We start from the raw sequence: 53,810 nt of genomic DNA, 5'->3' as shown, positions 1-53,810 counted from the left end.
GGGCAGTTTCGGCCTTGGCATGGGGGCGGCACTTGAGGACTATTCCGAAGGCGCGCGGCAGCAGGCAGGGGAGGCGTGGCTGTCAGCCTCCTCCTGGGCATTGGATGGCGACAGCGCCACGCAAGACGGCGCTGGCATTCGCGCCCGCGTGGCCGCCGCCGACAGTTTCGTGCATTTGCAGGACCTGCCGGAAACCGATCTTCTGCTGGCTTCGGACTATGCCGCGCATGAGGCGGGGTTCGCCGCAGCGCAAGCCATCACCGGCGGCAAATCCGCCTTATGGCACCTCGACAATACCGATCCGGCGGCGCCCCGTGCCCGCAGCTTGCCCGAAGAGATTGCCCGCGTCGTGCAGGCGCGCGCTGCCAACCCGGACTGGATCTCCGGTATGCGCGACCACGGCTTTCGCGGGGCGGCGGAGATTGCCGCCACACTCGACCATATGGCAAGCTTCGCGCATCTGGCCGGTGTGGTCGGCCCGCATCTTTTCGACCTTTACCACGAGGCCACGCTTGGCGATCCGGCAACGGCTGATTTTCTGCAACAGGCCAACCCGCAGGCATTCCAGGCGATGCGCGACCGCTTCAATGCGCTGCTTGAGGCGGGCCTTTGGGAGACGCGCCGCAACTCTGTCCGGGCCTCGCTGGAGGCGCTGGAATGAGTGTCCCGTCGGCCAATCCGCAGATCAAGGGCTGGTGCCCCGGCGCACATCGCCCGATGATGTCGGGCGACGGGCTGGTGGTGCGGGTGCGGCCGTTTCGGGCCGAGCTTGACCGTGACCAGACGCTTGGCCTGTGCGCTTTGGCGCAGCGGTTCGGCAATGGCACGCTGGATTTGACCTCCCGGGCCAATTTGCAGATCCGGGGCGTCGCAGGTGAAGATCACGCCGCGCTGCTGGCCGAACTGGACGGGTTGGGGTTGATCGATTCCGATCCGCGCGTCGAAGGCCATCGCAATATCCTGATCGACCCTGATTGGCGGCATGGCGACCTGACGGATCGCTTGTATGGGGCCGTTCTTGCGACCTTGCCCGATCTGCCGGACCTGCCGGAAAAGATGGGGATCGCTCTGGATGCCGGGCGCGGCGCGCATCTTCGGGCAGGCTCGGCCGATTTCCGGTTCGAGATTAGTGACGAGGGCGGGCTGATCCTGCGGGCCGATGGCGCGGCGCGGGGGCGACCCGTCTCAGAAGACACAGCCATGGATGCCCTGCGCGAAATGGCGGCGTGGTTCATTTCGACGGGCGGTCGGGACCATGGCCGCATGGCGCGACATCTGGCGCAGGTCGCGTTGCCCGGTGATTGGCAGGTTATCGCGCCGTGCAGTGCCGCAGCGGAGTTCACCATTGGTCCTGCAAACGGTGGCAGCATCCTTGGGGCCGCGTTTGGAAAGATCGACGCCGCGGCCCTGTCCGTACTGATGCAGGAGACCGGCGCGCCTGCCTTGCGGCTGATGCTTGGGCGCATGTTCTGGCTGCGTGGCGGAACGGCCCCCTGCCTGACCCAGGAATTTGTCCATTCACCCGACGACCCCATCCTGCGGGCGCATGCCTGCCCGGGCGCGCCTTACTGCCCGCAAGCGACGGTCGCGACCCGACAGATCGCGGGCCGGCTTGCCGCGCAGGTTTCCGGCAGCCTGCATGTGTCGGGTTGCGCCAAGGGCTGCGCGTTTCCCCGCGCCGCAGATGTCACGCTGGTCGGTCGGGAAGGTGCATTCGACCTTGTCCTGAACGGGGCACCGTGGGAAGAGCCCAGCCAAGGCGGGCTGACCCCCGCACAGATCACGAACCTCGAAGAGGTCATATAGATGCCTTACGACTACGAAAAAGACGGCGCCGCGATTTACCGCCAGAGCTTTGCCACCATCCGCGCCGAGGCCGATCTGGCCCGGTTTTCACCGGATGAAGAACAGATCGCCGTGCGGATGATCCATGCGGCCGGGATGGTTGGACTGGAAGAGCATATCCGTTTCACGGCGGGCTTTGCCGAAACTGCGCGGGCGGCGCTTGAAGGTGGCGCGCCGATCCTGTGTGACGCCTATATGGTTTCCGAAGGGGTGACGCGACCGCGACTGCCCGCAAAGAATGATGTGATCTGCACCCTGCGCGACCCGTCGGTGCCAGAGCTTGCGCGCGAGATGGACAACACCCGCTCTGCCGCCGCGCTGGAACTGTGGCGGCCACGGCTGAAAGGCGCGCTGGTGGCGATAGGCAATGCGCCGACGGCGCTGTTTCATCTGCTCAACATGCTGGAAGATCCGGACTGCCCGCGCCCTGCGGCCATCATCGGCTGCCCGGTGGGCTTTGTCGGCGCGATGGAAAGCAAAGAGGCGCTTTGGGCCGATCAGCCCGTGCCCTGTTGCATCGTGGCGGGGCGGCTTGGCGGCAGTGCCATCACCGTCGCCGCGATCAATGCCATCGCGAGCCGTAAGGAATGAGCGCGGGCACTGTCTATGGCCTTGGCCTTGGTCCGGGCGATCCGGACTTGATGACCGTGCGCGCCGACCGGCTGCTGCGCAAGGCAGAGCATGTGGCCTATTTCCGCAAGGCCGGCCGCAAGGGGCAGGCGCGCCAGATCGTCGACCGGATGATCCCCGAAGACGCCGTCGAATACCCGATGGAATATCCCGTCACGACAGAGATCCCCTTTACCGATCCGGCCTATAACCAGATGCTGGCCGCGTTTTACGAAGACTGCACCGCGCATCTGAGCGACCTCGCCAAAGGGGGCCGGGATGTTGTGGTGCTGTGCGAAGGCGATCCGTTTTTCTACGGCTCTTTCATGCATCTTTACACGCGCCTCAAGGACGATGTGCCGGTAGAGGTCGTACCCGCAATAACCGGCATGTCCGGCGCCTGGACGGCCACCGGGACGCCGATCACATGGGGCGATGACGTGTTGACCGTGCTGATGGGCACCTTGCCCGAGGCCGAGCTTGCAACCCGGATGGCGCAGACAGACGCGCTGGTGGTGATGAAGATCGGGCGCAATATCGACAAGGTGCGGCGGGCCCTTCGGCAGGCGGGCCGGTATAATCAGGCGTGGCTCGTCGAATATGCCTCCATGCCCGGGCAGACGGTGACGCGTCTGGCAGAGGCGTCCGACAAGGTCACGCCCTATTTCTCGATCATCGTGGTGCACGGGCAGGGGCGGCGTCCATGAGCGGCTGGGTGATCATCGCGGGGCTTGGCCCCGGCGCGGAAGACCTTGTCACGCCGGATGTCAGCGACGCGCTGGCGGAGGCCACGGATATCGTGGGCTACATTCCTTACGTCGCGCGGGTGCCGGAACGGCCGGGCCTGACGAAACATGCCAGCGACAACCGGGTCGAACTGGACCGCGCGGCCCATGCGCTTGCCATGGCAGCCGAAGGGCGGCGCGTTGTCGTGGTCTCTTCCGGGGATCCGGGGGTTTTCGCCATGGCCTCTGCCGTGTTCGAGGCGGTCGAGGCGGGCGCGCCCGAGTGGCGGGATCTGGATATTCGCGTGCTGCCGGGTATCACGGCGATGCTGGCGGCGGCGGCGAGGGCCGGCGCGCCGCTGGGCCATGATTTCTGCGCCATCAATCTTAGCGACAACCTCAAACCGTGGCAGGTTATCGAAAAGCGCCTTCGTCTTGCGGCAGAGGCGGATTTCGCCATGGCCTTTTATAATCCGCGGTCGAAATCCCGGCCCGAAGGGTTTGAGCGTACGCTGCAAGTGCTGAACGAGGCCTGCGGCGATGCCCGCCCGGTGATCTTCGCGCGGGCTGTTTCTACCCCGGATGAGTCGATCCGCGTAGTGCCCTTGCCTGACTGCACAGCCGATATGGCGGATATGCGCACTGTCGTTCTGGTCGGGTCGTCCCGCACCCGGATCATCCGCCGCGCGGGCGCGCCCATCATCTACACGCCGAGGTCGGCCTTGTGATGCGACAGCCAGTCCAGAACAGCATCGACGGTGAACACCTCGCGCCTGTCGGGCAAAGCGGGCCGGTCGATCATGATGACGGGCAGGCCCAGTTCCCGTGCGGCCGTGATCTTGGCCACAGCGCCCGAGCCGCCGGAATTCTTCGAGACGACAAGCTCTGCCCCATGCTCCTCCATCAGGGCGCGGTCGCCTGCTACCGTAAAAGGCCCGCGTTCCACGATGACCAGTGCATCGGGCAGCGGCAGGGGCACCTCTGGCGGATCGACCAGCCGAAGCAGGTAGCGATGCTGCGGGTTCGGCGCGAATTCGGCCAGATGCATCCGGCCCACAGCCAGCATCACCCGCGATGCCGGGCGGTCCAGCGCCGCAACCGCGCCAGCAATGTCCCGGACGTGGTGCCAGTCATCCCCCGGCTGCGCCGCCCACGGCGCGCGGCTGAGCGCGATCAGCGGAACATCGGCCTGCGCGCAGGCTGCGATGGCGTTGCGGCTCATCTGTGCGGCAAAGGGATGGGTGGCGTCCACAACATGGCTGATCCGGTTGTCTTTCAGATAAGCCCTAAGCCCCTCGACACCGCCAAACCCGCCGATCCGCAGCGGCAGGGGCTGCCGCTTGGGGCGCGTGACACGGCCGGCCAGCGACAGCGTGCCCGGTATGCCAGTCTGGGCCAGACGCAGCGCCAGGGCCGTGGCTTCGGTCGTGCCTCCAAGGATCAGGAGGTTTGCTGTCATGGCTGATCTTCCCTGGCTGACGATCATCGGTTTGGGCGAAGATGGGCCGGAAGGGCTGTCGCCTGCAAGCCTTGCCGCGTTGAAGGCGGCGGAAATCGTCATGGGGCCGCCGCGGCATCTGTCGCTTTTGCCGGAACTCTCGACGCAGAGGGTGGACTGGCCCGTGCCCTTTGCAGATGGCATTGACCGGTTGCTTTCCTTCCGGGGGCGGCGTGTTGCCGTGCTGGCCTCGGGTGATCCGTTCTGGTTTGGCGCAGGCGCGGTGATCGCGCGGCATCTGGCGCCGGAAGAATGGCGCGCGTTGCCGGGTGTGTCCTGCTTTGCGCTGGCTGCCAACCGTCTGGGCTGGCGGTTAGAGACGACATTTTGCACGGGCCTGCATGCCGCCCCCTTTGCGCGGCTGCGGCGGCATCTCGCGCCGCAGGCTCGTTTTATTGCAACGCTGCGCGACGGCGAAGGCCCGCACGGGCTGGCGCAATACCTTGCGGCCGAAGGGTTCGGGGACAGCATCCTGCATATGATGGAAGCCTTGGGCGGACCGCGCGAAAGGATCACCAGTGTCGCAGCCTCGCGACTGGGCAGGGACGCGCGCTTTGACCATCCGCTTTGCGTCGCCATCGAGGTGGCCGGGCAGGGCGCTTGCCTGCCCAGGTCCAGCGGCATTCCAGACGATTGGTTCGACCATGACGGGCAGATCACCAAACGCCCGGTGCGGGCGTTGACGCTGTCAGCCCTCGCGCCGCGCGCGGGCGAGCATCTGTGGGATATTGGCGGCGGGTCCGGGTCCATCGCGATTGAATGGCTTTTGTCCGACCCGTCCCTGCGCGCCACCTGCGTCGAGGCGCAGGCGGATCGCGCGGATCGCATCACCGGCAATGCAGCGCATCTGGGGATGGACCGCTTGCGGGTCATCACAGGCAGGGCGCCGGAGGCGCTGCAAGGTCTGGATCGTCCGGACGCGGTTTTCATCGGCGGCGGGCTGTCTTTGGATCTGCTGGAACAGCTCGAAACCTTGGCGAAAGGCGCACGGCTGGTCGCCAATGCGGTGACGCTGGACTCGGAAGCGATCCTGACGCAGGCGCAGCGCAGGCTGGGCGGTGATCTGATGCGGATCGATCTGGCGCAGGCGGCGCCCTTGGGCAAGCTGCGTGGGTGGAAAGCCGCATACCCGATTGTGCAGTGGAGCGTGACGCTATGATCGTGGCCGGGTTCGGGTTCCGCTCTGCCGCGGGCGTCGACAGCCTGCACGATGCGCTGCGCCGTGCGGGTGGGGCCGGGCAGGTGACGGCTCTGGCAACCGCCGCCGACAAGGCAGCCAGCCCCGCCTTCCAGACATTTGCCAAAGAGCTTGCCTTGCCGGTGCATGCCATCCCGCCGCTTGCGCTGAAGTCGCCGCAGACCGCCACGCAGGCGCCCGCCTCGATTGCCGCGCGGGGCACAGGCAGCGTCGCCGAGGCGGCAGCGCTTTGCGCCGCAGGGCCGGGCGCACGGCTTTTGCAAGGCCGGGTAATATCAAACGATCGCATGGCCACATGTGCCTTGGCCGCAGGAGAGACAACATGACCGTTCATTTCATTGGTGCCGGACCGGGGGCGCCCGACCTGCTGACATTGCGCGGGCGCGATATCATCGCGTCTTGCCCGGTCTGCCTTTATGCGGGCTCTCTGGTGCCAGAGGCCATTCTGGATCATTGTCCCAAAGGCGCGCGCATCGTGAACACGGCTCCGCTGGATCTGGATCAGATCGTCGCGGAAATCCAAGCGGCGCATGCGGCGGGGCAGGACGTGGCGCGGCTGCATTCCGGCGATCTGTCGGTCTGGTCGGCGATGGGCGAGCAGATGCGCCGCCTGCGGGCGCTTGGCATTCCGGTCTCTGTCACGCCTGGCGTGCCTGCCTTTGCCGCAGCCGCAGCCGCACTGGGGACAGAGCTGACATTGCCCGGCCTGGCGCAATCAGTCGTGCTGACGCGGACGCCGGGGCGGGCGTCTTCGATGCCAGAGGGTGAAACCCTGACGAATTTTGCCGCGACCGGCGCGACGCTGGCCATTCATCTGTCGGTGCAGAACCTGACGCGTGTGGTGGCCGACCTGACCCCGTCCTATGGCGCCGATTGCCCGGTTGCCGTGGTCTATCGCGCAAGCTGGCCGGATGAGCAGATCGTGCGCGGAACTTTGGCCGATATCGAGGACCGCCTTGGCGAGGACATCAAGCGCACCGCGCTGATCCTTGTTGGCCCGGCGCTGGCTGGCGAGGGGTTCGATGAAAGCTGCCTTTATGCGGTCGATTACGATCGCCGCTACCGACCGCAAAGCTCTGACAGCCCGTGGTCGGGTTGGACGCCAGAGGGGCAATGAGCATGCGCGGCCTTTTGATCTCTGCGCCCTCGTCGGGCACCGGCAAGACAACGGTGATGCTGGGCCTCTTGCGGGCATTGGCGGAGGACGGGCTCGCGGTGCAGCCGTTCAAATCCGGCCCCGACTATATCGACCCGGCCTTTCATCGCGCTGCCTCCGGTCGGGCGTCGTATAACATCGATACATGGGCGATGGATGACGGGCTGTTATCCGCGATCTCGGCCAAGGCTGCGGATGCGGATATCTGCATCGCCGAAGGCTCGATGGGTCTTTATGACGGGGTTGCCACGCGCGGCCAAAGCGGCTTTGGCACCAGCGCGGAAACCGCAAAGCGGATGAACTGGCCGGTCGTGCTGGTACTGGATGTGGGCGGGCAGGCGCAATCAGCGGCGGCCACCGCGCTGGGGTTTCGCAACTACATGCCCGATCTGCCCTTCGCCGGGGTTATCCTGAACCGGGTCGCGTCGCCCCGGCATGAACGGTTGACCCGTCTGGGGATGAAACGCGCAGGCCTGCCGGTTCTGGGCGTGCTGCCCCGGCGAGGGGATCTGACCCTGCCGGAACGGCATCTGGGACTGATCCAGGCGGTCGAACATCCCGATCTTGAGGCAGCTATTGCGGGCTACGCGCAATTCCTGCGCGATCACGTGGATCTGGAGGCGATCAAAGCGGCTGCATCCGGCAAACCCATCGTGCCCGGCGGCCCCTTGCCGACCCCGCCCGCGCAGCGGATCGCGCTGGCACAGGATGCGGCGTTTTCCTTCACCTATCCGCATCTTCTGGAAGGCTGGCGGGCGGCTGGTGCCGAAATCCTGCCATTCTCGCCCCTCGCGGATCAGGCGCCCGATGCCTCTGCCGATCTGGTCTGGCTGCCCGGCGGTTATCCGGAACTGCACGCGGGCAAGCTGGCCGCGGCAGACAGATTTCGCAAGGGCCTGCGCAGCCATGCCGAAACGCGCCCCGTGCATGGGGAATGCGGCGGCTACATGGCGCTTGGCGAGACCCTGATCGACAAGGCCGGCACGGCGCACCGGATGGCCGGTCTGCTGGGTCTGGTGACCAGCTATGAAAAGCGCAAGTTCCACCTTGGCTACCGCCGCGCGGTGCTGAAGTCGCCCCTGCCGGGCCATGCGGCGGGCGCTGCCCTGCGCGGGCACGAGTTCCACTATTCCACCATTCTGGAACAGCCCGACGCCCCGCTGGCGGACGTGTTTGACGCCGATGGCAATCCGGTGCCCGAGACCGGCTCGTGGCGCGGCACTGTCAGCGGCACGTTCTTTCACCTTATCACCGGAGAGGGCGCATGACCGGTTTTGTCAGCTTCGTGGGCTCCGGCCCCGGCGATCCCGAATTGCTGACGCTGAAGGCCGTGGACCGTCTGCGCCGCGCCGATGCGGTGCTGTTTGACGACCTGTCTTCCGGCCCGATCCTTGAACATGCCGACCCCGACGCGGATCTGGTGGGCGTTGGCAAACGGGCGGGGCGTGCCTCGCCAAAGCAGGATCACGTCAGCCGGTTGCTGATCGACTATGCCCGGTCCGGACAGCGCGTCGTGCGGCTGAAATCCGGCGATAGCGGGTTGTTTGGCCGGTTGGAGGAAGAACTGGCCGCCCTGCGCGAGGCGGGCATCGAATATGAAATCATCCCCGGCGTGCCCTCTGCCGTGGCGGCCGCCGCCGCCTGCGGCATCCCGTTGACACGGCGGTTGACAGCCCGGCGGGTGCAGTTTGTCACCGGCCATGGCGCGGCAGGCACATTGCCCGAGGATATCGACCTGAACGCGCTGGCAGACCCGAGTGCCTCGACCGTGGTATTCATGGGCAAGCGCACCTTCCCGGAACTTGCCGCACTTCTGACTGCACGCGGATTGCCGCCCGAGACGCCCGCGTTGTTGGCCGAAGCAGTCTCCACCCCCGAGCAGCGCCTGCATCGCTCGACCATTGCGGGGCTGGTTGAGAAACTGTCCGGAGAGATTGGCACCACCCCGGCGCTGATCCTTTATGGGCCGCTGGCCGAAATGGGGGTGGGCATTGACTGAGCTTTGGTTGATCGGCATCGGAACCGGGCATCCCGGTCATGTGACGCTGGAAGGGCGCGATGCCCTGCGCGACGCCACCACCGTTCTGATCCCGCGCAAGGGTGCGGGCAAAGAGGATCTGGCCCATCTGCGCCACGCCATCCTGAACGGGGCAGGCGCAACCGCCAGGGTGATCGAATTTGACATGCCGGTGCGCGATGACAGCCTACCGTATCAGGACCGTGTCGCCCGTTGGCATGACGAGATTGCAGCGCGCTGGCAATTTGCGCTGGAAGATGCCCCCGACGGCCCGGTTGCGTTGCTTGTCTGGGGGGATCCCGGGCTTTACGATTCGACCTTGCGGATCGCCGCGCGACTGTCGCCCGCGCCGCGGCTGCGGGTCATCCCGGGCATCACGGCCCTTCAGGCGCTGACCGCAGCGCATGCCATTCCGTTCAACACGGTGAACGGCGCCGTGGTGGTGACGACGGGGCGCAAGCTGCGCGATCACGGCTGGCCCGCAGGGGCAGAGACGGTGGTCGTGATGCTGGACGGCGAATGCAGTTTCCGCACGCTCGACCCCGAAGGGGTGGAGATCTGGTGGGGGGCTTTTCTGGGCATGCCAGAGCAGATTTTGCATAGCGGCCCCCTGCGCGCGGCCGAGCCCGAGATCATCGCGCTGCGGGCCGAGGCGCGGGCGCGTCACGGCTGGATCATGGATACCTATCTGCTGCGGAAGCAGTAATCCGGGCGGGTTTGACCGGGAATGGCTTGATGCAGGCAGGCGTCAGGCCCCGTGCAGACGACCGTCTTCCAGACGTATTTCTTCCGGGGCGATGCGCGCGCGAAAGTCGGGATTGTGGCTGACCAGCAGGATGGCCTGAGGCAGGCTGTTCAGAATTTCCAGCAAGCGCGCCTCGTTGCGGGAATCCAGTGCGTTGGTGGGTTCGTCAAGCAGCAGCACTTCAGGCTCCATCGCGAGGACGGTTGCGAGCGTCACAAGGCGCTTCTCGCCGCCTGAAAGCTTGTGGGTGATCCGATCGCGCAAGTGGGTCAGGTCAAGATCGATCAGCACCGTGTCGACGATGGCCAGCGCCTCCTCCCGCGATTTGCCAAGGTTCAGCGGCCCGAAGGCGATATCCTCGGCCACGGTGGGGCAGAAAAGCTGATCGTCCGCGTCCTGAAACACCAGGCCCACGCGGCGTCGGACCTCGTGAAAATCGGCCTCCTGCCGACGCTCTTTGCCAAACGCGGTCACGCGGCCCGCATCTGGGCGTTGAAGCCCCAGCATGATGCGGAACAGCGTGGACTTGCCAGCGCCATTCGGACCGGTCAGCGACAGCCGTTGCCCCTGCCGAAGCGTCAGGGACACGCCGTCCAGCACGGCCTCGTGCCCGGGATAGGCAAAGCGGATATCGTCCAGCTGGATCAGCGCCATGCGAGGTCCAATGCGAGCAGGCCAATGCACAGAACGCAGATTGCACCCGCAAAGATATGATCCCGACGTGTCAGGGCGAATTCCTGCATCAGCAGGATACGCCCCGAGAAACCCCGGCATTTCATCGCGTCGAGGATTCGTTCAGACCGTTCCATGGCACGTACAAGCATCATGCCCACCAGATAGCCGAAGCTGCGATAGGTGTGCCAGTTCGTTCCCGGACGAAACCCCCGGACCTTCATCGCGGCGCGCAGGCGCAGATATTCCTCGCGCAGCACCTCGATATAGCGGATCGTGAACATCAGCAGATGGACCAGCATTTCCGGGCACCGCATCTTGTGCAGAGCGTGGCCCATCATGACAGGCTCCATGCTGCCGACCAGCACCATCAGGGCGAGGATGGCGGCATTGGCTGTCAGCCCGATCTCGATCGCGCGCCAGAGCCCTTGCCAGCTTGCCGGAAACCCCCAGAGCGTGAAAATCGCGTCGCCGGGGACAGAGAAGGGCAGCAGGACCAGCATGACAAGGATGAACCCGTCCATCAGTGCCATGCGCTTCAGCGTCCGTCCCGGCGGCAGGCGCGACACGGACAGAAGACCCAAGGCAACCGCAAGGGCAGCGACTAGTGCCGGGATGGTCGTAAGAGCGACCGTTACGATGCCAAAGAGGCAGGCCAGCGCGATGCGGATCCGCGGGTCAAGCGCGCCGATCAGGGCTTGACCGCCCACCGCGCCGACCTTTGCCAGCGTCTTTTCATCATGTCCCAGAGCGTGGGCCATCAGGCGGCCAGCTTGCGGCGGGCCGCGATGTAAAAGCCCAGCCCGAACAGGCCGACGATATAGCCGATGCCGCCCAGAATGGTCTGAAGGTCGTTCTTTTCGCGGTAGGCGGCGATCTCCCGGCGAAGGGGACGGATCTCATTGCGGACTGCCTCGGCGATTGCCTGGCGCTGGTCCGGGGTGAAGGCGGGTGCGGCAACCTGGGTGGCGGACGGCCCGGTCGCGCCAGCACCTGCGGATTGGGAAGGCTGGGGCGCGTCCCCGAGGATTTGTGCCACCTCCGCTGCGGACAGCGTGACGTTGGCCACGTGGCCTGCGCCAAGATCCGCATGGAATGTGTGCGCGGTGTTGATCGCCGGTACAAAGATGAAAAAGCCGTCGGCATCGGTGGTGGTCCGGCCCAGCTCTTCACCCTGCGGGCCGGTGACGATGATTTCCGCCTCGGCGGCCATGGTCCCGTTGGAAAAGCCGACTTCGCCCTCGATGGCCTTGCCGGCTGGGAACACCCCGGCGATCACCTTATGGGCAAGCGCAGGCAGGGGCGCGGAGCAAAGTGCCAGCAACAGCAGCAGGCGGGTCATGCCGGGACCCCTCTGGCGGTTGCGAAAAGCTCTGGCTTTACCTTGCGGGCCAGTAGCACGGCAAACCCGGTCAGCAATGCTTCGATCACGATCACGGGGAGATGTGCGAAGAAAACGAATTTCGCGGCGGTCAGGAATTCGTCGCCCGACAGCGCAAGCGACAGCGCGACAAGTGCGGTGGTTCCTGCCGTGGCAAGCGCCCCGCCAATCGCGGCCCAGACAGCGCCCGATACCGGGCTGCCGCCTCCGATAAGCCGACCAAGCAGCATCCAGGCCAGCACGGCGGGCAACGCGATGTTGAGCGTATTGATGCCCAGAACCGTCAGACCGCCGAACCCAAAGAAAACAGCCTGCAGCAGCAACCCCACGAACAGGGCAGGGAAAGCGGCCCATCCCAGCAAGAGCCCGGCCAGCCCGTTCAGGATAAGGTGGACAGAGGACGGCCCCAGCGGCACATGGATCAGCGACGCCACGAAGAAAGAGGCCGACAGCACCCCTGCGGTCGGGATGCGTTCCAGATCCAGCGATCTCAGCCCCATGGCGATGCCGCCTGCCGCGGCGACGGCGCCTGCGATCACGACCGGGTTGGACAATGCGCCGTCGACGATGTGCATGGATGGTTACTCCATATCCCAGGCGCGGATCCAGATCACGGCATCCTGACTAAGTTCCTTGCCATCATGCGTAGTCACTGGCCCCGCGCCAAGCGCGGCAAAGCCCCAGTAACCGGCTTTCGGCACACCGAACGAAAAATAGCCGTTCGCGTCGGAAATGGCGACGACAGCACCACCCGGCATGGGCGAGACGACAGGATCCGATGCGGCAGAGCTTTGCATGTCGGGCTCTGCCGCCATGTATTCAATCTCGATCTCGGCCCCCGGTACGGGCGCGCCATTGGCGACGACCTGACCGGTGAAGGTGGAGCCGGTAATGATGTTGTAGGGCTTGTTGAGCGGCAGGATCTCGACCGGCAGACCCACCGGTTCGGCCCAGTCGGTGGGCAGTTGATTGCGGTTCAGAAATGCCTTCGTGATCTGCTGGATGTAGATGTCTTCGGCTTCTTCGTAATAGGGCGCGGGAACGGTCACGATCACATAATCCCCCGACCGCTTGACCGGGACAGAGCCCTTGAATGCCGCGGCTTCGTTCTGGCTGCCCATGAAACGGATGGGTTCCAGCGTATCGCGCAGATCCGTCCGCTTGCCGTTATGGACCATGAAGAACTCTTCGGGCATTTCCAGATCCATGACATGGCCATTTTCGAACGGGTGCCAGAAGACCAGTTTGACCGGCACGTCACCGGGGCGGTCGATCATGGTGTCTGTCGTATATTCCAGAAGGAAATGCGCGTGTGCTGACGCAGGTGCTGCAAGCGCTGCCATCGTTGCGAGAAGAAGATGTTTCAACTCATGTCGTCCTTGTCCCATCATGCCACACCCGGCACGCAGTTTTTCTGGACGAAGGGGAGGCGGAAAACCATTTTTCCAAGCGGAACAATGGATCAGGCGCACTCCCCGACGCCGGGTTCAGGCGCCCTTTCCGAGGGCACAAATCCGGCAGGTCTCCTGACTCGCGGTTCGTCGCATCGGGCTGGCCTTCCCGGATTTCTCCAGTGGCGCGATCAGCCTTGCTCGCCGCTTACAGTTGCGGGGGCAGTTGCAGAGTTGGCGCGTCACGCACCGCACTGCATTCCCTCTTGCCTCCGGGGCGGACCCCGGAACCGGACATGCCAAGGTCCATGCCAGAAATGCGCCCAACTCGTCAACCGCCGTTGCACGTGGTGGGGGACATTGCCGGTGTGTCTGCATGGTGGGACGGGCGGTGTTCAGATGACTTCGACGCGCAGGCTGTCCAGCCCTTCGACGGACAGCTCCATCACGTCGCCCCGGAGGACGGGGCCCACGCCAGCGGGTGTTCCGGACAGGATCACATCGCCGGGGGCAAGTTCGAAATAGTCGGAGAGATAGCTGATCATCTCGGGCACTTTCCAGATCATCTGGTTCAGGTCACCCTCTTGCCTGATCTCGCCATTGACAGTCAGCGCAAGCCGACCCGAGGCGGGGTGCCCCACCTCCGCCACGGGACGCACAGGGCCAATCGGTGCGGACCGCTCAAACGCCTTGCCAACTTCCCACGGGCGGCCCTTCTTCTTGGCCTCGCCCTGAAGATCGCGGCGCGTCATATCCAGCGACAGCGCATAGCCAAAGACGTGATCCAGCGCCTTTTGCACGGGAATGTTGGTGCCACCTTCCTTCAGCAGCACGGCCATCTCTGCCTCGTAATGCACATCGTCGGACTTTGCCGGGTAGGGAAAGCTGCCCGACGGGTCGAGGTTGTTGGCGTTTTTCTGAAAGAAGAAAGGCGGATCACGGTCCGGGTCATCGCCCATCTCGATCGCGTGGGCGGCGTAGTTGCGCCCGATGCAATAGACCCTGCGCACGGGAAACAGCGCGTCACTCCCCGATACAGGCAGGCCGACAACGGGGGGCGGGGCGATGACGTATTCGGGCATTGGGTCCTCCGGACATCCTGATTCGCGTTTGCCCCTCTTGGCTATTGCAAAATCCCGATCAATATCAGTGGGCCATTTCACTTTCCTCTTCAGCATGGGTCGCGCGGTTGGAACAGCGCCGCCGCGATGCGCGCTGGCCCTGAAGGCGCGCAACTCTGGTATTCGCCCCGTTCGAAATGCTCAAACACCCTGTGAATTGCGGTTTGCTGGCAATTCGGGCCGGCGCGGATGCCGGGGTTTCATCACCGCGCGCGGGACGGGATGCGCCTGTGACACTTTCATCTCCGCCAATGTCGTATTAGGTGAAGAGAAACTCAGGCGGAGGCTACCCATGTCCTTTTTCGGCAAGCTGAAGAACCGGTTGTTCAAGTCCTCGTCGAAGATTGACGAGGGGCTGGAGGCGATTGTCAGCGACGGTGGCGAGGAAGAGACCCTCGCCGCGCAGACTTTGCCAGAGGAGCCAGCGCCGGACCTGCCGGAAGAAACGCCCCAAGCGCCGGAGGCGCCAACCGAAATTCCGCAGGCGCCCGAACCCGATGTGCCAGCAGAACCGCAGCCCGTCCCGGAGCCGGACCTGCCACAGCAAACGCCCCCAGAGCCGGAAATCCCGGTGACGCCCACGCCAGCCCCGACACCGGAGCCGGAGGTTCCGGGCAACAGCCCCGTTGAGGTTCCGCAAGAGGCCCCGCAGGAAATACCTGCGGGTGTTGGTGATCCCCGGCCGGCCGCCACGCCGCAGGAAATCCCGCTGGAGACACCGCAGGAGGTTCCAACCCAGGGCACCGGTTTCTTTGGCCGGTTGCTTGGCCGCCGCGAAGACCGGACAGTGGTGCGGCGCGCGCTGGACGACGATATGCTGGAAAGCCTTGAGGAGCTGCTGATCGCGTCGGATATGGGCGTCGATACTTCGCTGCGCGTCACGGCCAACATGGCAGAAGGGCGCATGGGGCGGAAATTGTCTGTGCCCGAGATCAAGCAGCTTCTGGCGGACGAGATCACCCGGATCATGGAACCGGTCGCGCGCCCCATGCCGATCTATCCCACAAAGCCGCAGGTCGTGCTGGTCGTGGGCGTGAACGGTTCGGGCAAGACGACAACCATCGGCAAACTTGCCAGCCAGTTCCGTGCCGCCGGAAAATCCGTGGTGATCGCGGCCGGTGACACGTTCCGGGCGGCTGCCGTGGAACAGCTTCAGGTCTGGGGGGATCGCGCTGGGGTGCCGGTGCTGACGGCGCCCGAAGGGTCTGACCCTGCGAGCCTTGCCTTTGACGCGATGACCAAGGCGCAACATGACGGCGCGGATCTGTTGATGATCGACACGGCGGGGCGGTTGCAGAACCGCGCCGACCTGATGGAAGAGCTGGCCAAGATCGTGCGCGTGATCCGCAAGAAGGACCCGGATGCGCCGCATAACACCCTGTTGGTGCTGGATGCGACGACGGGGCAGAATGCGCTGAGCCAGGTCGAGACGTTCAGGAAGCTGGCCGATGTGTCGGGGCTGGTCATGACCAAGCTTGACGGCACGGCGAAGGGCGGGGTTCTGGTGGCACTTGCCGACAAGTTCGGCCTGCCGATCCATGCCATCGGCGTGGGCGAACAGATCGACGACCTTGCCCCGTTCGACCCCGAGGAATTCGCGGCGGCTCTTACCGGTTCCAACCGGTCGTGAAGCACAGTGGGGCCAGCTTTTGCCCGGATTGTCGCACAAGGGGATCTTGTGCGTTCCGGGGGCGGCCCTACCGCGTGCCCATCCATCGTTCGACCTGCCGCAGGACCAGCAGCACGGCCAGCACGATTCCGGTGGCAAGCGCTGCCAGCGGCAGTTGGCCGGACCCGCAGGCAAGGCCGATCGCGCCTGCAAGCCACATCGACGCGCCCGTTGTCGTGTTGCGCACCTTGCCGCCCGAGGTAAAGATGATCCCCGCCGCAAGGAAGGCGACACCGGCCGTCACAGCCTCAATCAATCGCAGGGGATCGACGCGGATATCGCTGTCGGGAAACATCTCGGCCAGTTGCAGGCTGAGAAGGATGAACAGACAGGCCGCCATCGACACCAGCATATGCGTGCGCAACCCTGCCGGTTTCTCGCGCCGCTCTCTTTCGAACCCGACGATGCCTGCGAAGAACAGCGCGGCTGACAGGCGGATCGCCGCGATCACCGGGGGCACGGCGGCAAAGCTGCCCTGGAATTCGTTCACGATGGTCTGGTACATGCCGGTTGCCTCACTCCCATCCCTGAAAGCTCTGCCTTCTCAACCCCGAAATCTGTTGCAGGGTTCCATCAGCCGGGGCCGGGGATGAGCGCGTGGCTCATCTCTCTTGAAGGGACGCAAGCCGGGCATCAGCTGGCACTTGTGCTGGCGATCCTCGCGGCCATTCTGCATGCGGTGTTCGGGGCGCTTCAGAAGGGGCGGCATGACCCGTGGCTCAGCCGGGCGGCAATTGATGGCAGCTATGGGTTGATGGCGGCGCCTTTTGCGCTTTTCGTGGTGCCGTGGCCAGAGCCGCATATTTGGGTGATATTCCTTGGGGCCTTCGTGATCCACACGGCCTACAAGCTGTTGCAGGCGCAGGCCTATACCAAGGGCGCCTATACGGTCGTCTACCCCGTGGTGCGGGGCACGGGGCCGCTGTTTGCCGTCATCGGCGCCTACCTGATCTTCGGCGAGGTGTTCACGGCGGTGCAATGGATGGGGGTTGGCGTTCTTCTGGCCGGTATCTTCGGGCTTGCGGTCTATAACCTGATTTTCCTGACGCAAGAGCGCGACACGCTTTGGGTGGCGCTGATGCTGGCCGTCATAACAGGGCTGTTCGTCGCGCTCTACACGACCTATGACGCGTTCGGCATCCGGGCCACGTCGGACCCGTTCACCTTTCTGGCTTGGTTCTTCATGATCGACGGGCTTGCCTTTCCCTTACTGGGCGTGCTGCGCTGGCGCAACATGGCGCAGCGGCCCACGCTGCCGCCGCTTCTGATACGGGGCGTGGTGGGCGGCATCGTCGCCTTTTTCAGTTTCGGCTCCATCATGCTGGCGACCCGGCTGGACAAGGTGGGCGAAGCGGCTGTATTGCGCGAAACCTCCACCGTTTTTGCGGCGCTGATCGGATGGCTGGTGCTGAAAGAGACGGTCGGGCCGCGACGTATTGCGCTCATGGCCTTGATTGCGGCGGGCGCGGTCATAGTTGAAATTGGCGGTTGAGCCCGCATCACCCCGGATGGAGGCCTGAATTGGCAGAGCGCAAGATCAACCCGATACTGAAACTGGCACTGGAGCTTGGCCCCATTGTCCTGTTCTTCGTGGCCTATCTGCGCCTGAAGGACCGCAGTTTCCTGATCGGCGGGACAGAATATGACGGTTTCATACTGGCAACGGCGGGCTTCGTGCCGCTGATGATCCTTTCAACGCTGGCGTTGTGGAAGCTGACGGGAAGACTGTCGCGGATGCAGGTCGCGACGCTGGTTCTGGTGGTGGTGTTCGGCGGGCTGAGCGTCTGGTTCAACGATGACCAGTTCTTCAAGATGAAGCCGACGATGATCTACCTGCTGTTCGGCGGTGCGCTTGGTGTCGGATTGCTGCGCGGCGAGAGCTATTTGAAATACGTGATGGAAGAGGTCATGCCGCTGGAGCAGGAAGGCTGGATGATCCTGACGCGGCGCCTGACGGCGTTCTTCCTTGGGCTCGCCGTCCTGAACGAGGTGATCTGGCGGACGATGAGCACCGAAACCTGGGTCTATTTCAAGACCTTCGGGCTGAGTGCTGCGATCTTCGTCTTTTTCATGACGCAGAGCGGCGTGTTCAGCCGCTACGGGATTGACGAAGAGTCCTGAGCATTGCGCCGGGCAGTTCGCTCGGTAAGCGGCCTGTCTGAGTGCTGCCGCGCGTGCCGTTCAATTCGCACCGGGCGACGTGGATGGCCGGGTCAGGGCTGGACACTCCGCCGCCAGAGATTAGTCTCGCCCCCGAATGCAGAAGACATGCTGGGGAGTGCGCGACATGGACAAGTTTGGAAAAAGCCAGAGTGTCAGGCGGGTTGAGGATGTTCGGTTCCTCACCGGGCATGGGCGGTATGTCGATGATATCGTGCCGGAAGGGGCGCTGTTTGCCTTCGTGTTCCGCTCGCCCGTCGCACATGCCACGATCACCATGCTGGATGTCTCAGAGGCGCGGGCAGCCCCTGGGGTGTATGCCGTACTGACGGCGCAGGATCTGCTGGATGGTGGGATCGATATCAACATCCCCGGCACGACCCAGCCTAACCGCGATGGCACGGATGGTGCGGCGCCCGACCGTCCGGTGCTGGCGCGCGGCAAGCTGCGCCATGTCGGTGAAGCGGTCGCGATGGTTATTGCCGACACGATGGAGGCGGCCAAGGACGCGGCAGAGCTGATCGAGCTGGATTATGACGAGTTGCCCGCCCAGATGCACTGGGTTCCCGGAGAGGTGGCCATCCACGAAGAGGCACCGGACAACCGCGCGCTTGACTACGGGTTGGGCGACGAGGACGCCTGCAATGCGGCCTTTGAGGCAGCGGCCCATGTTGTCAGTCTGGAGGTCGAGGACAACCGCATCATGGTCTGTTCGATGGAGCCGCGCGGCTGTTTTGCCGAATGTGATGGTGACAAGCTGCACCTGTCGGTGAACGGGCAGGGGGTCTGGGGGCAGAAATCGCTGCTCGCCAGTGCGTTCGGCCTGCCGCCGGAAAAGGTCCGCGTGACCAATCCCGATGTGGGCGGCGGCTTTGGGATGAAAAGTTTCGCATATCCTGAATATCACGTCGCGGCCTTTGCGGCCAAGACGCTGGGGCGTCCCGTGCGCTGGATGTCCGACCGGACAGAGGCGATGCTGTCGGATAATGGCGGGCGCGATCTGGTCAGCCTTGGAGAGCTGGCCTTTGACGCGGATCACAAGATCACCGCATACAGGGTTCATACGAAATTCAATCTGGGCGCCTATAATTCGCAGTTTGCCCAAGCCATCCAGACCCTTTTGTTCAGCCGCGTGCTGATGGGCACTTATGACGTGCAGACCACATGGCTGCGGGCAGAGGGGTTCTTTACCAACACGGCGCCCGTCGATGCCTATCGCGGCGCGGGGCGACCGGAAGCGATCTACCTGTTGGAACGCCTGATGGATCGCGCCGCGCGGGAGCTGGGCGTCGATCCGGTAGAGCTGCGCAAGCGGAACTTCATCCCCGAGGCTGCGTTCCCTTACAAGACCGCCACCGGAGAGCTCTATGATGTGGGCGAATTCGCCAAGCTGCTGGACGCTGCCGCGGACCAGGCCGATCTTTCAGGGCTTGCCGCGCGCCGGGCGGCGAGCGAAGCAAAGGGACGTCTGCGCGGTCTGGGCATCTGTTACTATATCGAAAGTATTCTGGGTGATCCTTCCGAAGGTGCCCGAGTTGAGTTCGAGGAGGATGGCAGCGTGACCCTTTTTGTCGGAACACAGTCGAACGGGCAGGGCCACGAGACGGTGTATGCGCAGTTCCTGTCCGACCAAACGGGCATTCCGGCGGATCAGATCCGCATCGTGCAGGGCGACAGTGACCTGATCGCCAAGGGCGGCGGCACGGGCGGGTCACGTTCTGTCACCACGCAGACCAATGTCACGCTGAAGGCAGTTGCCAATATCGTCACCGCGTTTTCGGAATTCCTGGCAGGTGAGCTGGGTGTCGATCCGGCGCAGGTCAGCTTTGACGACGTGCAGTTCCGCGCCGAGGGGTCGAATGTGACGCCGACGATGCTCGAAGTCGCCCAGATGGCGCGCAAGGCAGGGCGCGAGGATCTTCTGCGGCATGAAACCCGCGACGAACTGCCGGGGCGGTCCTATCCCAACGGTGCCCATATCGCAGAGGTGGAGATTGACCCGGATACGGGCGTTGTCGTGGTGGACCGCTATACGGTCGTGGATGATTTCGGCAACCTGATCAACCCGATGCTGGCCGAAGGTCAGGTGCATGGCGGGGTGGCGCAAGGGCTTGGGCAGGCGATCACGGAACGGGTGGTCTATGACGAGGACGGGCAACTGCTCACGGCCTCGTTCATGGACTACGCGGTGCCGCGTGCCGATAATATGCCGATGATTTCTTTCTCCACACGTCCGGTGCCGTCGACGGCCAACCCGATGGGGATGAAAGGCTGTGGCGAGGCCGGGACCGTGGGGGCGCTGGCCGCCGTGGCCAATGCGGTGCAGGACGCCTTGTGGGACAAAGGCGTGCGGCAGGCGGATATGCCGTTCACGCCGCACAGAGTATGGGGAATGTTGCAGGATGCGGCCATCGCGGCTGAATGACAGGATTGCCGGCTGGTTACGCCGGACGTTTCGCGCCGATCATTCGGCGCTGAGCGCCCGGCGTGGTGCGCGCACCCATGTCGTCATCCTTGACGGGACGATGTCCTCGCTGAAACCGGGGGAAGAGACCAATGCCGGGCTGACCTACCGCCTTTTAGAGGAAATGAACGGGCAGCTGTCGCTGTATTACGAGGCGGGCATCCAATGGCGCGAATGGCGCAGCACCACGGATGTCCTGACCGGCCGGGGGATCAACCGCCAGATCCGGCGCGCCTATGGGTTTCTGGCATCGCGCTATCGCCCGGGCGACCGGATTTTCTTTTTCGGATATTCGCGGGGCGCCTATGCCGTCCGGTCACTGGCGGGGATCATCGACAGGGTGGGGCTGTTGCGCCCCGAGGAAGCGACAGTGCGCAATATCCGGACGATTTTTCGCCTGTATCAGTGTGATCCGGTCGGGCGTGCAACACGCGAATATGGGAAAAAGCACTGCCACCCGGAAGCGCCCATTGAAATGGTCGGTGTGTGGGACACGGTGAAGGCGCTGGGTTTGCGTTTTCCGGTACTGTGGCGGCTGACCGAAGACCGGCACGAGTTTCACAGCCACGAATTGGGGCCAACCATTCATCACGGCTATCACGCGCTGGCGCTGGACGAGACTCGCATGGCGTATCAGCCGGTGTTGTGGAACACGCCGAGCGACTGGTCCGGAGATGTGGAGCAGGTCTGGTTTCGCGGCACGCATGGTGATGTCGGCGGGCAGCTCGGCGGTCATGACGCGTCGCGGCCGTTATCGAACATCCCCTTGGTCTGGATGCTGGAGCGCGCCGAAGCCTGCGGCCTGCCATTGCCCGAAGGCTGGAAGCAACGATTCCCTTGTGACGTGCAGGCACCTTCGGTCGGGACGTGGCGCGGGGCGGGGAAGCTCTTCTTCCTCAGGCAGGCCCGAACCGTTGGGGTGGATCCGTCCGAGCGGGTGCATGAAACGGCAGAGCCAACCCGCACCCTTCCGCCATCGGGGGAAGCGCAGGCGGTCTGAACGCCGCGAATCTGTCGGCATGGGCCTGTCAATCACATTTTCTTGATGCCTCCTTTTAAGTTCGGATGTGTTGCCTATCTACTCTAACAAGAGCGCAGGCCGGAACCCTGCAGCTCTTTATCACTGTCCCTCGTTCCGTGACTGGCGCTCAAGACTTGCTCTTGAGCGCCCTTTCTTTTCGGCTTTTTCTTGACCGAAGATGACGCTAGCGTTGCGACATGAGCGAGACGTATTCCGATGCTTTTCTGAAAGAAATCCTGACGCGGACGCGGGTGATCGCGGTGGTCGGGGTTTCGCCGAACCCTGTCAGGCCAAGCCATTATGTTGGCCGCTATCTGGCGCTGAAAGGGTATCGGGTTATCCCGGTGAACCCCGGCCACGTTGGCAAGTGCTTGTTCGGGGGCGTGGTGCGCGGATCCTTGTCGGAGATCGATGAGCCGGTGGATATGGTGGATGTCTTTCGCCGATCCGAAGCGGTGCCGGGGATTGTTGACGAGGCACTTGATGTTCTTCCGGGGCTCCGCACGATCTGGATGCAGATTGGCGTGGAGCATGCAGAGGCTGCCACGAAGGCCCGTGCGGCTGGCTGCGAAGTGGTGATGAACAGGTGCCCGAAGATCGAGTATCAGCGGCTCTTTGGCGAGTTGCGGATGGGCGGGTTCAACACTGGAATCGTGTCGTCGAAACTATAGGAACGGCTTGCGCCGCTGTTCCGGCTTTGCCGGAAGGCGCCCCGCCCGCCGTCCCGTAGCCCGCTATTGGCTGCGTGACGCCTTTTCGGTGAGGCCGGAGGTGCCCTGGCGGCGAGCGAGTTCGTCCATGACGTCCGACAGCGGCACATTGCGCGATTGCAGCATGACCAGCAGGTGAAAGAGCACGTCTGCGGACTCGGATGTGAGGCGAGGTTTGTCATCCTTGATGGCTTCGATGATGGCCTCGACGGCTTCTTCGCCAAATTTTTCGGCGCATTTCTCGGGGCCCTTGGCGAGCAGTTTGGCCGTCCAGCTACTGTCCGGATCGGCCTGTGCGCGGGCGGCCACGATGGCAGCAAGGTCTTCGAGGGTCATGACAGCCTCATCGGGATACCTGCGGCGGCCATATGCGCCTTCGCTTCTGCGATCGTGTAATCGCCGAAGTGGAAGATCGAGGCTGCGAGGACGGCCGAGGCGCCGCCTTGGGTGACGCCTTCGACCAGATGATCCAGCGTGCCGACACCGCCCGAGGCGATCACCGGCACGTTGACCGCATCCGAGATGGCGCGCGTGAGCGGCAGGTTAAATCCTGCGCGCGTGCCGTCGCGATCCATCGAGGTGAGCAGGATCTCCCCGGCGCCCTTTTCGGTGACGGTGCGGGCGAAGTCCACGGCATCGATCCCGGTGGGGCGGCGGCCGCCATGGGTGAAAATCTCCCACTTCCCGGGGGAGACGGTTTTCGCGTCGATGGCCACCACGATGCACTGGCTGCCGAATTGGTCAGCGGCGCGGGCAACGACATCCGGGTCGGCCACGGCGGCGGAGTTGAAGCTGACCTTGTCAGCACCGGCAAGCAGAAGCGCGCGGACATCAGCGACCGTGCGGACACCACCGCCGACGGTGAGCGGAATGAAGCATTGCTCTGCCGTGCGGGTGACCACGTCGAACATGGTGCCGCGGTTTTCATGGGTGGCGTGGATGTCGAGAAAGCAGATCTCGTCCGCGCCTGCGGCATCATAGGCGCGGGCGGCGTCAACGGGATCGCCGGCATCGCGCAGATCGACGAAATTCACGCCTTTGACCACGCGGCCATCGGCCACGTCGAGACAGGGGATGATGCGGGTTTTCAACATGGGAGTTCTCATACGCCGCAGCGGGGCGGGCGGCAAGCCGGGAAAGCCTGCGCGCGGCATCAGGCTGCCTGCATGTCGCGTGCCCCTCGCCGAAGGCATTCGCCGAGCCATGGAGAGGTCGGCGGAGAAAGCTGTCGCGGGGCGTGCGGGATTGATCTAAGGGTGCGGGATGGAAAACACATTCGAGATTTTCCTGGCCGCAGCGCCGGGGTTGGAAGAGGTGCTGGCAGAAGAGGCTGCCGCGCTTGGCTTTGGACCGCTTGAGGTCGTGCCGGGGGGTGTCAGCTTTCAGGGGGGCTGGTCCGATGTCTGGCGCGCCAATCTGTGCCTGCGCGGGGCCGGGCGGATCCTGGCGCGGATCGGCGGGTTTCCGGTGTTCCATCTGGCGCAGCTGGACAAGCGGGCGCGCAAGTTTCCATGGGGCGAAGTGTTGCGTGCCGATGTGCCGGTGAAGGTCGAGGTGACGTGCAGGCGGTCGAAGATCTACCATGCCGGGGCGGCCAGCGAGCGGATCGTGCGCGCGATCACCGAAGAGCTGGGTGCAGAGGTGACCGATAGCGCGCCGGTGCGCATTTTGGCCCGGATCGAAGATAATTTCTGCGGCTTTTCTGTCGATACGTCGGGCGAGGCGCTGCACAAGCGCGGGCACAAGGAGGCCGTTGGCAAGGCGCCGATGCGCGAGACGCTGGCGGCGCTGTTTCTGCGGCAATGCGGCTATGACGGGGCAGAGCCTGTCGTCGACCCGATGTGCGGGTCAGGGACGTTTCCGATAGAGGCGGCGGAGTGGGCGTCCGGGCTGTTGCCGGGGCGGTCGCGCGCCTTTGCATTCGAGCAGTTTGCCGGGTTCGATGCGGGGGCCTTTGCCACGCTGCGCGGGACGTCGGCTACGCCTGAGGGGCCTGTGCGCTTCTACGGGTTTGATCGCGATGCTGGCGCCATCCGCATGAGCGAGGCCAATGCGGCGCGTGCCGGGGTGTCAGCCGTCACGCAATTCGCCTGTCAGCCGATCAGCGCGCTGGAGCCGCCCGAAGGCCCGCCGGGTTTGGTGATGGTCAACCCGCCCTACGGGGCGCGTATCGGCAACAAGAAGCTGCTTTACGGGCTGTACGGATCGCTGGGGCAGGTGCTGAAAGAGCGCTTTGCCGGGTGGCGCGTGGGGTTGGTCACCAGCGAGGCGGGGCTGGCAAAGGCAACCGGTTTGCCCTTTCTGCCGCAGGGGGCACCTGTGTCCTTTGGCGGGCTGAAGGTGCGGTTGCACCGGACCAACGCGCTGCGCTAGCGATATTCCGCCCCAAGGCGCGATCACGAGATTGTTTCTGGGCAGGCGCGCACGGGTATACGACCATGGCAGTTGGATTTTTGCCTATGGAGCGCATGATGAAACACCTGCTTGCCGCCGCTGTCTGCCTTGTCGCAGCCCCCGCATTTGCCAGCAATGATGATATCGTCAAGGTTCAGGCCGCAGGGGACGTGGCCACAACGATGGACCGGCTGGAAGAGGCGGTGAAAGGCGCCGGGGCCACCGTCTTTGCCCGGGTTGACCATGCGGCCGGTGCGGCCTCTGTCGACATGGCGCTGGATGACGAACAGTTGCTGATCTTCGGCAATCCCAAACTGGGCACGCCTGCCATGCAGGATGATGCGCTGGCCGGGCTGTTCCTGCCGCTCAGGGTGCTGGTCTACAAGGACGGCGCAGGGCAGGTGTGGCTGGCCTATGAAGACCCCGAAGAGATGCTGGACGATCTGTCGATCCCCGACGACGCCCCTTATGTGAAGACGATGGCGGGCGCCCTGGCGAAGCTGACAGCCGCCGCTGCGGGCAACTAGGCTTTCAGCGCAGCGAGGGCCGCTGTCAGGTCCAGCGCGCCGTCATAAAGCGCCCGGCCCGAGATGGCGCCGTTCAGGTTGGCACCGCAATCGCGCAGGGCGATGATGTCCTCCAGCGAGGACACGCCGCCGCTTGCGATCACCGGGATGGAGACGGCGCGGGCCAGTGCCGCGGTCGCTTCGGTATTCGGGCCTTGCATGGCGCCATCGCGGTTGATGTCGGTATAGATGATCGCGGCAACGCCTGCGTCTTCGAAACTGCGGGCAAGGTCGGTGACCATCACGTCGGTTTCCTCGGCCCAGCCTTTGGTGGCAACGCGGCCGTTGCGGGCATCAATGCCCACTGCGACCTTGCCGGGGAAGGCGGCCGCAGCCTCGCGCACCAGACCGGGGTTTTCCACTGCAACGGTGCCAAGGATCACACGGGCGAGGCCACGTTCCAGCCAGCGTTCGATCGTCGCCATGTCGCGGATGCCGCCGCCCAGTTGGGCGGGCACCTTTGTACGCGCCAGAATCGCCTCCACCGCTGCGGCATTGACCGGCTCGCCCGCGAAAGCGCCATTCAGATCGACCAGATGCAGCCATTCGCATCCCGCCTCGACAAACTCCATCGCCTGCGCGGCCGGGTCGTCGTTGAAGACGGTGGACTTCTCCATGTCCCCGCGCAAAAGGCGCACGGCCTGGCCGTCTTTGAGGTCGATGGCGGGGTAGAGGATCATGGGTGTCTTCCTGTCAAACGCGTCCGACCCGGCTTTTGCACCGCTGCGTCACAGATTGCAACGCGACCTGACGTCAGACTTGATCGCGGTCATGCGGCCGCGTCAGGATCACGCCAGTACTCAGGGAGGAAATGAGATGAAATTGACGGCATTGGCCGCAGCACTTGCGCTGGTATCCGGCGCAGCACTGGCCGACCCGGTTGCGGGCACGTGGAAGACACAAGCCGATGACAACGGCAATTACGGGCTGGTGACGATCAGCACCTGCGGGGCCGAGATCTGCGGCGTCCTCGGGCAGGGCTATGACAAGTCAGGCAAGAAAGTCAGCTCGCCCAATATCGGCAAGCGGATGATTTGGGGCATGAAACCGAAGGGCAGCGGCAAGTATTCCGGCGGCAAGATCTGGGCACCTGATCGCGACAAGACCTACAACTCGAAAATGGCTTTGAGCGGTAACTCCCTGAAGGTCGAGGGCTGCGTGCTTGGCATCTGCCGCGGCCAGACATGGTCGCGTGTGAACTGAGACCGACCATACAAATTTGCATGCGGGATGCTTCACAGTGACCCGCATTGCCCGGCCCCAAGGCCCATTGAGAGAGGCCACCGCGGCGCGCGCCGCGCAAGACGCAGAGATTTTCTTTTCGGAACAATCCCCTTCACGCCCGCGTTAATTCCGCGTGGCAACAAATGCGGGGGCTCCAGTGCAGAAACTTGCTCGAAAACTCGGTCTCAGGACAGATCCGACAATCTTCTTCACTGCTGCGGGCCTCACGTTCGTCTTCGTTGTAGCCCTGATCCTGTTCCCGGAGCCAATCGGCGACGCCTTCGCTGTGGGCCGCGCATGGATCGTGACCAACCTTGGCTGGTTTTTCATTCTCGGCGTCAATGTCTGGCTGGGCTTTCTGATCTGGGCCGCTGCGTCCCGGCACGGGCATATCCGGCTGGGGCCCAAAGGATCGAAACCGGAATATTCCAACCTCAGCTGGTTCACGATGCTTTTTGCCGGGGGCATCGGCACGGTGCTGATGTTCTGGGGCGTGGCAGAGCCGATTTCGCATTTCGCGAACCCGCCGCTGCCGGGCGTAATGCCCCATACCGAAGAGGCCGCGCGGGACGCGATTGCCATCGCGATCTATCATCTGGGCCTACACACATGGACAATCTTCACCTTGCCGGGGCTGGCTTTTGCCTATTTCATCAACCGCTATGAACTGCCGGTGCGCGTGTCGTCGGTCTTTTATCCGCTCTTGCGTGAGCGGATCTACGGGCCGGTGGGCAAAGCCATTGATGTGGCCTCGATCCTTGGCACGCTGTTTGGCGTGGCCGTGTCGCTTGGGCTTGGTTCCAGCCAGATCGCGGCGGGGCTGGATGCGCTGTTTGGCACCGGCGATGGTGCAAGCGTGCAGGTGATGATCCTTGCGGTGCTGACAGGCGTTGCCATCACCTCTATCGTGGTGGGGCTTGATAAGGGCGTGAAGCTGTTGTCCAACCTCAATATCGGGATGGCCGTGGCGCTGATGTTCTTTGTGCTGATCTTCGGCTCCACCCTTTTCCTGCTGCGCGGGATCGTAGAGACCTTTGGCCTCTATCTCGAAAACCTGCCGCGTCTGGCCTTCTGGAACGACATGCTGGCGAATGAAAACCCCGACAATGCGAATTGGGGCTGGCAAGGATCGTGGACGGTATTCTACTGGGCCTGGACGGTAACATGGTCGCCATTCATCGGAATTTTCGTGGCGCGGATTTCGCGCGGGCGGACCATCCGGCAATTCGTTTTTGGCGTGTTGATGGCGCCCTCGCTTTTCACGCTGATCTGGTTTGCGATCTTCGGCTGGCAGGCGATGGAGTTCGACGGGCTGGGTCTTGCAGCGCGCGCGGCACTTGGCGATCAGGCAGGTGAAATCAGCGCGGCCGTTGCCGAAAGCGTGCCACTGGCCATGTTCGCCTTCTTCGAGCACTTCCCCTTCACGGAATTCATTCAGGGCTTTGCAGTGGTGATTGTCGCTATCTTCTTTGCAACCTCTTCGGACAGTGCCTCGCTTGTCGTGGATATGCTGTGCACGGGCAAGGCCACACCCGGCCCGGTGCGTCAGCGGGTTTTCTGGGGCGCGGCAGAGGGGCTGGTCGCTGCCATGCTGATCATTCTTGCCGGGGATGCCGGGCTGTCGGCCCTCCAGCAGGTTATCACGGTGGTCGGGCTGCCGATCTTTGTGCTGGTCTGCATGATGATCCCGTCACTGATCCGCGGTTTCGCGATGGAGGAGATCGACCACGTCACGATTGGCACCCGGCCCGAGCTGGAGACCTTCCACTCGGACTAGGCCGCGTGCCGCGCTCTCAGGGTGTCCAGGTCATGAAGTTGGCGATCATCCGCAACCCGACATCCGAGCTTTTCTCGGGGTGGAACTGGAAGCCCAGCTTGTTGTCCACGCCCACGATTGCAGTCACCTCGCTGCCATAATCGACATGCGCCAGCCGCTGCGCGGGATCCTGCACCGCCATATGGTAGGAATGCACGAAATAGGCGTGATCGCCGGTCTGCACTCCGGCCAGAGCAGGGTGCGGCGTGTCGATCACCAGATCGTTCCATCCCATATGCGGGACTTTCAGCGCCAGGTCAGCGGGTGTGATCCGCGTGACTTCGCCATCTATCCAGCCCAACCCCGGGACTTCTTCGTATTCATGGCCCAGCCGCGCCATCAGCTGCATGCCGACACAGATGCCAAGGAAGGGGCGGCCAAGCGTGTCCACAGCCTCGACCATCGCCTGATAGAGCCCTGAATGGCCGGTCAGCTCTCTTTGGCAGGCGGGAAAGGCACCGTCGCCGGGCAGCACCACGCGGTCGGCACGGGCCACCACATCTGCGTCATCGGTAACGACAACATCACCTGCGCCGACGTCCAGCGCCATGCGTTGAAACGCCTTTTCCGCCGAGTGGAGGTTGCCGCTTCCGTAATCGATGATTGCTGTCAGCATCTGGGCCTCGTGTTGCTTGGTGCCGGTTGCCGTGAGACGGGCGCGGGGTCACTTGTGGGTGGTGTGGGGGGCGTCCGCCCGAAGGCAGATAACCCATTGGTTGGTCAGGCCGGGTTCCCGGTGCAAGGGACCGCGCGCGCCGTTCTTAAAGCGCGCCCTTGGTCGAGGGCAACGCATCGCCAGCGCGCGGATCTTGTTCAACCGCCATGCGCAGGGCGCGCGCCACCGCCTTGAAGGCAGCCTCGGCAATATGGTGGCTGCTGAAGCCGTGCAACTGGTCGATATGCAGCGTGATGCCGCCATGCGTTGCGAGCGCCTGAAAGAATTCGCGCACCAGTTCCGTGTCGAACGCGCCGATCTTGGCGGTGGGAAAGTCAACGCTCCACACCAGAAACGGCCGCGCCGACAGGTCCAGTGCTGCACGAACCTGTGCATCGTCCATCGGCAGGTGGCATTCGCCGTAGCGCCGGATGCCGCGCTTGTCGCCAACCGCCTGCGCCAGTGCCTGACCCAACGCGATGCCGGTGTCTTCGACCGTATGGTGATCGTCGATATGCAAGTCACCCGTGGCGCGCACTGTCATGTCGATCATCGAGTGGCGCGACAGCTGATCCAGCATGTGATCGAAGAACCCCACGCCGGTCTGGTTGTCATATTTGCCTGTGCCGTCAAGATTGACGGAAACGCTGATCTGCGTCTCGGCAGTGTTGCGGGTGATTTCGGCTTTGCGCATGGGGCATCCTTCGTGTCACTGCGGCGCTTATAGGCGGCTGTCCGGCCAGCGCCAAGAGGGTGCAACCCCATTGTGTGTCGCCTGTTGCTGTGCCAGCCTTGCGCCAGACACGTCCCGCCAACGAGGAGCACGCATGACCACCTGCGTCTACGTCCAGATCCGCTGCAAACCCGGCACGACCTACAAGGTTGCAGATGCCATCGCGCTGAAGGAAATCCATTCGGAGCTTTACTCCACCAGCGGCGAATACGACCTGCTGATGAAACTCTACATCCCCGAGGGGGAGGATGTTGGCAAGTTCATCAACTCTCATATGCTGGATATCGAGGGTCTGGAACGCACGATGACGACGATGACCTTCAAGGCGTTCTGACAGGCGGGCGGTGCCCGGTTCCGCACAGATCCGCCGCGCCTGACGCGCGGGTCTGAAGCTGTGTTTGACACAAATGCCCTTTGGTCAAGGCGGCGGAAAGCGTTGCGCTTGGCCGTGCGTTCATGTTTTCTGTCGTCTGTCATGTCCCTTTGAGGGGGCGAATGCCGAACACTTAGACGGAGCACGGGGATGAACTTGAACGGATTCAGCAGACTGGCGATGGTGGCCGCAATGATGGCGGCGCCCGCGCAGCTACTGGCCGAGGATGTGAAGATCGGCTTCGTCACCACGCTGACAACCGGGGCCGCCGTGATCGGCAACGACATGAAGAACGCAGTCGATCTGGCGATGGACCATCTGGGCGGCATGGCGGGTGAGACCAGGCTCGAAGTGATCTATGGCGACGATCAGTTCGCGCCCGACGCGGGCAAGCAGGTCACTGACAAGCTGGTCAAGCAGGATAACGTGGATTTCGTCGCGGGCTATATCTGGAGCCATGTGCTGCTTGCCTCGCGCAAATCGGTGCTGGATGCGGGCAAGTTCCTGATCTCGGCCAATGCCGGGCCCAGCCAGATCGCGGGCAAGCTTTGTGATCCGCATTTCTTCTCGACCAGCTGGCAGAATGACCAGACGCCGATGGCGATGGGCGAGGTGCTGAACCGTCAGGGCGTGCAGTCGCTCTATATCATGGCGCCGAACTATGCCGCGGGCAAGGATATGGCGGCCGGGGTCGAACGCGTCTTTGAAGGAGAGATCAAGGGCAAGGACCTGACGAAATGGGGTGCCGACGCGCAGCTTGATTTCTCGGCAGAGCTGGCCAAGGCCAAAGCCAGCGGCGCGAATGGGCTTTTCGTCTTCTACCCCGGTGCGGCAGGCGGCGCCTTCATCAAGCAGTACCATCAGGCGGGCCTGAAAGATGTACTGCCGCTTTATTCGGTGTTCACGGTTGATGGCCTGTCCTTGCCAAAGCTGCAGGAAGCCGATTTTTCGGGCGTGCTGGGATCGAAGACTACGAACCAGTGGGATCCGTCGCTGGACAACGAGGCAAACAAGAAATTCGTAAGTGATTTCAAGGCGAAATATGGCGGCTACCCTTCTTTCTACGCCGCGCAAAGCTATGATGCGATCATGCTGATTGCCAGCGCGGTCGAGGCTGTGGGCGGTGATATGTCGGACCCGGATGCCGTACAGGCGGCGCTGAAATCCGCCGATTTTGCATCCGTTCGCGGTGATTTCAGCTTTGGCTCCAACAACATGCCCGTGCAGGACTTTTTCCTGCGAGAGGTTGTCGTGGACGCGGATGGCACATGGACCACAAAGGTCGTTGAAACAGTCTACGAAGATCACGTGGACAGCTACGCAGCCGAGTGCAAAATGTAAGCTGACAAAGAGTCAGATCCATTCGGGCCGCCCCTGATCGTGGGCGGCCCTCGCATGTGAGGCAGGAGACCGCCTTGGACCTATCGCTTTTTGTCATCCAGTTCCTCAACGGTTTGCAGTTGGGGCTGCTGCTGTTCCTCGTCGCCTCCGGGCTGACGCTGGTCTTCGGCATTCTCGATTTCGTGAACCTGGCGCATGGGGCGCTGTATATGCTTGGCGCGTTCGTCTGTGCTTGGCTGACCCAGGTCCTTGGGAATTTCCTTCTCGCAGTGCTGCTGGCACTGCCGGTGACGGCGGTTGCGGGCCTGCTGGTCGAAAGGTTCATCGCAAGGCCGCTATATGCGCGTGATCATCTCGATCATGTGCTGGCGACCTTCGGGCTGATCCTTGTGATCGACACGCTGGTGCATCTGGTGTTTGGCCCGGAAGGCATCGCCGTGCCCTTGCCCGACTTCCTGAACGGACAGATCAGGCTGACGGAAACGCTGGTGATCCCCAGCTTTCGACTGATGATCATCGGGGCGGGGTTGGCGGCTGCGGCGGGTCTTTACTGGATGGTCACGCATACGCGGCTGGGCATGCTGATCCGGGCAGGGGCGTCAAACCGGACGATGGTGTCTGCACTGGGTGTGGATATCGAGCGGCTTTTCGCGCTGGTCTTCGCGCTGGGCGCGGCACTGGCCGGGCTGGCGGGGATGCTGATCGCACCGATCACCGAGGCGTCTATCGGGATGGGCAACAACATCATCATTACCGCCTTCGTGGTCATCATCGTCGGCGGCATCGGCTCGATGAAAGGGGCGTTCATCGCGGCGCTCATGATCGGCCTGATCGACACGCTGGGGCGCAGCTACCTTGACGACCTGTTCAAGCTGGTGATGTCGCAAGACGCGGCAGAAACCTCTGCCCCCGCGATTTCCGCCATGCTCATCTATATCATCATGGCCGTCGTACTGGCCCTGCGCCCACAGGGCCTGTTCCCGCCAAAGGCCCGCTGATGACCCGCATGACATGGATCACACTGACCGTCATGGCGCTGCTTGCAGTGCTGCCGCCGGTTTTCTTCTGGACGGGCAACGCCTTCTATCTCGACCTTGCCACTCGGCTGACCATTCTGGCCATCGCGGCGGTCAGCCTGAACCTCATCCTTGGCTATGGCGGGCTGGTGAGCTTTGGTCACGCCGCCTGTCTGGGGCTGGGCGCCTATGCGGTGGGCATTCCGGCGCATCACTGGCTGTATGGCGGGATGGACGCGCTGGCCACCACCAACGGGTTTGTCCAGATCGGCCTTGCCGTCGCGATCACGGCACTTTTCGCGCTGGTGACGGGGGCAGTCTGTCTGCGCACCCGGGGGGTGTATTTCATCATGATCACCATGGCTTTCGCGCAGATGGTCTATTACCTGATCGTCTCGATCGAGGAATATGGCGGCGATGATGGGCTGGTGATTGACACGCGGTCAGAGCTGCCCGGGTTCAATCTGGATGACCCGTTGCAGCTCTTCGCCTTGGCCTATGTCTCGCTCGTCGTCGTCATGCTGGTCGTGCGCACCATCGTCAATTCCCGCTTCGGCATGGTATTGCAGGGTGCCAAGGGCAATGAAGAGCGCATGGTCACGCTGGGCTTCAACGTCTACCTCTACCGCCTTGTGGCTTATGTGATTTCCGGCGCGATCTGCGGTTATGCCGGGGCGCTTCTGGGCAATTTCACCACGTTCATCAGCCCGGAGATGATGGATTGGGCGCGCTCTGGCGAGTTGATGTTCATGGTCATTCTTGGCGGCGCGGCCACCACGCTTGGCCCGGTTCTGGGAAGTGCAGCCTTCATCGTGCTGGAGGAGTTCCTGGGCCGCCTGACAATCTACTGGCACCTGCCGTTCGGGCTGATGCTGATCGGGGTTGTCCTGTTCGTGCGCGGCGGTCTGATGGGGCTGCTCCGGGGGGGCAAGGAATGAGCGCGCTTCTGGAAATTCAGTCCCTCAACAAAGGCTTTGGCGGCATCAAAGCCAGCGATGATTTGTCCCTGTCGGTGGAGGCGGGCGAGGTTCATGCCATCATCGGCCCCAATGGCGCGGGCAAGACGACGTTGTTGTCGCAACTTTCCGGCGGACAAAAGCCCGATATTGGTCGCATCCTGTTCAAGGGGCGCGATCTGGTGCCTTTGCCCGCCCATGCCCGCGCGCATCTGGGCATCGCCCGGTCTTTCCAGATCACCTCCTTGATCATGGATATGAGCGTGCTGGATAATGTTGCACTGGCTGTTCAGGCACGGCAGGGGCACAGCTTTCGGTTCCTGAGGGCAGCCAGACAGGACGCATCGCTGCGCGAGGGCGCGATGGGCTTGCTGCGCCGCGTCGGGCTGGAGGCCAAGGCCCAGCTGCCCACGCGCGCGCTCAGCCATGGTGAGCATCGGCATATGGAGATTGCCATAGCATTGGCCGGTCAGGCGGAACTGTTGTTGCTGGACGAACCGATGGCGGGCCTGGGCGGAGAGGAATCCGCCCATATGGTCACCCTTCTGCGCCAGATCAAATCCCGGCACACCATCTTGTTGGTGGAGCATGACATGGACGCGGTCTTTCAACTGGCCGACCGGATTTCCGTGCTTGTCTACGGGCATGTCATCGCCACCGGCACCCCGGACGAAATCCGCGCCAATGCGGCCGTGCAACATGCCTATCTGGGCGAGGAATAGCGCATGCTGACTGTCTCGAACCTCACCGCCCATTACGGGGCGAGCCAGGCGCTGTTCGGCGTTGACCTGACGGTTGGCGCAGGGCAGGTGGCGACGCTTCTGGGGCGCAACGGCATGGGCAAGACGACGACGATCAACACAATCATGGGGATCGTGAAAGCCACTGCCGGGTCGGTGGTTTTTGACGGGCAGGAATTGACCGGCATCAAAAGCCATCAGATCGCAAGGCTGGGTCTTGGTCTTGTGCCGGAAGGGCGGCAGATATTTCCGAACCTGAGCGCGATGGAGAACCTTGTTGCGACAGCGTCAAACCATCTGGGGGCACCTGACCCGTGGACGGTTGCTCGGGTGTTGGCGCTGTTTCCGGAGCTGGAGGCGCGCACCGGGTCGATGGGAAACCTGCTGTCGGGGGGAGAGCAGCAGATGCTGGCAATCGGGCGGGCTCTGATGACCAATCCCAAGCTGCTGATCCTGGATGAGGCGACCGAAGGGCTGGCCCCGCTGGTCCGGCAGAAAATCTGGTCGGCCCTCTCCGAAATTGCGTCAGGCGGCATGTCCATCCTCGTCGTGGACAAGAACCTGCACGACCTGATGCGTATCGCTGACATGAATCATATCCTGCGACGCGGTCGCGTGGTCTGGCGCGGGGACAGTGCTGCGCTCGAGGAGGATGTGCAGGCGCGCGAGTCCTACCTGGGCCTCTGAAACAAGGGTTGTTCTGATGCTATCGCGCCCCGGGCTTGACCCGGGGCCTTTTGGCCAACCTGTCGGAGAGGCCCCGGGTCATGCCCGGGGCAGGGGGCACCATCCACGGATCTTCTTCAAAGCTATAGACACCGGTAGATGATATCCCGCGCCGATGGCATTCAGGCCACGTTTTCCAGCCGAACAGCCGGGGTCACGCCAAGTGCATGGCAGACATCACGCGTCAGTTCCGGGCGGTTCATCGTGTAGAAGTGCAGCTTGTCGACGCCTGCATCAAGAAGGTTTGAACAGAGTTCGGTGCAGATCGCGGTTGCCAGAAGATCCTCGCGGTTGTCGCGTTCCGCCGTCTCGAAGGCGTCGACGACCCAATTGGGGACGGGCGTGCCACACCGTTTGGCAAAGCGCACAGCGCCTTTCCAATTCTCGATTGGCAGGATGCCGGGCACGATCTTGGTCGTATCGATGCCAGCCGCCGCGCAATCGTCGCGGAAGCGGTGAAAGCTGTCGACGTCGAAGAAGAACTGGGTCAGCGCCTCGGACGCGCCCGCCTCGAACTTGCGCTTCAACCAGGCGACGTCAGCGGCGTTGTCGGCTGCCTCGGGGTGTTTGTCAGGATATGCGCCAACGCGAATGGTGAAATCACCGGTCTCCTTCAGGGCCGCGATCAGCTCGCAGCTGTCAGCGAAACCGCCGGGATGCTGTTCGAACCGGTCAGCCCCCTTGGGCGGGTCACCGCGCAGCGCCACGATGTCGGACACGCCCGCAGCAGCAAAGTCACGTGCGATGCCAAGCGTTTCCTCGCGGGTGGCGTTGACGCAGGTCAGGTGGGCGGCGACTGGCAGGCCGCTGGACTTGTGCAGCGTGGCCACGGCGTCACGGGTCAGATCACGGGTCGTTCCGCCCGCGCCATAGGTGACAGAGACGAAACGCGGGCCCAGCGGCGCCAGGACCTGCACCGTGTCCCAAAGACGAAAAGACGCCTCGAGGTTCTGGGGTGGGAAGAATTCAAAAGATATCGCTGGGCGCGTCATGATCAATATCCATATCTGGGTTGGCCTCTTGTGACACAAGATCGGATGTGAGACAAACTCATATATCTCATCAAGAACATGAATGGGGCGATAGGGTGCATATCGAGTTCCGCCACCTGAAATCCATCCGGGCGATACACGAGGCGGGCGGTCTTGCACGCGCGGCAGACACGCTGAACATCACGCAATCGGCGCTGAGCCATCAGATCAAGGGGCTTGAGGATCAGGCCGGGGTGGAGCTTTTCATTCGTCGAACCAAGCCGATGAAGCTGTCAGCGGCCGGGCTGCGGCTGCTGCGTCTGGCCGAACAGGTCCTGCCGCAGGTCGAGGCGTTGGAAGACGAATTTTCCGGTTTGCGGGCGGGGCGGTCCGGGCGATTGCATATCGCGATCGAATGCCATGCGTGTTTCGAATGGCTCTTTCCCGTGCTCGAATCGTTCCGGAAGAACTGGTCGGATGTGGATGTCGATATTCGTGCAGGCCTTGCCTTTGACGCGCTGCCCGCGCTGCAAAAGGAGGAGTTGGACCTTGTCGTCTCTTCCGACCCGGAGAACATTCCGGGTGTCACCTTCATTCCCCTGTTTGACTACAACGCCGTCTTCGTGGCGGCCTCAACACATCCTCTGGCAGCAAAACCCTATATCGAGGCCGAAGATTTCAAGGGCCAGACGCTGATCACCTATCCTGTGGACAGGACGCGGCTCGACGTCTTCAACCAACTTCTGATGCCTGCAAAAGTCGAACCGGCAAGCATCCGGCGCGTCGAACTTACGGCGGTGATCCTGCTGCTTGTCGCGTCGAACAGGGGCGTCGCCGTCCTGCCGGACTGGGTCGTGCGTGAGGTGAAATACAATTCCGATTACGTCACACGGCAGCTTACCAAGGACGGGATCACGCGGACGCTTTATGCTGCGATCCGCACCGAGGATGTCGACAAGCCCTATATGACCGACCTGATTGCGCTGGCCCGGACGGAAGCGACCAAGTTGCAGAACCAGTAGGTCTGCCCACTGTTCCGACCAAACCGCAGCGGCTTGGGCCAGAGACCCTGAACGCGATCCCCGGTTGTCCGCAGGCAAGCGCGCAGACCGTGCCCAAACACATCGGCCCCAAGGCAGCATTGCATGCGAGCCACAGCCAAAAGACCCGGCACGGCAGGGCGCCGGGCCCGTATTCTGATTTGGAGAGTTCTGGTCAGATGGCGCGCAAATCGCCGGCCATCTCTCGCCCGTCCCGGCCTTCCTTCAATTCGTATTCAACTTTCTGGTTATCGGCCAACCCGGTCAATCCAGACCGTTCGACCGCGGATATGTGAACGAATACATCCTTTCCGCCGTCATCAGGGGCAATGAAACCAAAGCCCTTCGTCGTATTGAACCATTTCACGGTGCCGGTGGGCATCACGTGTCTCCTTTTGCATTGCTTCCGGCCCCAAATCACCTTGGGGCCACTGTCCTGTGTCCATCGCCTTTCAGAACCTGGCTGTCGCCACGGGCGGCCGGGCGAACAGCTTTGACTGATCGTCGCATGTCACAAGTCGATTTTTGGCTCGGCACATCCGAAAATCAAGAGAAACAGGGTCGCAAAAGGCGCCATGGATGGCTATTTGGGCGGAAGTGACAAGGAAAGTGGCATGATCCTATACGGTCTGAAATCCTGCGATACGTGCAGAGCGGCACGCAAAGCATTGGAAAATATAGATTTCATCGATGTTCGCGACGATGGAGTCCCGTCAGAGGTTCTGGATGCAGCGTTGGCACAATTCGGCAAAGCTTTGCTCAATACCCGTTCGACAACATGGCGCGGGCTGGATGAGGCCGAGCGTGCGCGGCCCGAAAAGGCGCTGTTGCAAGACCACCCGACGCTGATGAAGCGCCCGCTGATCGTGGATGGCGACCGGATGTACCTGGGATGGGCCAAGGATGTGCAGGCCGCGCTGGCGGGCTGAGGTAATCAGGGAGACAGGTTCATGCGAAACGCGGCACTGACGCTGGGGATCATCGCCGGATTGATCGGCATGATCGTGGGGTTTTTCGGTTTTGGCTACACCGAGCTGGTACGAAAACACGCAGAGCTGGGCGACATGTTCGGCAATTTCAGCAATCCCGACGTGATTCGCGCGGTTTCGGTCCTGTCGCCGCTATTGGCGATTGCCGGCGGGGCGATGGTGCGGGCGCGGGCCCTTTGGGGCGGGGTGCTGCTCGCGATCTCGGCTGCGGGCATGTATTGGGGCTTTGGCTTCAACGTGTTCACCATGTTCCCCATCGCGTTTGCCGGGATCGGTGCGCTGCTGGCGCTGGCCGCGGGCAAGCCCGACGAACCCCGCGCGCATTTCTAGGCGCGGGCAGGTGACATCGGGCTAAGCCGGAAAAGCGCGCGGTCGACTGACAACAGCCCGGCGCCCTTGATCACCAGCACAACCAGCAGGAAAATCCAAAGCGCACGTTGATCGAGGATCAGGGCATCGGGGGCGCGGTCAAACCAGGCGCCCAGCGTCCCTTCATGCGCGATCCCGCCGTGGCCGTAGAGGTCGGTCAGGCTTTGGACAGTGACAAAACCGATCATGCCGAGCGCGGCAAGACGCGTGGCCAAGCCGACAACGATCAGCAGGGGCAGCAGGAACTCCGTCCATGTGCCTGCAACGACAACGGCCCAGTGAAACACGCCAAGATTGTCAGTGTTGTAGCTTGCCGCTTCGAATGCCTTTGGGAAGATCTGCGCATAGGCTCCGCTGGAGGGAAAGAGAAATCCCAGCAGCCCGTCGCCCAGCTTTGTCGTCGCCGATGCCCAGAAGTAGGGCACAAGGATCGCTGCGAACAGGAACCGTGCCAGCAGGGGCAACAGGCCGTCGAGCCTCTCGACCCGCTCGAAGATCTGGTTGTGAAGCGAAAGCAGCGTGTTCATGGCGTGTCCTCAAAATCTATACCGGTTATGGCGCGGTGGCCGAGCAATAGGCTCAGGACGGCGCCCACATCGAAATCTTCACCAGCCGCGGCCATTGCCGAGCCGAAACTGTCGCCCCGAATTAGGGCCTCAAGGAAATCTGCGCCGCCCATTGGCAGGACGTTGGGTTCGGGATCAAACTCCGCGCGCAGGATCACCGCCTCTTCGGGGCGGGCCTGCGGTTTCGGACTGCCCGGGCGCATGTTGAAGGCCCAGATCGACACCACGGGCCAGGCAGAGCGCAGGACCGCGACCGAGGGGGCAAGCCGCATCCGGCAGGCCATCAGAGCGTCATCGTCGAGGTCTTGCAAAATGGCTGGGTCGGCTTGTGTATGGTCGGCGGCGTGAAAACTGCGCCGCAAGGCAAGTTCCAGACGCGCGACATCGGGGAGGTAGCCCAGATGCGCGAGCGGCTTCACGGTTTCGAGAAATTCTGCGAAACCCGCCCCGTAGCGCATCATCAGGGGCGAAGACGGGGGCGAGGCGCGCAGAAACCGCGCGGCAACAGCGCGGAAATTTCCTGGACCGATCAGCTTGGCGATGGTCGGGAAACCGGTCTCCAGCGCCTCTGCAAGGCTGACGGCCACGTTGTTGCGGTAGACATCATAGCGGCGTCCGGCGGGGCGGCCCTGACCATCGGTCAGACCTCCGGGCGTAGGCTGACTGGCATCCAGAAGCGCTGTTCGAAATGTTGCCTGCCCGGTCATGCCGTCACTTTCGAAAGCGCGTCCTGCGCCCGCTTCGCCTCGGCCCGCAGGGTGGACCAGTCGGGGACATCGGTGTCCCACTCGATCAACAAAGGGCGCGGACCGGTGCGGGAAAGGGTTTCGTCCAGTAGCGCCCAGACCGGATCCACGACCGCGCGGCCATGGCTGTCGATCAATAGGGGCGCGCCGTGATCGTCCTCATCCTCGTCATGCCCGCCAAGGTGGATTTCCTTCACCACATCAAGCGGGTAGTCATCGATATAACCGACCGGTGAATAACCAAGATTGGTGGCGGAGACGAAGACGTTGTTCACGTCCAGCAACAGGCCACAGCCGGTGCGGCGGGCAATCTCGCGCAGGAAATCCGTCTCGCTCATCGTGCTTTCGGCAAAGGCGAGGTAGCTGGAGGGGTTTTCCAGCAGCATCTGCCGGCCCAGAACCTCTTGCACCTGATCGATATGGTCGGCCATGCGCGCCAGCGCTTTTTCGGTATAAGGCAGCGGCAGCAGGTCGTTCAGGAAGTGGCTGTCATGGGTGGACCATGCCAGATGTTCGGAAAAGCTTGCGGGGTTCAGCCACCCGACAAGGTGTTTCAGCCGGGCAAGGTGGTCCGGATCAAGCGGCCCTTCTCCGCCGATCGACAGACCGACACCGTGCACGGAGATCGGGAAACGCTCGGAAAGGTGGCGCAGCTGCGCCAGCGGGCGTCCGCCATCGCCCATGTAATTCTCGGCATGGATCTCCAGCCAGCCTACCGGCGCTGCATCCTCAAGAATGTCGCTGAAATGCTGGGGTTTGTAGCCGACGCCCGGTGCGGCGGGCAGGCCAGCGGGGGTCTGATCGAACATGGGGCGGCTCCTCCGGGGTGGCAATGTGGTCTGAACAGTTTGCCGCAAATCTGTGGATTTGTCTTGGGTGGGGGCGGGATCGCGCGAAATGGGGTGTGGCGCGACCCCGTCCCCGGGGTCAGCTTACGACATGGGCAGATCACGCTCGAGCGCTTCGAGCGACCCCATGCGCGCTGTGCCATCGGCCATTGCGGGCAGTTCCATTTCTTCACAGGTGCCGGCATCGACCAGCGTCCAGGCGTTGCCCTGGTAATCGACCTTCGAGGTGCCGGCGCAGGTGGTGCCCGGACCGGCCGCGCAGTCGTTTTCTCCTGCCAGCGAAACGCCGTAGCATTTCACCTGATCCTGAGCGGTGGCGGTCGTGGCATGGGCGGCAAAGGTTGCTGCAACGGCGCCAACGATGGCTGCGGTCTTCATGGATTTCGACATGGGTGTTCCTCTTCGGTTGCTAAAACTCGTAATCGCTACATTGCGATGAAATGAAGCTAACCGCCAAAGAGACCCTGTGGCTACTCACAGCGCTGTGCATCACGACCGCGTCAGCTGTTGCGAGAGCGCCGTTATGCTGCAGCTGCGGCAAGTCGTTGAAATGATTTGATATCAAAAAAGGGCGCCAGTAACATTCTGGCGCCCTTTCCATGTTCTCGTGATCGAATGTTACACAAGGTCCGGCGGCGTTGCCTCTTTTGCGAGCGCGTTCACGGCTTCCTCCAGAGATGTTACAGAGGTTTGCTTCTCGCCAAGGCGCCGGACCGTCACGGTGCGTTCTTCCACCTCGCGGTGTCCCACAGCCAGAATGACAGGCACCTTGCCGACGGAATGTTCGCGGACCTTGTAGTTGATCTTCTCGTTGCGAATGTCGGCCTCGGCTCGGACGCCTTGCGCCTGTAGCTGCGCCACGACCTCTTGCACGTAGTCATTCGCCTCGGACACGATCGAGGCGACGACCACCTGACGCGGGGCCAGCCAGAATGGCAGCTTGCCTGCGTGTTCTTCGATCAGGATGCCGATGAACCGTTCGAAACTGCCCAAGGTCGCGCGGTGAAGCATGAAGGGGCGGGATTTCTCGCCGCTTTGCGTGATGTAGCTGGCGTCGAGCCGTTCCGGCAGGTTCGGGTCCACCTGGAAGGTGCCGCATTGCCAGACCCGCCCGATGGCGTCAGTCAGGTAGAAGTCCAGCTTTGGCCCGTAGAAAGCCCCGTCGCCCGGTTCCAGCACGTAATCACGGCCCACGGCCTTGATCGCGTTTTCCAGCGCGTTCTCGACATAGTCCCAGCTTTCCTCGGTGCCGACACGCTTTTCAGGCCGCGTGGCAAAGCGGATCTCGAAATTTGGGAAGCCCAGCTCGCGGTAGATATCCGCAAGGAAGTCGATGAACCGCGCGCATTCCTCCTGGATCTGATCCTCGGTGCAGAAGATATGGGCGTCGTCCTGGGTAAACCCACGCACCCGCATGATGCCATGCAGCGCGCCCGAAGGTTCGAACCGCGCGCAGGACCCGAATTCTGCCAGCCGCAGCGGCAGGTCGCGATAGGATTTCAGGCCCTGATTGAACACCTGCACATGGCAGGGGCAGTTCATCGGCTTGAGCGCGTTGATCCGGGTCTGGGCCTTGTCCTTGGCCTGTGCATCATCATTCTCGCCGTCCCGGCTTTCGTCCACCTCGACCAGGAACATGTGGTGCTGGTACTTGTCCCAATGGCCCGACGCTTCCCATAGCTTGCGATCCACGACCTGGGGCGTGTTGATCTCGCGGTAGCCACCGGCGCGTTGCTTGCGGCGCATGTAGTCCTGAAGCTGGGTGTAGATCGTCCAGCCATTCGGGTGCCAGAAGACCTGACCGGGCGCCTCTTCCTGCATGTGGAACAGGTCCATCTCGCGGCCCAGCTTGCGGTGGTCGCGCTTTTCGGCTTCTTCGAGGAAATGAAGGTATTTGCGCAGGTCTTCCTTGTTCTGGAAGGCAACGCCGTAGATCCGTTGCAGCATCTGGCGCTTGCTGTCGCCGCGCCAATAGGCGCCCGCCACGCTCATCAGCTTGAACGCGTCCGCCGGGACCTGCCCGGTGTTTTGCAGATGCGGTCCGCGGCACAGATCCTGCCAGTGGCCGTGCCAATACATGCGCAGCGGCTCGTCGCCAGGAATGGCTTCGATCAGCTCGACCTTGTAGGGCTCGTTATTGGCTTCGTAGAATTTCACCGCACGGTCACGCTCCCAGATTTCGGTGGTGACGGGATCGCGCTTGTTGATGATTTCCTTCATCTTCTTTTCGATCTCGCCCAGATCTTCGGGGGTGAAGGGCTCTGCGCGGTCGAAATCGTAATACCAGCCATTGTCGATCACCGGACCGATGGTGACTTTGACATCCGGCCAAAGCTCTTGCACGGCGCGGGCCATGATATGGGCCAGATCGTGGCGCACCAGTTCCAACGCCTGCGGCGCATCGGCCATGGTGTGAATGGCGATGGCGGCATCGCGTTCGATGGGCCACTGAAGGTCCCAATGCGCCCCGTCGACGCTGGCGGAAATGGCTTTCTTGCCCAACGACTTGGAGATCGCGGCGGCCACCTCTGCAGGGGTTACACCACGCTCGAATTCGCGCGCATTGCCATCGGGGAAAGTAAGGGAAATCTGGCTCATTGGCCGGCTCCTCGTCAGTTTGGCGCCCACGGAACGCCCGGTTGCGGGTTATGTCTTGCGCGCTATGTGCCCATTGGCGCGGCACGTGTCAAGACGCGCGGGATGGCGAACCGGACGAAGAGGCAGGGATATGGCAGAGCAGAAAGTGGAAACGGTTTTCGAGGCCGTGACAGGCGCAGAGGCGGACATTTCTGCAAAAGAGGCCCGCAACGGGGTTCGCCACATGGCCTCGCTCAGCATGACGAAGATCGCTGACGGGCTGATCGATCCCAAGCTGGTGCTAAGCTGGCTGCTGAACGCCATCGGTGCGCCTGCTTACCTGACGGGCCTGCTGGTGCCGATCCGGGAGGCGGGGGCCTTGCTTCCGCAACTTGCCCTGGCCGGTTGGGTGCGCCGCATGAAGCACCGCAAATGGGCGTGGGTCGTGGGGTCGGTCGGGCAGGGGCTGGCGGCGGCGGGCATCGCACTGGCCGCCCTGACGCTGGAAGGTGTCGCGGCGGGGCTGGTCATCTGCGCGCTTCTGGCAGTGCTGGCCGTGTCGCGGGCCTGTGCCTCGGTCAGCTACAAGGACGTGCTGGGCAAGACCGTAGCCAAAACGCGGCGCGGGGCTGTGACGGGCGTGGCCGGGTCTGCCTCGGCCGCCGGGGTGGTGATCTTTGCGCTGCTGCTGATAAGCGGCTGGCTGCAAAGCGTCTCTGCGCTTGCGGTTGCGGTGGGGTTGGCAGCCTGCCTGTGGCTGGCGGCAGCGGCGCTGTTCGCCACGCTGCAAGAGGACGCGTCAGAGGATACGAATGCCCCCGCGCTTGATCTGTCGCCGCTGCGCGAGGATGCGCAGTTTCGCCGCTATATCCTTGTCCGAGGCGCCTTGGCCGCAACGGCACTGGCTCCGCCCTATCTGGTGTTGCTGAGCGGTGGCGACGGATCGGCTCTGGGCAAGCTGGGAGCCCTGGTCCTGGCCTCGGCTGCAGCGTCATTCGTCAGCTCTTACATCTGGGGCCGCTTGTCGGACCGGTCGTCGCGCTGGGTTCTGGCGCTGGCAGGTTTCGGCGGCGCGCTGGCCATCGCGGCTGCACCGGTCGCGGCATGGGTAGGGATCGCGCAGGCGCAATTCGTGATCCCGGCCATCCTGTTTGCCCTGATGCTCGCTTATCACGGCGTCAGGCAGGGGCGGTCGACCTATCTGGTCGACATGTCGCCCGAGGATCAGCGATCCACCTACGCAGCCCTTGCCAACACGGTGATCGGCACGCTGCTGTTGCTCACCGGCGCGCTTGGCGGCGGGCTGAGCCTGCTTGGCCCCGTTGCGGCACTTTGCGGCTTTGCGGTTCTTTCTGCTGTGGGAGGCGTGCTGGCGCTGGGGCTGCGCGAGGTGGAGGCAGACTGAAAACCGCGCATTATCGCGTTGAAGCCCGCCGCACCCCCCGGCATGATCCCACGAAAACCTCAAGGAGCGGACATGGAATTTCACGACACCGCCGCCGGGCGTCGCATTGCCTATGAATACACGCCCGGCACGGGCCCCACAGTGGTCTTTCTGGGCGGCTACAAATCCGACATGCAGGGCACCAAGGCCGTGCATCTGGAGGATTGGGCACAAGAGACTGGCCGTGCCTTTCTGCGGTTCGACTATTCCGGTCATGGCGATTCCGGCGGCAAATTCGAGGATGGCTGCATCGGCGACTGGGCCGAGGATGCGCAATCGGTGATCGAGGCCGTGACCGAAGGCCCCGTCCTGCTGGTAGGCTCTTCGATGGGCGGATGGATTGCCTTGCTGATGACGCAGCGGCTGGCAGATGTGGCCGGGTTGGTGACCATCGCTGGCGCGCCGGATTTCACCGAGGACGGTTTCTGGGCCGACTTTGACGCGGAACAGCGCAAGGCGATCATGCAGGACGGGCAGGTGGCGCTGCCGTCGGATTATGGCGACCCCTACATCGTGACGCGCCGCCTGATCGAGGACGGGCGCAAACATCTGGTCCTGCGCGACCCGCTGGAGCTGCCCTTCCCGGTGCGCCTTTTGCAGGGGACGGCCGACACCGCCGTGCATCCCGACCGGGCGCTGAAACTGCTGGATCACGCGGCCTCACCCGATATGCGGCTGGTGTTGGTGGATGGCGCCGATCACCGGTTTTCCGATGCCGACTGTCTGGCCCTGATCGAGTCGTCGGTCGAAGAGGTCCTTGCCCGCGCGGAAGTGCCGGACTGACGCAGCACAGGAAACGGGTTGCCGCGACGGGCTGCGCGGCGCAGGCTGGGCGCAGATCAGAGGGAGGATCGGCATATGGATCAACGCATCAGCCTTGTCACGCTTGGCGTCCGCGACATGGAGCGCGCGGCGGCCTTCTACGAGGCGCTTGGCTGGCAACGTGTCGACAGCCCCGACGGCGTGATCGCGTTTGACCTGCTGAGCCAGACGCTTGGCCTTTACGGGCTGGATGCGCTGGCCAAAGATATCGGCGTGCCTGCCCAGACGCTTGGCACCGGCGCGATGACATTGGCCCATAACCTGCCGGACCGCGAGGGCGTGGACGCGGTGATGGCCAGCGCCAGGGCGGCAGGCGCGAAGATTCTGAAACCGGCGGTCGAATCCTTCTGGGGCGGCTATCATGGCTATTTCGCCGATCCCGACGGTCATATCTGGGAGATCGCCCACAACCCGTTCTCGGCCCTGTCACCCGAGGGCGCCTTCCGCTGGAACGGGTACTGATCCCATGCCGGACGGCGGCAGATCCTGATGCGGCGGCCCGGCAGCATGTGGTCGTTGGAAACCTTCGGACGCACCCGGCTGTCGCGGCATTTCTACATGCGCGATTTCCTCTATTCGGAAATCAGCGGCTTTCACGGCATCCCGAACATTCCCGACAATCCCGATCTGGTGATCGAGACCGGGCGGGCGCTTTGCGAAACGCTGCTCGACCCGCTGACGGAAACCTTCGGGCGGATTGCCATACGCTCCGGATATCGCTCGGCCGCCTTGAACGCTTATGGCAATGAACACCGGCTGAACTGCGCCCGAAACGACAACCCGCTGGAATGCCACATTTGGGACCGGGGGGAGGGTGCCGCGCGGATTGCGGGCGCCTCCGTCGTGATCCCGTGGTTTGCCGACCGGTATGCCAAGGGTCGCGATTGGCGCGATCTGGCTTGGTGGATGCATGACCATCTGGATTATTCCGAGATCTGGTTTTTCCCGAAACTCTGCGCCTTCAACCTTGTCTGGCGGCCAGTGCGGCTGCGCCGGATCGACAGCTATATCGCCCCGCGTGGCACGCTGCTGAAGGCAGGTGACAACCCGGCCGAGCCGCTTGACGACCGCCGCAAACGTTATGCCGACTTTCCGCCATTCAAGGGGGTTGCCCTGCCATGAGCGACCGGAAACCCGACGCGGCAGAGATGGCCCGGCTGGCCCGATCGGTCCGCGCAACCTACGAGCGCCATGCCGAGGCGTGGGACAAGACCCGCAACCGTTCGCTGTTCGAACGGCGATGGCTGGAACGTACGGTTCAGCATGTGCCCCCCGGCGGGGCAGTGCTGGATCTGGGCTGCGGTACGGGCGAACCGATTGCTGCGTGGTTACTCGAGCGGGGCTTCAGCGTGACCGGTGTCGATTTCGCAGAGCCGATGCTACGGATCGCAAGCGCGCGGTTTCCCGGTGCAACATGGCGATTGGCGGATATGACGACATTGTCACTGGGACGGCAATTCGACGCTGTCATCGGGTGGGGCAGCTTCTTTCACCTGACGGAGCAGGCGCAGCGTGTCGCACTTCCGCGCATCGCCGGACACGTCGCCAAGGGCGGGCGTTTGTTGCTGACCGTGGGGCCGGGGGCGGGCGAGGCCACAGGCACGGTCGCCGGTGAGACGGTCTATCACGCCTCACTGGATGTGGCGGAATACACCAAGATCCTTGAGGCGGCCGGTCTGGAATGCGAGGATTTCGTGCCCGAAGATCCCGATTGCGCGGGTCACACATTGCTGCTGGCCCGGCGCAAGCCGTAAGGGCTGATCCAGAGCTCGCGGATCACTCACCCGCTGCTGCAAAAGCCGATGTGTGAAAAGAAAACCGCGCCAACCCCAAAATGCAGGGGGAGGCGCGGATTGTCATAAGGCGTCGCCGTTACGGGCGGGGCGGGATCAAAGCTGTTCCACCGCCAGATAATCGCCGACATAGAACCCAAGGTGGTCGCGGATCTCTTCGACGCCCTCTTTCGGGTTCTCATAAGACCAGACGGCGTTTTCCAACGTCTGGCTCTTGGTCACGATGGAGAAATAGCTCGCCTCCCCCATATGGGGGCTGGTGGTCTTGTGATCTGTTGGCTCAAGAAACGCCATCGCCAGGTCAGAGCGTGGGAAGTAGATCACCGGCGGGTAATCGCCCTCTTGCAGTTCCAGCGCGTTGTTGCTTTCTCCCAGAACGGCGCCGCCTGCGCGCACCACCCAGGTGCCTTCTGCCTTGCGTATCGTGATATGGCTTGCCATGTAATTATCCCTTTCCGTGGGCTCGGCGGAGGTTATGAGCCAGTTTGTAACAGTGCAATGTCAAAGAGGCGCCGTTGCGGCATCTAGCCACGGGCGCACTGCCGCACCGACAAGCGGCGCCAGTCTTTCGTTGCATTCGGCGTGATAGGTGTTCAGCCAGTCGCGCTCTGGCGTTGTCAACATGTCGGGCACGATCAGGCGGCGGTCAATCGGGACAAAAGTCAGTGTCTCGAAACACAGCATCTTGTCGACGGTGCCGCCCGCGATGGCTGGGGCCTCTTGCACCACAACCAGATTTTCGATGCGGATGCCATAGGCCCCTTCGCGGTAGAAACCGGGCTCATTGGACAGGATCATGCCCGGCTCCAGCGGGACAGTTCCGCTGCGCGACAGCCGCGCGGGGCCTTCATGCACGCTGAGATAGCTGCCGACGCCATGACCGGTGCCGTGGGCGTAATCCAGCCCCGCCTCCCACAATGCGACGCGGGCGAGCACATCCAGATCGCGCCCGGCCAGCCCTGCGGGCCAACGCACCCGGCTGAGTGCGATCATGCCCTTCAGAACGCGGGTAAAAGCCTCGCATTCCTCGCCCCCCGGCGCGCCAATCGCCATTGTCCGGGTGATGTCGGTGGTGCCGTCCTGATATTGCCCGCCGCTGTCGACCAGCAGCAACTGCCCATCCTCGACAGCGGCATTCGTCGCTTCGGTGACGCGGTAATGCACGATGGCGCCATGCGCCCCGGCGCCCGAGATCGTCTCGAAGCTGATGTCCCGCAGGGCGTTCGTGGCGCGGCGTTCGTTTTCCAGCTGTCGGACCACGTCAATCTCGGTCAGGGTGCCGGGCGCTTGCGCGTCGAGCCAGGCGAGGAAGCGCACCATCGCCACCCCGTCACGACGATGCGCCGCGCGCGCGCCCTCGATCTCGACACTGTTCTTGCAGGCCTTGGGCAGGATGCAGGGATCGGGCAGATCGCGGGTTTCGACTTTCGCGGCCGTCAGCGCATCGACGACTGCCAGCGGGGCTGTTGCGTGATCCACACCCACCGGCCCCTCGAGCACCGCCAGATCGAGGGCAAATCGCGACGGCGCGCGGATTTCGACGGAGCTTCCCAGCGTTTCGCCGACCTCGCCCAGTTTTTCGGGCGCCATATAGAGCACGACTTGGCCCTTTGCAGAGAGAACGGCAAAGCCTTGCGCAACCGGATTGCGGGCAATGTCGCTGCCGCGAATATTGAGCAGCCAGCAGATGCTGTCAGGCAGGGTCAGCACGGAGTTTGCGATCCCTTTACTCCGCAGACTCTTTGCGAGGCGGTCGATCTTTGCCTGATGGGCCTCGCCAGCAAAATCCATCGGTTGGGTAATGACGGGCGCCATCGGCGGGCCAGGCTGGTCCTGCCAGATCCTGTCCACAAGGTTTGCGCAGCGCAGGATTTCGATGCGGCTGCCTTCCAGCGCTTCTTCAAGGTCGCTGATTTGCGATGGCGTGTGCAGCCATGGGTCAAACCCGACGCGGCCCCCATGCGGCAACCTGATGCGCAGCCATTCGGCCAATGTCACCTCTGGCCATGGGATGGGCGTGTATGCATCGGCCACCTGCGCCTTGACCTGCACGCGGTAGCGCCCGTCGATGAAGACGCCCGCAGCATCCTTGAGCGCGGCACAGAACCCGGCAGAACCAGTGAAGCCCGTGAGCCAAGCCAGACGGTCATCTCGCGGGGCAACATATTCGCCCTGATGCACATCCGCGCGCGGTACCAGAAACCCGTCGAGCCCCTCTGCCTTGATCTGCGTACGCAAAGCGTCAAGCCGTTCCGGCCCCTTTTCGGGTTGCGCTGTTTCTTCGAACTGCTGGTACATCTGCCCCTCCGGTTCAGGCTGCGGAAATCTATCGTTCTGGAACACCAATCTCACGGTCAGACGCCGTGCCGCGCCAGAAGGCGCACCAATTACAAAGGATACAAATTCCCGGCAGCGATACCGCCGGGAACACAGTCACGCGGGCATTGTCAGCTTGCGCGTTTGATACCCAGCAGACGGGCACGGGCGCGAGGGTCGCTGTCGAAAAGCCCGGCCAGTTGTTCGGTCATCGCACCGGCCAGCTGTTCCACATCCGTGATCGTGACGGCGCGGTCATAGTAGCGCGTCACGTCATGGCCGATGCCGATGGCCAGCAATTCCACCTGGCGGCGCCGTTCCACCATCGCGATCACGTCGCGCAGGTGTTTTTCAAGGAAATTCGCGGGGTTGACGCTTAGCGTGCTGTCATCAACCGGGGCACCGTCCGAGATTACCATCAGGATCTTGCGAGCCTCGGGGCGTCCGACCATGCGCCGATGCGCCCATTCCAGCGCCTCGCCGTCGATGTTTTCCTTCAGCAGCCCTTCCTTCATCATCAGGCCAAGGTTGGCGCGGGCCCGACGCCAGGGCGCATCCGCCCGTTTGTAGATAATGTGGCGCAGATCGTTCAGACGACCGGGCTGTTGCTCGCGCCCCGATCCCAGCCATTTCTCGCGCGCCATCCCGCCCTTCCAGGCGCGGGTGGTAAAGCCAAGGATCTCGACCTTCACGTCACAGCGTTCCAGCGTGCGCGCCAAGACATCGGCACAGATCGCGGCGATGGAGATGGGCCGCCCCCGCATGGAACCGGAATTATCAAGCAGGAGCGTCACGACCGTGTCGCGGAACTCCATGTCCTTTTCGACCTTGAAGGACAGAGGCGTTGTCGGGCTGACGACAACACGGGCCAGCCGCCCGGCATCAAGGATGCCTTCTTCGAGGTCGAATTCCCAGCTACGGCTTTGCTGCGCCTGAAGGCGGCGTTGCAACTTGTTGGCCAGCCGCGAGACCGCGCCTTTCAATGGTTCCAGCTGCTGGTCGAGATAATCGCGCAGACGTTCCAGCTCTGCCGGTTCGGCGAGGTCTTCGGCGTTGATTTCCTCGTCGAATTCCGTGTCGTAAACGACATATTCCGGATCGGCCTCGGAGAACGGGGCAGGGGGCGGCGGCTCCAGCGGGGCCTCGCCTTCGGGCATCTCGGCCTCTTCGCCCAGTTCCTCGTCGGCCATCTCGTCCATCGAGACCTGGGCCTGACTTTGATCCTGCGTCTCGTCCTGGGACTGTTCTGGATTGGCTTCGGCCTCGTCTTCGTCCTGATCGTCCTGGCCGGTGGAATCGGGTTCCTGATCGTCGTCCGAGCCTTCTTCGGCATCGTCCTGCGCGTCTTCGTCCACCTCGTCCGGGTCCTCGCCCAGCTGATCGCCATAGCCGAGGTCTGAGATCACCTTGCGTGTCAGCTTGGCAAAGGCGCTCTGATCGGACAGAACCTCTTGCAGGTCGTCCAATGACCCGCCGGCCTGATCTTCGATGAAGCCGCGCCACAGCTCCATGACATTCTGCGCGCCCTCGGGCATATCGCGCCCTGTTGCCAGATGCCGTACGAGGTAACCTGCCGCCACGGACAAAGGCGCCTCGGAGGCTTCCTTGACCTGAGCATATCCCCGTTTGGCTGCATCCGCGCCGATCTTGGCGTCGATATTGCCTGCGGTACCGGGCATGTCGCGCGCGCCCATCGCCTCGCAACGGGCGGTTTCCATGGCTTCATAAAGCTCGCGCGCCATATCCCCCGGCGGGGCATAGCGCGCATGTGTGCCTGCGTCATTGTAGCGGCGATGCATGGCCAGCGCGTCGGCTGTCCCGCGTGCCAGAAGCACCTCTTCGCGCGTCATGCGGCGGCTGACCTGGGGCAGACGCATCGCATCACCCGACACGCCCGAAGGATCGACCGTATAGCTGACACTCAACTCGGGGTCATGCGCCATGACCTTCGTCGCCTCGGCCAGCGCCTTTTTGAACGGGTCGGCGGGGTTGTCGGAAGGTTTGCTCATGTCAATCCGCCTTTCAGTCGGGCGCACACGCGGGTGCGTTTGTCACGATGATAGGGCACGGCCGGACAGTTTGAAAACACGTTGCGGCCAGTCGGCACCGGTCTTTATGGCGGGCAGCCCGGATCGGAATGCCCGCCGGATGGGATCAGCCCAAGCTCACGCTGGCTGCTGATTCCGGCAGTTCTTCGTCAAAGCAGCGCTGGTAGAATTCTGCAACCGTCTGACGCTCAAGCTCGTCACACTTGTTGAGGAAGGACACACGGAACGCATAGCCGAGATTGCGGAAAATCTCTGCGTTCTGCGCCCATGCGATGACAGTCCGCGGGCTCATGACCGTGGAAAGATCCCCGTTCATGAACGCGGTCCGGGTCAGATCGGCGACGGTCACCATCTGGCGCACTGTCTTGCGGCCCTTCTCGGTGTTGTAATGCGGCGCCTTGGACAGAATGATCGAGGATTCCGCATCGATCGACAGGTAATTCAGCGTCGCAACCAGCGACCAACGGTCCATCTGGCCCTGGTTGATCTGCTGGGTGCCGTGATACAGACCGGTCGTATCGCCCAGACCAACGGTGTTTGAGGTCGCGAAGATGCGGAAATACTTGTGCGGGTTGATCACCTCGTTCTGGTCCAGCAGCGTCAGCTTGCCGTCGACTTCCAGAACACGCTGGATCACGAACATCACGTCGGCGCGGCCCGCATCATATTCGTCGAACACGATGGCCGTGGGGTTGCGCAGCGCCCAGGGCAGGATGCCTTCCTGGAATTGCGTGACCTGCTTGCCGTCGACCAGCTTGATCGCATCCTTGCCGATCAGGTCGATCCGGCTGATATGGCTGTCAAGGTTGACGCGCACGCAGGGCCAGTTCAGCCGGGCGGCAACCTGTTCGATATGGGTCGATTTGCCCGTGCCGTGATAGCCCTGGATCATCACCCGGCGGTTATGGGCAAAGCCTGCAAGGATGGCGAGCGTGGTGTCAGGATCGAACTTGTAGGTCGAATCGAGGTCCGGCACGCGGTCGGTCCGGTCGGCAAAGGCCTTTACGACCATGTTCGATTCGATGCCGAACACGTCCTGTACCGAGATTTCTTCGGTGGGCTTTGCATCGATATCAATCATGCCGTCCGCCATCTGTTGCGCTCCTTTAAATCCATCGCTCCATATTTTGCTGTGGTGCAACATATCCGGGGCAGGGGCAAGGGGAACAAATCCAACAGAGTTGCTGGTGCGAATGGAAAGCCTGTGTTCTTATCCCCAGGATCGAGGTTTTGTGAGGCGAATGACAGAACACGACGATATCGACGCGCTGCTGGTGCGGATCGCCAAGGGGGATCGCGCTGCCTTTGCCGCGCTGTATCACCGCACATCGGCGCGGCTTTTCGGGATCGTGCTGCGGGTGCTGCAAGACCGGGACGAGGCAGAGTTGGTCTTGCAGGAGGTCTATACCCGTATCTGGCACAAGGCCGGTTCCTATCACGTCAACGGGCTGGCGCCGATGACATGGCTTACAACGCTCAGCCGCAACCTTGCCCTTGACCATCGCAGGCGGCACCTGCACCGGCTGAACGTGTCGACGCATGACAATGGCCCGGCTGGCGACACGAACACTGCAAGCCCGGCGCCGCCTCGCCGCCCGCAGTTTCACGAATGCGTCGAACAGTTGCCTGAAGAAGGGGTGGAATTGCTTCGTAGTGTCTATTTGGATGGGAAGAATTATCATGACCTCGTGGCGGAGCTTGGCGTTGATATCTCGACGCTCAGGAGCTGGATGCGCGGCAGCCTGTTGAAGCTCAGGGAGTGTTTGTGCCGGTGACAGCTGCCCATTCAGCGCAGGGGGAAGACAATCCGCTGATTCACGCGGCCGAATATGTGCTTGGTCTGCTGGAGCCGCGCGCCGTCCGCGAGTTCGAAATGGAGATGGCCGAGAACCCAGACCTGCGGGATGAGGTGGTTTTCTGGACCGAACAATTTGCAGAGCTTCAGGTCGGCGCAGGAGACGTGCCGCCGCGGCCAGAGGTTTTCCGCGCCATAAAGAAACAGATTTTCGGCAGGGCTTTCGGGCTGTTCTCTCAGGTCGCCTCGTATGTCATCGGCGCCTGTGCGGCCTTGGCCTTGGTTTGGGTTGTGTTCGGAATGGGGCTGCTAGACCCGTATCTTTCCCCGCACCATAGGGCCGCGCTGACAAGTCCAGATGGTACGATGCGTTTTGAAGTGGTCTATGATGCGCGGCAGGGTGGTTTGCTCTTGCATCACGGCGGGGGCGGATTGCCAATTGGAACCGTTGCAGAGGTTTGGCTCCTCGTAGGTGACACCGCACCGGTTTCGCTGGGCCGGATGGGGCCGGGCGTAGAGACCCGGCTGCCCGTGGCAGAGGAGCTTGCGCCGCTGGTCCGCTTT

61 protein-coding genes and 1 riboswitch (2 of these 62 only partly in view) are annotated in these 53,810 nt (G+C 63.0%); of the genes, 37 read left to right on the top strand and 24 right to left on the bottom strand.

Annotated features, from left to right (window positions below):
* The 5 genes in view from cobN to cobJ are tightly spaced (each overlapping or abutting the next) and all read left to right on the top strand, a layout consistent with a single transcriptional unit that may run on beyond the window.
* Window positions 1-661, top strand: the final stretch of a protein-coding gene (gene cobN / locus EDD52_RS00845) for a cobaltochelatase subunit CobN (RefSeq protein ID WP_132241132.1). The gene continues 2,627 nt to the left of window position 1, outside the view; only the last 661 of its 3,288 coding nucleotides appear in the window; its start codon lies beyond the left edge, outside the window; the stop codon is at window positions 659-661.
* The gene (locus EDD52_RS00840) at window positions 658-1,806 is read left to right on the top strand and encodes a cobalamin biosynthesis protein CobG (RefSeq protein WP_243651799.1); all 1,149 of its coding nucleotides are present in this window, start codon (window positions 658-660) and stop codon (window positions 1,804-1,806) included. The genes cobN and EDD52_RS00840 overlap by 4 nt, the downstream gene beginning before the upstream one ends.
* Window positions 1,807-2,436, top strand: coding sequence for a precorrin-8X methylmutase (locus tag EDD52_RS00835; protein ID WP_132241131.1), 630 nt, complete (start codon window positions 1,807-1,809; stop codon window positions 2,434-2,436).
* Entirely contained in the window at window positions 2,433-3,161 is a 729-nt protein-coding gene (locus tag EDD52_RS00830; RefSeq protein ID WP_132241130.1) for a precorrin-2 C(20)-methyltransferase, read from the top strand. Before EDD52_RS00835 ends, EDD52_RS00830 begins: the two co-directional genes overlap by 4 nt.
* Window positions 3,158-3,907, top strand: a complete 750-nt coding sequence (cobJ, locus tag EDD52_RS00825; protein ID WP_132241129.1) for a precorrin-3B C(17)-methyltransferase — start codon at window positions 3,158-3,160, stop codon at window positions 3,905-3,907. Before EDD52_RS00830 ends, cobJ begins: the two co-directional genes overlap by 4 nt.
* Here the strand turns inward: cobJ and EDD52_RS00820 are convergent.
* Window positions 3,883-4,638, bottom strand: a complete 756-nt coding sequence (locus tag EDD52_RS00820) for a cobalt-precorrin-6A reductase (RefSeq protein WP_132241128.1) — start codon at window positions 4,636-4,638, stop codon at window positions 3,883-3,885. The two genes, cobJ and EDD52_RS00820, sit on opposite strands and share 25 nt — an antisense overlap.
* Between EDD52_RS00820 and cbiE the strand changes: the two genes are divergently transcribed.
* From cbiE to cobF, 6 genes are read left to right on the top strand one after another with little or no spacing between them, the layout of a single operon-like run.
* Entirely contained in the window at window positions 4,637-5,836 is a 1,200-nt protein-coding gene (gene cbiE / locus EDD52_RS00815) for a precorrin-6y C5,15-methyltransferase (decarboxylating) subunit CbiE (RefSeq protein WP_132241127.1), read from the top strand. The two genes, EDD52_RS00820 and cbiE, sit on opposite strands and share 2 nt — an antisense overlap.
* Window positions 5,833-6,201: a cobalamin biosynthesis protein gene (locus EDD52_RS00810; protein ID WP_132241978.1), complete on the top strand. Its 369-nt coding sequence runs from the start codon at window positions 5,833-5,835 to the stop codon at window positions 6,199-6,201. Before cbiE ends, EDD52_RS00810 begins: the two co-directional genes overlap by 4 nt.
* Window positions 6,198-6,992, top strand: coding sequence for a precorrin-4 C(11)-methyltransferase (cobM, locus tag EDD52_RS00805; protein ID WP_132241126.1), 795 nt, complete (start codon window positions 6,198-6,200; stop codon window positions 6,990-6,992). Before EDD52_RS00810 ends, cobM begins: the two co-directional genes overlap by 4 nt.
* Before the next feature lie 2 nt (window positions 6,993-6,994).
* Window positions 6,995-8,299 (top strand): cobyrinic acid a,c-diamide synthase CobB, encoded by a 1,305-nt coding sequence (locus EDD52_RS00800; protein ID WP_132241125.1) that lies wholly within the window; start codon window positions 6,995-6,997, stop codon window positions 8,297-8,299.
* Window positions 8,296-9,030, top strand: coding sequence for a uroporphyrinogen-III C-methyltransferase (gene cobA, locus EDD52_RS00795; protein WP_132241124.1), 735 nt, complete (start codon window positions 8,296-8,298; stop codon window positions 9,028-9,030). Before EDD52_RS00800 ends, cobA begins: the two co-directional genes overlap by 4 nt.
* Window positions 9,023-9,754, top strand: a complete 732-nt coding sequence (cobF, locus tag EDD52_RS00790) for a precorrin-6A synthase (deacetylating) (RefSeq protein WP_132241123.1) — start codon at window positions 9,023-9,025, stop codon at window positions 9,752-9,754. The genes cobA and cobF overlap by 8 nt, the downstream gene beginning before the upstream one ends.
* A gap of 42 nt (window positions 9,755-9,796) precedes the next feature.
* On the opposite strand, the gene EDD52_RS00785 is transcribed toward cobF, so the two are convergent.
* From EDD52_RS00785 to EDD52_RS00760, 6 genes are all read right to left on the bottom strand, one after another.
* Window positions 9,797-10,447, bottom strand: coding sequence for an energy-coupling factor ABC transporter ATP-binding protein (locus EDD52_RS00785; protein WP_132241122.1), 651 nt, complete (start codon window positions 10,445-10,447; stop codon window positions 9,797-9,799).
* Window positions 10,438-11,226 (bottom strand): cobalt ECF transporter T component CbiQ, encoded by a 789-nt coding sequence (gene cbiQ / locus EDD52_RS00780; protein ID WP_132241121.1) that lies wholly within the window; start codon window positions 11,224-11,226, stop codon window positions 10,438-10,440. The genes EDD52_RS00785 and cbiQ overlap by 10 nt, the downstream gene beginning before the upstream one ends.
* Window positions 11,226-11,807, bottom strand: coding sequence for a cobalt ABC transporter permease (locus EDD52_RS00775; RefSeq protein WP_132241120.1), 582 nt, complete (start codon window positions 11,805-11,807; stop codon window positions 11,226-11,228). The genes cbiQ and EDD52_RS00775 overlap by 1 nt, the downstream gene beginning before the upstream one ends.
* A complete protein-coding gene (gene cbiM, locus EDD52_RS00770; RefSeq protein WP_132241119.1) occupies window positions 11,804-12,421 on the bottom strand; it encodes a cobalt transporter CbiM in 618 nt (205 codons plus the stop codon). Before cbiM ends, EDD52_RS00775 begins: the two co-directional genes overlap by 4 nt.
* 6 nt (window positions 12,422-12,427) lie before the next feature.
* Window positions 12,428-13,213, bottom strand: a complete 786-nt coding sequence (locus EDD52_RS00765; RefSeq protein ID WP_132241118.1) for a DUF4198 domain-containing protein — start codon at window positions 13,211-13,213, stop codon at window positions 12,428-12,430.
* 132 nt (window positions 13,214-13,345) lie between these two features.
* A riboswitch (cobalamin riboswitch) is annotated at window positions 13,346-13,547 on the bottom strand.
* Between the two features lie 85 nt (window positions 13,548-13,632).
* The gene (locus EDD52_RS00760) at window positions 13,633-14,319 is read right to left on the bottom strand and encodes a fumarylacetoacetate hydrolase family protein (protein WP_132241117.1); all 687 of its coding nucleotides are present in this window, start codon (window positions 14,317-14,319) and stop codon (window positions 13,633-13,635) included.
* A gap of 331 nt (window positions 14,320-14,650) precedes the next feature.
* Between EDD52_RS00760 and ftsY the strand changes: the two genes are divergently transcribed.
* A complete protein-coding gene (ftsY, locus tag EDD52_RS00755; RefSeq protein WP_132241116.1) occupies window positions 14,651-15,988 on the top strand; it encodes a signal recognition particle-docking protein FtsY in 1,338 nt (445 codons plus the stop codon).
* 67 nt (window positions 15,989-16,055) lie between these two features.
* On the opposite strand, the gene EDD52_RS00750 is transcribed toward ftsY, so the two are convergent.
* On the bottom strand, window positions 16,056-16,532 hold the full coding sequence (locus tag EDD52_RS00750; protein ID WP_132241115.1) for an MgtC/SapB family protein: 477 nt from the start codon (window positions 16,530-16,532) through the stop codon (window positions 16,056-16,058).
* A gap of 84 nt (window positions 16,533-16,616) precedes the next feature.
* Here EDD52_RS00750 and EDD52_RS00745 point away from each other — a divergent pair, with 84 nt between their 5' ends.
* The 5 genes from EDD52_RS00745 to EDD52_RS00725 all read left to right on the top strand — a co-directional run bounded on the left by EDD52_RS00745 (window position 16,617) and on the right by EDD52_RS00725 (window position 22,343).
* Complete coding sequence (locus EDD52_RS00745) at window positions 16,617-17,519, top strand: EamA family transporter (protein WP_132241114.1); 903 nt, start codon at window positions 16,617-16,619, stop codon at window positions 17,517-17,519.
* 29 nt (window positions 17,520-17,548) lie between these two features.
* A complete protein-coding gene (locus EDD52_RS00740) occupies window positions 17,549-18,148 on the top strand; it encodes an inner membrane-spanning protein YciB (RefSeq protein ID WP_132241113.1) in 600 nt (199 codons plus the stop codon).
* 166 nt (window positions 18,149-18,314) lie between these two features.
* Window positions 18,315-20,612, top strand: a complete 2,298-nt coding sequence (locus tag EDD52_RS00735; RefSeq protein ID WP_132241112.1) for a xanthine dehydrogenase family protein molybdopterin-binding subunit — start codon at window positions 18,315-18,317, stop codon at window positions 20,610-20,612.
* Window positions 20,590-21,651, top strand: coding sequence for a DUF2235 domain-containing protein (locus tag EDD52_RS00730; RefSeq protein ID WP_132241111.1), 1,062 nt, complete (start codon window positions 20,590-20,592; stop codon window positions 21,649-21,651). The genes EDD52_RS00735 and EDD52_RS00730 overlap by 23 nt, the downstream gene beginning before the upstream one ends.
* Before the next feature lie 218 nt (window positions 21,652-21,869).
* Window positions 21,870-22,343 (top strand): CoA-binding protein, encoded by a 474-nt coding sequence (locus EDD52_RS00725; RefSeq protein WP_132241110.1) that lies wholly within the window; start codon window positions 21,870-21,872, stop codon window positions 22,341-22,343.
* Between the two features lie 63 nt (window positions 22,344-22,406).
* Here EDD52_RS00725 and EDD52_RS00720 read toward each other — a convergent pair whose 3' ends face one another.
* Window positions 22,407-22,718: a phosphoribosyl-ATP diphosphatase gene (locus EDD52_RS00720; protein WP_132241109.1), complete on the bottom strand. Its 312-nt coding sequence runs from the start codon at window positions 22,716-22,718 to the stop codon at window positions 22,407-22,409.
* Window positions 22,715-23,476, bottom strand: coding sequence for an imidazole glycerol phosphate synthase subunit HisF (hisF, locus tag EDD52_RS00715; protein ID WP_132241108.1), 762 nt, complete (start codon window positions 23,474-23,476; stop codon window positions 22,715-22,717). The genes EDD52_RS00720 and hisF overlap by 4 nt, the downstream gene beginning before the upstream one ends.
* 169 nt (window positions 23,477-23,645) lie before the next feature.
* On the opposite strand from hisF, the gene EDD52_RS00710 reads away from it, so the two are divergent.
* The gene (locus EDD52_RS00710) at window positions 23,646-24,755 is read left to right on the top strand and encodes a THUMP domain-containing class I SAM-dependent RNA methyltransferase (protein ID WP_132241107.1); all 1,110 of its coding nucleotides are present in this window, start codon (window positions 23,646-23,648) and stop codon (window positions 24,753-24,755) included.
* A 95-nt stretch (window positions 24,756-24,850) separates the two neighbouring features.
* Entirely contained in the window at window positions 24,851-25,303 is a 453-nt protein-coding gene (locus EDD52_RS00705) for a DUF302 domain-containing protein (protein ID WP_132241976.1), read from the top strand.
* Here EDD52_RS00705 and hisA read toward each other — a convergent pair.
* Window positions 25,300-26,022, bottom strand: a complete 723-nt coding sequence (gene hisA, locus EDD52_RS00700; RefSeq protein WP_132241106.1) for a 1-(5-phosphoribosyl)-5-[(5-phosphoribosylamino)methylideneamino]imidazole-4-carboxamide isomerase — start codon at window positions 26,020-26,022, stop codon at window positions 25,300-25,302. The two genes, EDD52_RS00705 and hisA, sit on opposite strands and share 4 nt — an antisense overlap.
* Before the next feature lie 136 nt (window positions 26,023-26,158).
* Between hisA and EDD52_RS00695 the strand changes: the two genes are divergently transcribed.
* Both EDD52_RS00695 and EDD52_RS00690 read left to right on the top strand, forming a co-directional pair.
* Entirely contained in the window at window positions 26,159-26,545 is a 387-nt protein-coding gene (locus tag EDD52_RS00695; protein ID WP_132241105.1) for a DUF2147 domain-containing protein, read from the top strand.
* 178 nt (window positions 26,546-26,723) lie between these two features.
* Window positions 26,724-28,343, top strand: coding sequence for a BCCT family transporter (locus tag EDD52_RS00690; RefSeq protein WP_132241104.1), 1,620 nt, complete (start codon window positions 26,724-26,726; stop codon window positions 28,341-28,343).
* A gap of 16 nt (window positions 28,344-28,359) precedes the next feature.
* On the opposite strand, the gene hisH is transcribed toward EDD52_RS00690, so the two are convergent.
* Both hisH and hisB read right to left on the bottom strand, forming a co-directional pair.
* Window positions 28,360-28,998: an imidazole glycerol phosphate synthase subunit HisH gene (hisH, locus tag EDD52_RS00685; RefSeq protein ID WP_132241103.1), complete on the bottom strand. Its 639-nt coding sequence runs from the start codon at window positions 28,996-28,998 to the stop codon at window positions 28,360-28,362.
* Window positions 28,999-29,143: 145 nt separating this feature from the next.
* The gene (gene hisB, locus EDD52_RS00680) at window positions 29,144-29,731 is read right to left on the bottom strand and encodes an imidazoleglycerol-phosphate dehydratase HisB (protein ID WP_132241102.1); all 588 of its coding nucleotides are present in this window, start codon (window positions 29,729-29,731) and stop codon (window positions 29,144-29,146) included.
* A 133-nt stretch (window positions 29,732-29,864) separates the two neighbouring features.
* On the opposite strand from hisB, the gene EDD52_RS00675 reads away from it, so the two are divergent.
* The 6 genes from EDD52_RS00675 (at window position 29,865) to EDD52_RS00650 (ending at window position 34,883) form a co-directional block, all read left to right on the top strand.
* The gene (locus EDD52_RS00675) at window positions 29,865-30,104 is read left to right on the top strand and encodes an Lrp/AsnC ligand binding domain-containing protein (RefSeq protein ID WP_132241101.1); all 240 of its coding nucleotides are present in this window, start codon (window positions 29,865-29,867) and stop codon (window positions 30,102-30,104) included.
* Between the two features lie 189 nt (window positions 30,105-30,293).
* Complete coding sequence (locus EDD52_RS00670; RefSeq protein WP_243651798.1) at window positions 30,294-31,484, top strand: ABC transporter substrate-binding protein; 1,191 nt, start codon at window positions 30,294-30,296, stop codon at window positions 31,482-31,484.
* 74 nt (window positions 31,485-31,558) lie between these two features.
* Entirely contained in the window at window positions 31,559-32,482 is a 924-nt protein-coding gene (locus tag EDD52_RS00665; protein ID WP_132241100.1) for a branched-chain amino acid ABC transporter permease, read from the top strand.
* A gap of 8 nt (window positions 32,483-32,490) precedes the next feature.
* Window positions 32,491-33,438, top strand: a complete 948-nt coding sequence (locus EDD52_RS00660; RefSeq protein ID WP_243651797.1) for a branched-chain amino acid ABC transporter permease — start codon at window positions 32,491-32,493, stop codon at window positions 33,436-33,438.
* Window positions 33,435-34,178, top strand: a complete 744-nt coding sequence (locus tag EDD52_RS00655) for an ABC transporter ATP-binding protein (protein WP_132241098.1) — start codon at window positions 33,435-33,437, stop codon at window positions 34,176-34,178. Before EDD52_RS00660 ends, EDD52_RS00655 begins: the two co-directional genes overlap by 4 nt.
* A 3-nt stretch (window positions 34,179-34,181) precedes the next feature.
* Window positions 34,182-34,883, top strand: a complete 702-nt coding sequence (locus EDD52_RS00650) for an ABC transporter ATP-binding protein (RefSeq protein WP_132241097.1) — start codon at window positions 34,182-34,184, stop codon at window positions 34,881-34,883.
* Window positions 34,884-35,044: 161 nt separating this feature from the next.
* On the opposite strand, the gene metF is transcribed toward EDD52_RS00650, so the two are convergent.
* A complete protein-coding gene (gene metF, locus EDD52_RS00645; protein WP_132241096.1) occupies window positions 35,045-35,914 on the bottom strand; it encodes a methylenetetrahydrofolate reductase [NAD(P)H] in 870 nt (289 codons plus the stop codon).
* 95 nt (window positions 35,915-36,009) lie between these two features.
* Here metF and EDD52_RS00640 point away from each other — a divergent pair, with 95 nt between their 5' ends.
* The gene (locus EDD52_RS00640) at window positions 36,010-36,915 is read left to right on the top strand and encodes a LysR family transcriptional regulator (RefSeq protein WP_132241095.1); all 906 of its coding nucleotides are present in this window, start codon (window positions 36,010-36,012) and stop codon (window positions 36,913-36,915) included.
* Between the two features lie 193 nt (window positions 36,916-37,108).
* Here the strand turns inward: EDD52_RS00640 and EDD52_RS00635 are convergent, their stop codons facing one another.
* Window positions 37,109-37,315, bottom strand: a complete 207-nt coding sequence (locus tag EDD52_RS00635) for a cold-shock protein (protein ID WP_132241094.1) — start codon at window positions 37,313-37,315, stop codon at window positions 37,109-37,111.
* A 232-nt stretch (window positions 37,316-37,547) separates the two neighbouring features.
* Between EDD52_RS00635 and EDD52_RS00630 the strand changes: the two genes are divergently transcribed.
* Both EDD52_RS00630 and EDD52_RS00625 read left to right on the top strand, forming a co-directional pair.
* Window positions 37,548-37,862: an ArsC/Spx/MgsR family protein gene (locus EDD52_RS00630; protein WP_132241093.1), complete on the top strand. Its 315-nt coding sequence runs from the start codon at window positions 37,548-37,550 to the stop codon at window positions 37,860-37,862.
* A 21-nt stretch (window positions 37,863-37,883) separates the two neighbouring features.
* Window positions 37,884-38,252, top strand: a complete 369-nt coding sequence (locus tag EDD52_RS00625) for a hypothetical protein (protein ID WP_132241092.1) — start codon at window positions 37,884-37,886, stop codon at window positions 38,250-38,252.
* On the opposite strand, the gene EDD52_RS00620 is transcribed toward EDD52_RS00625, so the two are convergent.
* The 5 genes from EDD52_RS00620 to thrS all read right to left on the bottom strand — a co-directional run bounded on the left by EDD52_RS00620 (window position 38,249) and on the right by thrS (window position 43,049).
* A complete protein-coding gene (locus EDD52_RS00620) occupies window positions 38,249-38,818 on the bottom strand; it encodes a DoxX family protein (RefSeq protein WP_132241091.1) in 570 nt (189 codons plus the stop codon). The genes EDD52_RS00625 and EDD52_RS00620 overlap by 4 nt on opposite strands.
* Complete coding sequence (locus EDD52_RS00615; RefSeq protein WP_132241090.1) at window positions 38,815-39,564, bottom strand: HvfC/BufC N-terminal domain-containing protein; 750 nt, start codon at window positions 39,562-39,564, stop codon at window positions 38,815-38,817. The genes EDD52_RS00620 and EDD52_RS00615 overlap by 4 nt, the downstream gene beginning before the upstream one ends.
* Window positions 39,561-40,412: an MNIO family bufferin maturase gene (gene bufB / locus EDD52_RS00610; RefSeq protein WP_132241089.1), complete on the bottom strand. Its 852-nt coding sequence runs from the start codon at window positions 40,410-40,412 to the stop codon at window positions 39,561-39,563. Before bufB ends, EDD52_RS00615 begins: the two co-directional genes overlap by 4 nt.
* Window positions 40,413-40,535: 123 nt before the next feature.
* On the bottom strand, window positions 40,536-40,841 hold the full coding sequence (locus EDD52_RS00605; RefSeq protein ID WP_132241088.1) for a BufA1 family periplasmic bufferin-type metallophore: 306 nt from the start codon (window positions 40,839-40,841) through the stop codon (window positions 40,536-40,538).
* Window positions 40,842-41,069: 228 nt separating this feature from the next.
* Window positions 41,070-43,049, bottom strand: coding sequence for a threonine--tRNA ligase (thrS, locus tag EDD52_RS00600; protein ID WP_132241087.1), 1,980 nt, complete (start codon window positions 43,047-43,049; stop codon window positions 41,070-41,072).
* Between the two features lie 130 nt (window positions 43,050-43,179).
* Between thrS and EDD52_RS00595 the strand changes: the two genes are divergently transcribed.
* From EDD52_RS00595 to EDD52_RS00575, 5 genes are all read left to right on the top strand, one after another.
* Window positions 43,180-44,433, top strand: coding sequence for an MFS transporter (locus EDD52_RS00595; RefSeq protein WP_132241086.1), 1,254 nt, complete (start codon window positions 43,180-43,182; stop codon window positions 44,431-44,433).
* A 72-nt stretch (window positions 44,434-44,505) separates the two neighbouring features.
* Window positions 44,506-45,255 carry an alpha/beta hydrolase gene (locus EDD52_RS00590; protein WP_243651796.1) on the top strand — a complete coding sequence of 250 codons (750 nt, stop codon included), beginning with the start codon at window positions 44,506-44,508 and terminating at the stop codon, window positions 45,253-45,255.
* A 75-nt stretch (window positions 45,256-45,330) separates the two neighbouring features.
* Entirely contained in the window at window positions 45,331-45,756 is a 426-nt protein-coding gene (locus EDD52_RS00585; protein WP_132241084.1) for a VOC family protein, read from the top strand.
* A 45-nt stretch (window positions 45,757-45,801) separates the two neighbouring features.
* Complete coding sequence (locus EDD52_RS00580; protein ID WP_132241972.1) at window positions 45,802-46,416, top strand: hypothetical protein; 615 nt, start codon at window positions 45,802-45,804, stop codon at window positions 46,414-46,416.
* On the top strand, window positions 46,413-47,048 hold the full coding sequence (locus EDD52_RS00575) for a class I SAM-dependent methyltransferase (RefSeq protein ID WP_207905948.1): 636 nt from the start codon (window positions 46,413-46,415) through the stop codon (window positions 47,046-47,048). The genes EDD52_RS00580 and EDD52_RS00575 overlap by 4 nt, the downstream gene beginning before the upstream one ends.
* Before the next feature lie 135 nt (window positions 47,049-47,183).
* Here the strand turns inward: EDD52_RS00575 and EDD52_RS00570 are convergent, their stop codons facing one another.
* From EDD52_RS00570 to cobS, 4 genes are all read right to left on the bottom strand, one after another.
* On the bottom strand, window positions 47,184-47,528 hold the full coding sequence (locus tag EDD52_RS00570; RefSeq protein ID WP_132241083.1) for a DUF427 domain-containing protein: 345 nt from the start codon (window positions 47,526-47,528) through the stop codon (window positions 47,184-47,186).
* A gap of 60 nt (window positions 47,529-47,588) precedes the next feature.
* Window positions 47,589-49,385, bottom strand: coding sequence for an aminopeptidase P family protein (locus EDD52_RS00565; RefSeq protein ID WP_132241082.1), 1,797 nt, complete (start codon window positions 49,383-49,385; stop codon window positions 47,589-47,591).
* A 149-nt stretch (window positions 49,386-49,534) separates the two neighbouring features.
* A complete protein-coding gene (cobT, locus tag EDD52_RS00560; RefSeq protein WP_132241081.1) occupies window positions 49,535-51,412 on the bottom strand; it encodes a cobaltochelatase subunit CobT in 1,878 nt (625 codons plus the stop codon).
* Window positions 51,413-51,557: 145 nt separating this feature from the next.
* The gene (cobS, locus tag EDD52_RS00555; protein ID WP_132241080.1) at window positions 51,558-52,544 is read right to left on the bottom strand and encodes a cobaltochelatase subunit CobS; all 987 of its coding nucleotides are present in this window, start codon (window positions 52,542-52,544) and stop codon (window positions 51,558-51,560) included.
* Window positions 52,545-52,692: 148 nt separating this feature from the next.
* Between cobS and EDD52_RS00550 the strand changes: the two genes are divergently transcribed.
* Window positions 52,693-53,226 (top strand): sigma-70 family RNA polymerase sigma factor, encoded by a 534-nt coding sequence (locus tag EDD52_RS00550; RefSeq protein WP_132241079.1) that lies wholly within the window; start codon window positions 52,693-52,695, stop codon window positions 53,224-53,226.
* Window positions 53,223-53,810, top strand: the 5' portion of a protein-coding gene (locus EDD52_RS00545) for an anti-sigma factor (protein ID WP_132241078.1). It continues 99 nt past the right edge of the window; only the first 588 of its 687 coding nucleotides appear in the window; it begins with the start codon at window positions 53,223-53,225; the stop codon falls past the right edge of the window. Before EDD52_RS00550 ends, EDD52_RS00545 begins: the two co-directional genes overlap by 4 nt.

Origin of the sequence: Primorskyibacter sedentarius (assembly GCF_004342065.1) — a bacterium.
Classification (GTDB): domain Bacteria; phylum Pseudomonadota; class Alphaproteobacteria; order Rhodobacterales; family Rhodobacteraceae; genus Primorskyibacter; species Primorskyibacter sedentarius.
This window is presented reverse-complemented; position numbering and strand designations above follow the sequence as displayed.

What these genes read in the sequence shown, in the direction of transcription:
- metF (WP_132241096.1), bottom strand. Translation starts at nt 35,914, where the DNA reads ATGACGCGCCCAGCGATATCTTTTGAATTCTTCCCACCCCAGAACCTC.
- EDD52_RS00630 (WP_132241093.1), top strand. Translation starts at nt 37,548, where the DNA reads ATGATCCTATACGGTCTGAAATCCTGCGATACGTGCAGAGCGGCACGC.
- cbiQ (WP_132241121.1), bottom strand. Translation starts at nt 11,226, where the DNA reads ATGGCCCACGCTCTGGGACATGATGAAAAGACGCTGGCAAAGGTCGGC.
- EDD52_RS00635 (WP_132241094.1), bottom strand. Translation starts at nt 37,315, where the DNA reads ATGCCCACCGGCACCGTGAAATGGTTCAATACGACGAAGGGCTTTGGT.
- EDD52_RS00760 (WP_132241117.1), bottom strand. Translation starts at nt 14,319, where the DNA reads ATGCCCGAATACGTCATCGCCCCGCCCCCCGTTGTCGGCCTGCCTGTA.
- EDD52_RS00570 (WP_132241083.1), bottom strand. Translation starts at nt 47,528, where the DNA reads ATGGCAAGCCATATCACGATACGCAAGGCAGAAGGCACCTGGGTGGTG.
- EDD52_RS00720 (WP_132241109.1), bottom strand. Translation starts at nt 22,718, where the DNA reads ATGACCCTCGAAGACCTTGCTGCCATCGTGGCCGCCCGCGCACAGGCC.
- EDD52_RS00705 (WP_132241976.1), top strand. Translation starts at nt 24,851, where the DNA reads ATGATGAAACACCTGCTTGCCGCCGCTGTCTGCCTTGTCGCAGCCCCC.
- cobA (WP_132241124.1), top strand. Translation starts at nt 8,296, where the DNA reads ATGACCGGTTTTGTCAGCTTCGTGGGCTCCGGCCCCGGCGATCCCGAA.
- EDD52_RS00785 (WP_132241122.1), bottom strand. Translation starts at nt 10,447, where the DNA reads ATGGCGCTGATCCAGCTGGACGATATCCGCTTTGCCTATCCCGGGCAC.
- EDD52_RS00675 (WP_132241101.1), top strand. Translation starts at nt 29,865, where the DNA reads ATGACCACCTGCGTCTACGTCCAGATCCGCTGCAAACCCGGCACGACC.
- EDD52_RS00695 (WP_132241105.1), top strand. Translation starts at nt 26,159, where the DNA reads ATGAAATTGACGGCATTGGCCGCAGCACTTGCGCTGGTATCCGGCGCA.
- hisF (WP_132241108.1), bottom strand. Translation starts at nt 23,476, where the DNA reads ATGTTGAAAACCCGCATCATCCCCTGTCTCGACGTGGCCGATGGCCGC.
- ftsY (WP_132241116.1), top strand. Translation starts at nt 14,651, where the DNA reads ATGTCCTTTTTCGGCAAGCTGAAGAACCGGTTGTTCAAGTCCTCGTCG.
- EDD52_RS00800 (WP_132241125.1), top strand. Translation starts at nt 6,995, where the DNA reads ATGCGCGGCCTTTTGATCTCTGCGCCCTCGTCGGGCACCGGCAAGACA.
- EDD52_RS00565 (WP_132241082.1), bottom strand. Translation starts at nt 49,385, where the DNA reads ATGTACCAGCAGTTCGAAGAAACAGCGCAACCCGAAAAGGGGCCGGAA.
- EDD52_RS00620 (WP_132241091.1), bottom strand. Translation starts at nt 38,818, where the DNA reads ATGAACACGCTGCTTTCGCTTCACAACCAGATCTTCGAGCGGGTCGAG.
- EDD52_RS00625 (WP_132241092.1), top strand. Translation starts at nt 37,884, where the DNA reads ATGCGAAACGCGGCACTGACGCTGGGGATCATCGCCGGATTGATCGGC.
- hisB (WP_132241102.1), bottom strand. Translation starts at nt 29,731, where the DNA reads ATGCGCAAAGCCGAAATCACCCGCAACACTGCCGAGACGCAGATCAGC.
- EDD52_RS00575 (WP_207905948.1), top strand. Translation starts at nt 46,413, where the DNA reads ATGAGCGACCGGAAACCCGACGCGGCAGAGATGGCCCGGCTGGCCCGA.
- cbiM (WP_132241119.1), bottom strand. Translation starts at nt 12,421, where the DNA reads ATGCACATCGTCGACGGCGCATTGTCCAACCCGGTCGTGATCGCAGGC.
- bufB (WP_132241089.1), bottom strand. Translation starts at nt 40,412, where the DNA reads ATGTTCGATCAGACCCCCGCTGGCCTGCCCGCCGCACCGGGCGTCGGC.
- EDD52_RS00605 (WP_132241088.1), bottom strand. Translation starts at nt 40,841, where the DNA reads ATGTCGAAATCCATGAAGACCGCAGCCATCGTTGGCGCCGTTGCAGCA.
- cbiE (WP_132241127.1), top strand. Translation starts at nt 4,637, where the DNA reads ATGGCTGATCTTCCCTGGCTGACGATCATCGGTTTGGGCGAAGATGGG.
- EDD52_RS00590 (WP_243651796.1), top strand. Translation starts at nt 44,506, where the DNA reads ATGGAATTTCACGACACCGCCGCCGGGCGTCGCATTGCCTATGAATAC.
- EDD52_RS00835 (WP_132241131.1), top strand. Translation starts at nt 1,807, where the DNA reads ATGCCTTACGACTACGAAAAAGACGGCGCCGCGATTTACCGCCAGAGC.
- cobM (WP_132241126.1), top strand. Translation starts at nt 6,198, where the DNA reads ATGACCGTTCATTTCATTGGTGCCGGACCGGGGGCGCCCGACCTGCTG.
- EDD52_RS00725 (WP_132241110.1), top strand. Translation starts at nt 21,870, where the DNA reads ATGAGCGAGACGTATTCCGATGCTTTTCTGAAAGAAATCCTGACGCGG.
- hisH (WP_132241103.1), bottom strand. Translation starts at nt 28,998, where the DNA reads ATGCTGACAGCAATCATCGATTACGGAAGCGGCAACCTCCACTCGGCG.
- cobS (WP_132241080.1), bottom strand. Translation starts at nt 52,544, where the DNA reads ATGGCGGACGGCATGATTGATATCGATGCAAAGCCCACCGAAGAAATC.
- EDD52_RS00775 (WP_132241120.1), bottom strand. Translation starts at nt 11,807, where the DNA reads ATGACCCGCCTGCTGCTGTTGCTGGCACTTTGCTCCGCGCCCCTGCCT.
- EDD52_RS00730 (WP_132241111.1), top strand. Translation starts at nt 20,590, where the DNA reads ATGCGGCCATCGCGGCTGAATGACAGGATTGCCGGCTGGTTACGCCGG.
- EDD52_RS00585 (WP_132241084.1), top strand. Translation starts at nt 45,331, where the DNA reads ATGGATCAACGCATCAGCCTTGTCACGCTTGGCGTCCGCGACATGGAG.
- EDD52_RS00595 (WP_132241086.1), top strand. Translation starts at nt 43,180, where the DNA reads ATGGCAGAGCAGAAAGTGGAAACGGTTTTCGAGGCCGTGACAGGCGCA.
- EDD52_RS00660 (WP_243651797.1), top strand. Translation starts at nt 32,491, where the DNA reads ATGACATGGATCACACTGACCGTCATGGCGCTGCTTGCAGTGCTGCCG.
- EDD52_RS00735 (WP_132241112.1), top strand. Translation starts at nt 18,315, where the DNA reads ATGGACAAGTTTGGAAAAAGCCAGAGTGTCAGGCGGGTTGAGGATGTT.
- thrS (WP_132241087.1), bottom strand. Translation starts at nt 43,049, where the DNA reads ATGAGCCAGATTTCCCTTACTTTCCCCGATGGCAATGCGCGCGAATTC.
- EDD52_RS00670 (WP_243651798.1), top strand. Translation starts at nt 30,294, where the DNA reads ATGAACTTGAACGGATTCAGCAGACTGGCGATGGTGGCCGCAATGATG.
- EDD52_RS00750 (WP_132241115.1), bottom strand. Translation starts at nt 16,532, where the DNA reads ATGTACCAGACCATCGTGAACGAATTCCAGGGCAGCTTTGCCGCCGTG.
- EDD52_RS00655 (WP_132241098.1), top strand. Translation starts at nt 33,435, where the DNA reads ATGAGCGCGCTTCTGGAAATTCAGTCCCTCAACAAAGGCTTTGGCGGC.
- EDD52_RS00710 (WP_132241107.1), top strand. Translation starts at nt 23,646, where the DNA reads ATGGAAAACACATTCGAGATTTTCCTGGCCGCAGCGCCGGGGTTGGAA.
- EDD52_RS00615 (WP_132241090.1), bottom strand. Translation starts at nt 39,564, where the DNA reads ATGACCGGGCAGGCAACATTTCGAACAGCGCTTCTGGATGCCAGTCAG.
- cobJ (WP_132241129.1), top strand. Translation starts at nt 3,158, where the DNA reads ATGAGCGGCTGGGTGATCATCGCGGGGCTTGGCCCCGGCGCGGAAGAC.
- hisA (WP_132241106.1), bottom strand. Translation starts at nt 26,022, where the DNA reads ATGATCCTCTACCCCGCCATCGACCTCAAAGACGGCCAGGCCGTGCGC.
- EDD52_RS00650 (WP_132241097.1), top strand. Translation starts at nt 34,182, where the DNA reads ATGCTGACTGTCTCGAACCTCACCGCCCATTACGGGGCGAGCCAGGCG.
- cobT (WP_132241081.1), bottom strand. Translation starts at nt 51,412, where the DNA reads ATGAGCAAACCTTCCGACAACCCCGCCGACCCGTTCAAAAAGGCGCTG.
- EDD52_RS00550 (WP_132241079.1), top strand. Translation starts at nt 52,693, where the DNA reads ATGACAGAACACGACGATATCGACGCGCTGCTGGTGCGGATCGCCAAG.
- EDD52_RS00810 (WP_132241978.1), top strand. Translation starts at nt 5,833, where the DNA reads ATGATCGTGGCCGGGTTCGGGTTCCGCTCTGCCGCGGGCGTCGACAGC.
- EDD52_RS00745 (WP_132241114.1), top strand. Translation starts at nt 16,617, where the DNA reads ATGAGCGCGTGGCTCATCTCTCTTGAAGGGACGCAAGCCGGGCATCAG.
- EDD52_RS00820 (WP_132241128.1), bottom strand. Translation starts at nt 4,638, where the DNA reads ATGACAGCAAACCTCCTGATCCTTGGAGGCACGACCGAAGCCACGGCC.
- EDD52_RS00840 (WP_243651799.1), top strand. Translation starts at nt 658, where the DNA reads ATGAGTGTCCCGTCGGCCAATCCGCAGATCAAGGGCTGGTGCCCCGGC.
- EDD52_RS00830 (WP_132241130.1), top strand. Translation starts at nt 2,433, where the DNA reads ATGAGCGCGGGCACTGTCTATGGCCTTGGCCTTGGTCCGGGCGATCCG.
- EDD52_RS00580 (WP_132241972.1), top strand. Translation starts at nt 45,802, where the DNA reads ATGTGGTCGTTGGAAACCTTCGGACGCACCCGGCTGTCGCGGCATTTC.